The 57671-nt window shown below is 67.3% G+C and carries 54 protein-coding genes and 1 tRNA gene (1 of these 55 running past the window's edge); 39 read left to right on the forward strand and 16 right to left on the reverse strand.

Features of this window, described 5'->3' with window-relative positions; all coding sequences use genetic code 11:
- Positions 1-28: 28 nt before the first annotated feature.
- Positions 29-649 carry an oligoribonuclease gene (orn, locus tag FDN03_RS02800; protein ID WP_246049821.1) on the reverse strand — a complete coding sequence of 207 codons (621 nt, stop codon included), beginning with the start codon at positions 647-649 and terminating at the stop codon, positions 29-31.
- Between the two features lie 198 nt (positions 650-847).
- On the opposite strand from orn, the gene mptB (FDN03_RS02805) reads away from it, so the two are divergent.
- From mptB (FDN03_RS02805) to FDN03_RS02830, 6 genes are all read left to right on the forward strand, one after another.
- Entirely contained in the window at positions 848-2377 is a 1530-nt protein-coding gene (gene mptB, locus FDN03_RS02805) for a polyprenol phosphomannose-dependent alpha 1,6 mannosyltransferase MptB (RefSeq protein WP_138173892.1), read from the forward strand.
- Positions 2347-3870 carry a polyprenol phosphomannose-dependent alpha 1,6 mannosyltransferase MptB gene (gene mptB, locus FDN03_RS02810; protein ID WP_138173894.1) on the forward strand — a complete coding sequence of 508 codons (1524 nt, stop codon included), beginning with the start codon at positions 2347-2349 and terminating at the stop codon, positions 3868-3870. The genes mptB (FDN03_RS02805) and mptB (FDN03_RS02810) overlap by 31 nt, the downstream gene beginning before the upstream one ends.
- A 97-nt stretch (positions 3871-3967) precedes the next feature.
- A complete protein-coding gene (locus FDN03_RS02815) occupies positions 3968-5062 on the forward strand; it encodes a VanZ family protein (RefSeq protein ID WP_171021109.1) in 1095 nt (364 codons plus the stop codon).
- Between the two features lie 183 nt (positions 5063-5245).
- A complete protein-coding gene (locus FDN03_RS02820; protein WP_138173898.1) occupies positions 5246-6034 on the forward strand; it encodes a DUF2637 domain-containing protein in 789 nt (262 codons plus the stop codon).
- A gap of 144 nt (positions 6035-6178) precedes the next feature.
- A complete protein-coding gene (locus FDN03_RS02825) occupies positions 6179-7270 on the forward strand; it encodes a RelA/SpoT domain-containing protein (RefSeq protein WP_138173900.1) in 1092 nt (363 codons plus the stop codon).
- A 166-nt stretch (positions 7271-7436) separates the two neighbouring features.
- The gene (locus tag FDN03_RS02830; RefSeq protein WP_138173902.1) at positions 7437-9038 is read left to right on the forward strand and encodes an ABC-F family ATP-binding cassette domain-containing protein; all 1602 of its coding nucleotides are present in this window, start codon (positions 7437-7439) and stop codon (positions 9036-9038) included.
- A gap of 390 nt (positions 9039-9428) precedes the next feature.
- Here FDN03_RS02830 and FDN03_RS02835 read toward each other — a convergent pair whose 3' ends face one another.
- Genes FDN03_RS02835 through FDN03_RS02845 form a run of 3 tightly spaced genes read right to left on the reverse strand, consistent with a single transcriptional unit; the run spans position 9429 to position 11073 of the window.
- Complete coding sequence (locus FDN03_RS02835) at positions 9429-10349, reverse strand: SURF1 family protein (protein ID WP_138173904.1); 921 nt, start codon at positions 10347-10349, stop codon at positions 9429-9431.
- Between the two features lie 10 nt (positions 10350-10359).
- On the reverse strand, positions 10360-10599 hold the full coding sequence (locus tag FDN03_RS02840; RefSeq protein WP_138173906.1) for an acetone carboxylase: 240 nt from the start codon (positions 10597-10599) through the stop codon (positions 10360-10362).
- Positions 10600-11073 carry a DUF3099 domain-containing protein gene (locus FDN03_RS02845; RefSeq protein ID WP_138173908.1) on the reverse strand — a complete coding sequence of 158 codons (474 nt, stop codon included), beginning with the start codon at positions 11071-11073 and terminating at the stop codon, positions 10600-10602.
- A gap of 217 nt (positions 11074-11290) precedes the next feature.
- Between FDN03_RS02845 and fabG the strand changes: the two genes are divergently transcribed.
- Together fabG and FDN03_RS02855 are read left to right on the forward strand one after the other, a co-directional pair.
- Positions 11291-12013 carry a 3-oxoacyl-ACP reductase FabG gene (gene fabG, locus FDN03_RS02850; protein WP_249354241.1) on the forward strand — a complete coding sequence of 241 codons (723 nt, stop codon included), beginning with the start codon at positions 11291-11293 and terminating at the stop codon, positions 12011-12013.
- A gap of 86 nt (positions 12014-12099) precedes the next feature.
- Complete coding sequence (locus FDN03_RS02855; RefSeq protein ID WP_138173911.1) at positions 12100-12849, forward strand: SDR family oxidoreductase; 750 nt, start codon at positions 12100-12102, stop codon at positions 12847-12849.
- 156 nt (positions 12850-13005) lie between these two features.
- Here the strand turns inward: FDN03_RS02855 and FDN03_RS02860 are convergent, their stop codons facing one another.
- On the reverse strand, positions 13006-14721 hold the full coding sequence (locus FDN03_RS02860) for a VanW family protein (protein ID WP_138173913.1): 1716 nt from the start codon (positions 14719-14721) through the stop codon (positions 13006-13008).
- Positions 14722-14934: 213 nt separating this feature from the next.
- Positions 14935-15909, reverse strand: a complete 975-nt coding sequence (gene serB, locus FDN03_RS02865) for a phosphoserine phosphatase SerB (RefSeq protein ID WP_138173915.1) — start codon at positions 15907-15909, stop codon at positions 14935-14937.
- 111 nt (positions 15910-16020) lie between these two features.
- Between serB and FDN03_RS02870 the strand changes: the two genes are divergently transcribed.
- From FDN03_RS02870 to FDN03_RS02905, 8 genes are all read left to right on the forward strand, one after another.
- Positions 16021-16806, forward strand: a complete 786-nt coding sequence (locus FDN03_RS02870; RefSeq protein ID WP_138173917.1) for an ABC transporter ATP-binding protein — start codon at positions 16021-16023, stop codon at positions 16804-16806.
- 15 nt (positions 16807-16821) lie between these two features.
- Complete coding sequence (locus FDN03_RS02875) at positions 16822-17631, forward strand: sulfite exporter TauE/SafE family protein (protein ID WP_171021110.1); 810 nt, start codon at positions 16822-16824, stop codon at positions 17629-17631.
- The gene (locus tag FDN03_RS02880) at positions 17624-18460 is read left to right on the forward strand and encodes an RNA methyltransferase (protein ID WP_246049823.1); all 837 of its coding nucleotides are present in this window, start codon (positions 17624-17626) and stop codon (positions 18458-18460) included. The genes FDN03_RS02875 and FDN03_RS02880 overlap by 8 nt, the downstream gene beginning before the upstream one ends.
- A 131-nt stretch (positions 18461-18591) precedes the next feature.
- Positions 18592-18849, forward strand: coding sequence for a type B 50S ribosomal protein L31 (locus tag FDN03_RS02885; protein WP_138173919.1), 258 nt, complete (start codon positions 18592-18594; stop codon positions 18847-18849).
- A gap of 170 nt (positions 18850-19019) precedes the next feature.
- A complete protein-coding gene (locus tag FDN03_RS02890; RefSeq protein WP_138173921.1) occupies positions 19020-20129 on the forward strand; it encodes a lipoate--protein ligase family protein in 1110 nt (369 codons plus the stop codon).
- Entirely contained in the window at positions 20129-20449 is a 321-nt protein-coding gene (locus FDN03_RS02895; protein WP_138173923.1) for a hypothetical protein, read from the forward strand. Before FDN03_RS02890 ends, FDN03_RS02895 begins: the two co-directional genes overlap by 1 nt.
- Positions 20446-20775, forward strand: coding sequence for a hypothetical protein (locus FDN03_RS02900; protein WP_138173925.1), 330 nt, complete (start codon positions 20446-20448; stop codon positions 20773-20775). The genes FDN03_RS02895 and FDN03_RS02900 overlap by 4 nt, the downstream gene beginning before the upstream one ends.
- Before the next feature lie 109 nt (positions 20776-20884).
- Positions 20885-22573, forward strand: coding sequence for an HNH endonuclease signature motif containing protein (locus FDN03_RS02905; RefSeq protein WP_138173927.1), 1689 nt, complete (start codon positions 20885-20887; stop codon positions 22571-22573).
- Positions 22574-22652: 79 nt separating this feature from the next.
- Here FDN03_RS02905 and pepN read toward each other — a convergent pair whose 3' ends face one another.
- A complete protein-coding gene (pepN, locus tag FDN03_RS02910; RefSeq protein WP_138173929.1) occupies positions 22653-25298 on the reverse strand; it encodes an aminopeptidase N in 2646 nt (881 codons plus the stop codon).
- A gap of 159 nt (positions 25299-25457) precedes the next feature.
- On the opposite strand from pepN, the gene FDN03_RS02915 reads away from it, so the two are divergent.
- The gene (locus FDN03_RS02915) at positions 25458-25901 is read left to right on the forward strand and encodes a VOC family protein (RefSeq protein WP_138173931.1); all 444 of its coding nucleotides are present in this window, start codon (positions 25458-25460) and stop codon (positions 25899-25901) included.
- A 129-nt stretch (positions 25902-26030) separates the two neighbouring features.
- On the opposite strand, the gene FDN03_RS02920 is transcribed toward FDN03_RS02915, so the two are convergent.
- Both FDN03_RS02920 and FDN03_RS02925 read right to left on the reverse strand, forming a co-directional pair.
- Positions 26031-28046: an acyl-CoA dehydrogenase gene (locus FDN03_RS02920; protein ID WP_171021112.1), complete on the reverse strand. Its 2016-nt coding sequence runs from the start codon at positions 28044-28046 to the stop codon at positions 26031-26033.
- A 19-nt stretch (positions 28047-28065) separates the two neighbouring features.
- Positions 28066-28755, reverse strand: a complete 690-nt coding sequence (locus FDN03_RS02925) for a TetR family transcriptional regulator (RefSeq protein WP_246049824.1) — start codon at positions 28753-28755, stop codon at positions 28066-28068.
- A 73-nt stretch (positions 28756-28828) separates the two neighbouring features.
- Here FDN03_RS02925 and FDN03_RS02930 point away from each other — a divergent pair, with 73 nt between their 5' ends.
- The 3 genes from FDN03_RS02930 to FDN03_RS02940 are packed head-to-tail and all read left to right on the forward strand — an operon-like array spanning position 28829 to position 32320.
- Positions 28829-30124 carry an acetyl-CoA C-acetyltransferase gene (locus tag FDN03_RS02930; protein ID WP_138173935.1) on the forward strand — a complete coding sequence of 432 codons (1296 nt, stop codon included), beginning with the start codon at positions 28829-28831 and terminating at the stop codon, positions 30122-30124.
- Positions 30124-31461: a 3-oxoacyl-ACP reductase gene (locus FDN03_RS02935; protein ID WP_138173937.1), complete on the forward strand. Its 1338-nt coding sequence runs from the start codon at positions 30124-30126 to the stop codon at positions 31459-31461. Before FDN03_RS02930 ends, FDN03_RS02935 begins: the two co-directional genes overlap by 1 nt.
- Position 31462: 1 nt before the next feature.
- Entirely contained in the window at positions 31463-32320 is an 858-nt protein-coding gene (locus FDN03_RS02940; protein ID WP_138173939.1) for a MaoC family dehydratase, read from the forward strand.
- 89 nt (positions 32321-32409) lie between these two features.
- Here FDN03_RS02940 and FDN03_RS02945 read toward each other — a convergent pair whose 3' ends face one another.
- The 4 genes from FDN03_RS02945 to FDN03_RS02960 form a co-directional block, all read right to left on the reverse strand.
- Complete coding sequence (locus FDN03_RS02945) at positions 32410-33618, reverse strand: glycosyltransferase (RefSeq protein ID WP_138173941.1); 1209 nt, start codon at positions 33616-33618, stop codon at positions 32410-32412.
- 119 nt (positions 33619-33737) lie between these two features.
- A tRNA-Leu gene (locus FDN03_RS02950) sits at positions 33738-33822 on the reverse strand.
- 220 nt (positions 33823-34042) lie between these two features.
- Positions 34043-34711 carry an NAD(P)-binding domain-containing protein gene (locus FDN03_RS02955; RefSeq protein WP_138173943.1) on the reverse strand — a complete coding sequence of 223 codons (669 nt, stop codon included), beginning with the start codon at positions 34709-34711 and terminating at the stop codon, positions 34043-34045.
- Between the two features lie 168 nt (positions 34712-34879).
- Entirely contained in the window at positions 34880-36181 is a 1302-nt protein-coding gene (locus FDN03_RS02960) for an Nramp family divalent metal transporter (RefSeq protein WP_138173945.1), read from the reverse strand.
- Positions 36182-36714: 533 nt separating this feature from the next.
- On the opposite strand from FDN03_RS02960, the gene nrdF reads away from it, so the two are divergent.
- A complete protein-coding gene (gene nrdF, locus FDN03_RS02965) occupies positions 36715-37707 on the forward strand; it encodes a class 1b ribonucleoside-diphosphate reductase subunit beta (protein WP_138173947.1) in 993 nt (330 codons plus the stop codon).
- Positions 37708-37819: 112 nt separating this feature from the next.
- Here nrdF and FDN03_RS02970 read toward each other — a convergent pair whose 3' ends face one another.
- The gene (locus FDN03_RS02970) at positions 37820-38263 is read right to left on the reverse strand and encodes a hypothetical protein (RefSeq protein WP_138173949.1); all 444 of its coding nucleotides are present in this window, start codon (positions 38261-38263) and stop codon (positions 37820-37822) included.
- Positions 38264-38491: 228 nt separating this feature from the next.
- Between FDN03_RS02970 and FDN03_RS02975 the strand changes: the two genes are divergently transcribed.
- Together FDN03_RS02975 and FDN03_RS02980 are read left to right on the forward strand one after the other, a co-directional pair.
- Positions 38492-39808, forward strand: coding sequence for a M20/M25/M40 family metallo-hydrolase (locus FDN03_RS02975; protein ID WP_138173951.1), 1317 nt, complete (start codon positions 38492-38494; stop codon positions 39806-39808).
- Between the two features lie 29 nt (positions 39809-39837).
- Positions 39838-40974, forward strand: a complete 1137-nt coding sequence (locus FDN03_RS02980) for an acyl-CoA dehydrogenase family protein (protein ID WP_138173953.1) — start codon at positions 39838-39840, stop codon at positions 40972-40974.
- On the opposite strand, the gene FDN03_RS02985 is transcribed toward FDN03_RS02980, so the two are convergent.
- A complete protein-coding gene (locus FDN03_RS02985) occupies positions 40951-41205 on the reverse strand; it encodes a DUF5703 family protein (RefSeq protein WP_138173955.1) in 255 nt (84 codons plus the stop codon). The two genes, FDN03_RS02980 and FDN03_RS02985, sit on opposite strands and share 24 nt — an antisense overlap.
- Before the next feature lie 45 nt (positions 41206-41250).
- Between FDN03_RS02985 and FDN03_RS02990 the strand changes: the two genes are divergently transcribed.
- From FDN03_RS02990 to mshC, 3 genes are all read left to right on the forward strand, one after another.
- Positions 41251-41460 (forward strand): hypothetical protein, encoded by a 210-nt coding sequence (locus tag FDN03_RS02990; RefSeq protein ID WP_054821622.1) that lies wholly within the window; start codon positions 41251-41253, stop codon positions 41458-41460.
- A gap of 79 nt (positions 41461-41539) precedes the next feature.
- The gene (locus FDN03_RS02995; RefSeq protein WP_138173957.1) at positions 41540-42364 is read left to right on the forward strand and encodes an undecaprenyl-diphosphate phosphatase; all 825 of its coding nucleotides are present in this window, start codon (positions 41540-41542) and stop codon (positions 42362-42364) included.
- Positions 42365-42551: 187 nt separating this feature from the next.
- Positions 42552-43814: a cysteine--1-D-myo-inosityl 2-amino-2-deoxy-alpha-D-glucopyranoside ligase gene (gene mshC / locus FDN03_RS03000; protein WP_138173959.1), complete on the forward strand. Its 1263-nt coding sequence runs from the start codon at positions 42552-42554 to the stop codon at positions 43812-43814.
- 21 nt (positions 43815-43835) lie between these two features.
- Here mshC and FDN03_RS03005 read toward each other — a convergent pair whose 3' ends face one another.
- Positions 43836-44741: a PAC2 family protein gene (locus tag FDN03_RS03005; protein ID WP_138173961.1), complete on the reverse strand. Its 906-nt coding sequence runs from the start codon at positions 44739-44741 to the stop codon at positions 43836-43838.
- 256 nt (positions 44742-44997) lie between these two features.
- Between FDN03_RS03005 and FDN03_RS03010 the strand changes: the two genes are divergently transcribed.
- The 13 genes from FDN03_RS03010 to tatC form a co-directional block, all read left to right on the forward strand.
- Positions 44998-45711, forward strand: a complete 714-nt coding sequence (locus tag FDN03_RS03010) for an HAD family phosphatase (RefSeq protein WP_138173962.1) — start codon at positions 44998-45000, stop codon at positions 45709-45711.
- A complete protein-coding gene (locus FDN03_RS03015; protein WP_249354248.1) occupies positions 45708-46829 on the forward strand; it encodes a site-2 protease family protein in 1122 nt (373 codons plus the stop codon). The genes FDN03_RS03010 and FDN03_RS03015 overlap by 4 nt, the downstream gene beginning before the upstream one ends.
- Before the next feature lie 100 nt (positions 46830-46929).
- A complete protein-coding gene (locus FDN03_RS03020; protein WP_138174265.1) occupies positions 46930-47940 on the forward strand; it encodes a tRNA (adenine-N1)-methyltransferase in 1011 nt (336 codons plus the stop codon).
- A gap of 169 nt (positions 47941-48109) precedes the next feature.
- Positions 48110-49747 (forward strand): proteasome ATPase, encoded by a 1638-nt coding sequence (gene arc / locus FDN03_RS03025; RefSeq protein ID WP_138174267.1) that lies wholly within the window; start codon positions 48110-48112, stop codon positions 49745-49747.
- Entirely contained in the window at positions 49744-51369 is a 1626-nt protein-coding gene (gene dop / locus FDN03_RS03030; RefSeq protein ID WP_138173965.1) for a depupylase/deamidase Dop, read from the forward strand. The genes arc and dop overlap by 4 nt, the downstream gene beginning before the upstream one ends.
- Positions 51370-51487: 118 nt before the next feature.
- Entirely contained in the window at positions 51488-51673 is a 186-nt protein-coding gene (locus FDN03_RS03035) for a ubiquitin-like protein Pup (RefSeq protein ID WP_138173967.1), read from the forward strand.
- A 91-nt stretch (positions 51674-51764) separates the two neighbouring features.
- The gene (gene pafA, locus FDN03_RS03040; RefSeq protein WP_138173969.1) at positions 51765-53138 is read left to right on the forward strand and encodes a Pup--protein ligase; all 1374 of its coding nucleotides are present in this window, start codon (positions 51765-51767) and stop codon (positions 53136-53138) included.
- Between the two features lie 138 nt (positions 53139-53276).
- Entirely contained in the window at positions 53277-54206 is a 930-nt protein-coding gene (locus FDN03_RS03045; RefSeq protein WP_138173971.1) for an FKBP-type peptidyl-prolyl cis-trans isomerase, read from the forward strand.
- 36 nt (positions 54207-54242) lie between these two features.
- A complete protein-coding gene (locus FDN03_RS03050; RefSeq protein WP_138173973.1) occupies positions 54243-54638 on the forward strand; it encodes an FKBP-type peptidyl-prolyl cis-trans isomerase in 396 nt (131 codons plus the stop codon).
- Positions 54639-54734: 96 nt separating this feature from the next.
- Positions 54735-56747, forward strand: a complete 2013-nt coding sequence (locus tag FDN03_RS03055; protein ID WP_138173975.1) for a WYL domain-containing protein — start codon at positions 54735-54737, stop codon at positions 56745-56747.
- Positions 56748-57107, forward strand: a complete 360-nt coding sequence (locus tag FDN03_RS03060; protein WP_138173977.1) for a hypothetical protein — start codon at positions 56748-56750, stop codon at positions 57105-57107.
- A gap of 35 nt (positions 57108-57142) precedes the next feature.
- Positions 57143-57361 (forward strand): Sec-independent protein translocase subunit TatA, encoded by a 219-nt coding sequence (gene tatA / locus FDN03_RS03065; protein WP_054821780.1) that lies wholly within the window; start codon positions 57143-57145, stop codon positions 57359-57361.
- A gap of 74 nt (positions 57362-57435) precedes the next feature.
- A protein-coding gene (gene tatC, locus FDN03_RS03070; protein ID WP_054821779.1) for a twin-arginine translocase subunit TatC crosses the window boundary here: on the forward strand, positions 57436-57671 show its 5' end (the start). 523 nt of this gene lie beyond the right edge of the window; 236 of the gene's 759 nt are visible here — the first part of the coding sequence; its start codon is at positions 57436-57438; its stop codon lies beyond the right edge, outside the window.

Below are 57671 nucleotides of genomic sequence, written 5' to 3' on the forward strand. Positions count from 1 at the left end.
GTCGATCACCAGCCGATCGGGAGTTCCGCTACCTGCCCTGCGCGGCCGATCCGCTCACCTGGCGGGCCACCTTCGCGGCCTCGACCGAGGTCGGGCCGGGGGAGGGGACCATGATGGTGCCCCGGTAGTACTTCAGCTCGTCGATGGAGTCCTGGATGTCACCCAGCGCACGGTGGTTGCCGGTCTTCACCGGGGCGTTGTAGTGCGCCTTGGTGTACCAGCGCCGGGCGAGTTCCTTGATGGTGGACACGTCGATGACCCGGTAGTGCAGGTGGTCGATGACCGCGGGCATGTCCCGGGCCAGGAAGTTCTTGTCCATGCCCACCGAGTTGCCGCCCAGCAGGGCCTTCTTCGGTTCGGGCACCCGGGCGGTGATGTACTCCAGCACCAGCTTCTGGGCTTCGTCCATCTCCATCCCGCCGGCCAGCTCCGGCAGCAGGCCGCTGGCAATGTGCATGTCGCGCACGAAGTCGTCCATCTGCTCCAGGGCCGCCTCATCCGGCTTGATCACCACGCTGATGCCCTCATCAAGCACGTTCAGTTCCGCGTCGGTGATCAGCACCGCCACCTCGATCAGCGCGTCCGATTCCAGGTTCAGCCCGGTCATCTCGCAGTCGATCCATACAATCATTTCTGAGTTACTAGCCACGGAATCCAATCTACCGCCGTTGTGCGGTGAACATCGCACACGCAAGGCGGGTTGCCGCGGTGTCACGCCCGGAATTTGGCGGCCCCGGTGCTAAAATCGACAGAGATTTTCCAGCTCTGCACGAGGTTCGCCCCGGACCTGCAGCGGCGGCCCGATGCCGCGGCAGGGCGTCGCCCTGTCATGAACCCACGAGGTGTAATGGTGTCCACTAACCAGCCAGAGGTCCTGGAGCACAAGCCGGCCACCGGCGTGCCGCGCACCCTGGTCAGCGGCCTGATCGGCTCCACCCTGGTGCTCTTCGGCTCCTTCGGGGTCGGCTGGCTGGCCAGCGTCTCGCCGCTGAACCAGGACCCGTTCTTCATCATGATGCGCACCGAGACGTTCTGGGTGATCACCTCCGTGATCCTGTTGACCCTGGGCTGCTGGGTGCTGGTGCGCGCCTGGTGGCGGCTGGGGCAGAAGCTTGCGGGCTGGCCCGAGGGCTCGCTGGCCGTGGTGCGCAAGGCCGTGCTGCTGTGGAGCGCCCCGCTGCTGGTGAGCATCCCGATCATGTCCCGCGACGTGTTCGCCTACATCGGCCAGGGCCGGCTGGTGATGGCCGGGCAGGACCCGTACAGCGACGGGATCTCCTCGGTGAGCAACTGGTTCCAGCTGGGCACCGACACCATGTGGGCGGAGGACGGCACCCCGTACGGGCCGCTGTACCTGCTCATTGAATACCTGGTGGTCGCCGCCGTGGGGCATTCCACGGACCTGTCGATCCTGGCCTTCAGGCTGATCGCGTTCCTCGGGGTCATCCTGTGCCTGTACTACCTGCCGAAGCTGGCCCGGCTGCACAAGGTCGACGGCGCGAAGGCGACCTGGGTGACCGTGGCCAACCCGCTGTTCCTGCTGAACTTCGTGGCCAGCGCGCACAACGACTCGCTGATGGTGGGCCTGGCCGTCATGGCCGTCTACCTGGCCTGCCAGCGCAGGGGCGTGCTGGCGGTCATCGTGCTGACCGCCTCGATCGGGGTCAAGCCGATCACCCTGGTGCTGCTGCCGTTCATCGGCCTGCTGTGGGCCGGGCCGGAGGCGAAGTGGCCCAAGCGGATCCTGTACTGGTTCTACTCGGGCATGCTGCTGCTGGCGCTGATGACGCTGCTCGGCTTCCTCAACGGCTACTGGTTCGGCTGGCTGAAGGTCATGCTGTTCACCGGCACCGGGTATTCGATCTTCTCCCCGCTGGGCATCGTGATCATGCTGCTGAGCGGCGCGGTCTCCGCGTTCGGGCTGTCCACCGAGTGGATCCTGCCGGTGATCAAGCTGCTGGGCCGGCTGCTGGGGGTGGCGCTGGCGATGGTGGTGATCTTCCGCGGCAAGTACAGCCACCTGGTCCAGCGCCTGGCCATCGGCTTCTCCGCCATCGTGGTGCTCTCCCCGGTGATCCACCCCTGGTACCTGTTGTGGCTGCTGCCGTTCTTCGCGGCCACCGGGATCCGGGATGACTGGCAGATGCTGTGGGTGCACCTGACGGTGCTGTACTTCATCGCCTACCAGGCCGCCGACCAGCTGTTCATCTGGCAGTTCCTGGCCGAGGAGCTGGTGCCCGGGGTCCGGTTCATCTCCTGGGGCGTGTCCATCGCCGCGATCGCCTGGCTGCTGCTGGTGGACCGGCACACCCGCACGATCCTGCCTGGGCTGCTGAAGCAGACCCCGTGGCTGGCCAAGTTCACCCGTACCGCATGAGCGCCCCGGTGGTCCGCGCCCCGGCCCCGCCCAGCCTGCGCGCGCTGCGCTGGCACGGGGTGGGCGCCTCGGTGCTGATCACCGTGGCCAGCTGGGGAATCGGCTGGTTCCCGCGCAACCAGCATTCGCCGTTGGCCCGCACCGGCTTCTTCATCCAGTTCCGCACCGAGCTGATCGGGGTGCTGGCCTGCACGCTCATCATGGCGATGGGGCTGGTGTGGCTCACCCGCTGCTGGCTGCTGCTGCGTCCCAGGGTGGAAAACCAGGGGCAGCTGTCCGGGCGATCGTTGGCCGGGCTGGTGGCCAGCTGGGGTGCCCCGCTGCTGGCCAGCTTCCCGATCCTCTCCCGGGATGTGTACTCCTACCTGGCCCAGGGCCGGATGCTGCAGGCGGGCAAGTCCCCGTACTCCGAGGGGATCTCGGCGCTGCCGGGCTGGTTTGACGGCGGCTCGGACGGTCTGTGGGCCCAGTCGCCCTCACCCTACGGGGTGCTGTTCCTGGTGGTGGCCCGGCTGATCTACGTCATCTCCGGCGGCATCCCGGAAATCGGGGTGGGGCTGCTGCGCCTGCTGGCGGTGGCCGGGGTGGCCGGCTGCTATTGGGCGACCGGGTGGCTGGCGCGCAGGCTCGGGGTGAACCCGCACTGGGCGCTGTGGGTGATCGTGGCCAACCCGCTGTTCCTGCTGACCATGATCGGCGGGGTGCACAATGATGCACTGATGATCGCCGCGACCTTCTGGGCGTTCGGCCTGGCCCAGGGCCGGCGGATCATCGCCTCCACGTTCGCGCTGGCGGTGGCGGTGAGCATCAAGCCGATCGTGCTGGTGCTGCTGCCCTTCCTGGGACTGATGATGCTCGGGCGCAGCGCCGGGCTGCGCGAACGGATCGCGGTGTGGTGGCGCACCACGTTGGCCATCGCCGGGTGGCTCACGCTCTTCGGGGCGCTGACCGGGCTCTGGTTCGGCTGGCTGCCGGCGATGCTGACCTCCGGTGCCGCCGCGTTCCCCTACGCCCCGGTGGGCCTGCTGGGCACCCTGTTCGGGCTGCTGGCCTCGCTGTTTGGCGCGGACGCCTCGGTGGTGGCCCAGGTGGTGTTCACCCTGGCCCGGCTGTTCTCCGTCTACCTGGTCGCGCGCCTGGCCCTGGCCAGGAACATCAGCGACCCGCTGCGCCTGGGCGCCTGGGCGCTGTCCGCGGTGGTGCTGCTGGCCCCGATCATCCAGCCCTGGTACATCCTGTGGCTCTTTGCCCTGTTCTTCATTTCCCAGCAGGTGTCCTGGGCCAGCGAGAAGCTGATGATCGGGCTGAGCATGCTGATCACCCTGGCCGTGTTCGTCGACCAGATCTCCATCGAGCAATGGCACCCGGTGTGGCTGCTGCGGATCCTGGCCGCGCTGCTGGGGGTGGGCCTGCTGGCCGCGATGCTGCGCTGGGACCGCCAGGTGCGCCAGGTGGGGCAGCAGCTGGGCGCCTGCCGCATCCCGCGCAGCTAAGAGGTCCGGCACCCGTGGACTAAAGAGCGCCAATTCACACCGGGTTTTGCTCCCGCCCCGACGGCAAATCGTTTTACCCTTGGGTATGCAAAGGATTATGGACCTGTTGTGGCCCGGGGCGATGGCACTGCTGATAGCGGGGCTGTTCGTGGCGACCGCAGGCATCTTCCTGTTGGCGCTGCAGTACCACAAGCACGGACGCCTGTCCTGGCGCAGAACCATCACCAGCTCGGTGGTGGTGCTCTACGTCTTCGGGCTGCTGAGCTACACCATGCTGCCGATGCCCGAGACCCGCGACGCGTTCTGCCGGCCCGGGGTCGCCCAAACCCAGCTCGAGCCGTTCCACTTCTTCCAGGACTTCAACCTGGCCTGGGAGGGCGGGCGCCGCGCGTTCCTGACCAGTTTTGAACTGTGGCAGGTGCTGTTCAATGTCCTGCTGTTCATCCCGGTGGGGATCCTGGCGATCCGCTGGGCGCGGCAGAACGTGTTCACCGGCACGCTGATCGGCTTTACCCTCTCCCTGGCCATCGAGGCCACCCAGTACACCGGCATCTGGGGGATCTACACCTGCGCCTACCGGGTGGCGGATGTCGATGACCTGATCGTGAACACCTTTGGGGCGTTCCTTGGCACGCTGCTGGCCTACCTGCCGGTCTTTGCCTTCCTCTCCGGGCCGAGCGAACGCGACGGGCGGTACGCCCCGGCCCGGGCCGTCACCCGCTCCCGCCGGGCGCTGGCGAACCTGTTCGACCTGGCGTTCATGTCCGCCCTGGTGATGGCCGTGTCCCTGGTGCTGGAGGTCGCCGAACGCCTGGGGGTGCACACCGCCCGCATCGACTACTTGCAGGACCTGCTCTCCATTGCCGCGGTGCTGCTGGTGGTGATCATCCCGTCCCTGGCCCCGGGACGGGCCACCCTGGGACAACGCTGCGCCTGGTTCGAAGTGCGTGCCCTGACCGGTGGGCCGGCTAGCACCGGGCGGGCGCTGGCCCGGGTGCTGCTCGGCCTGGGCGGGATCTACCTGTTCCAGTCGATCATGGCCATCGTGCCCGAGGGGAACCTGTTCCAGCTGCTCGCCCTGCCGCTGGTGCCCTACATCTGGTTCTCGGTCATCTGGCTGGCCTTTGACCGTTCGGCCCGCGGCGTCTCCGCCCGGGCCTCGGGCACCCGCTTCACCGACCGCCGCGCCTGATCCGCCCACTGCTGCGCCGCCGGGTGCCGGAGCGCTAAAATGGCTGGTGGCGCCGCCAACTCGCAAACCCTGGCGCCACCATTTTTCCCCATCTCATCCCCAACGCAGCTCACTCACGCCGCCACGCGGTGTTCCCCGGCGAGCTGCCGAGCACAGTTAGGCCTGCCAATCCGCATGGATCCCATGGATAACCAGCCCGAAATTCCCAACGAGCCGCATCGTGCCGTCTTGCGCACCGCTGTGGGCGCCACGGTGCTCATCGCGGTGGGCGCGTTCGTGCTCTCCTTCGCCGCCCTGACCGACCTGGCCACCCGTTCGGGCATCGACCCGAAGCTGTCCTGGATCTGGCCGATCATCATCGACGGCATGATCGTGGCCGCCACCGTGGCGATCGTTGCGCTGAACGGCTTCCCGCGCAAGGCCATGATCTACCCGTGGGCGCTGCTGTTCTTCGGCGCGATCGTCTCCACCGCGGCGAACTCCACCCACGCGATCCTGACTGTGGACTCGATCTCCAACGGCGTGCCGCCGCTGGTCTCGGCGCTGGTCGCCGCGATGCCGCCGGTGGTGCTGCTGGCCATCACCCACCTGACCGTGCACATGTACCAGAAGAAGTCCGAGGCGGCGAAGCTGCGCGAGGCCTACGAGCGTGACGTGGAGGCCGAGAACGCCGAGAAGTACGGGGTGGCCTACGATGATGGCTACCAGGCGGCGATGAGCGATGCGCAGAACGCCGAGGCCGAGCGCCTGGGCGAGCTGGAGCAGGCCCACCAGGACGCGCTGGCCCGCGCCCGGGCCGAGGCGATCGCCGAAGCCAAGCGCAACCAGGCCAAGGCCGCCGCCGCGCAGGCCAAGACCGCCCAGGCCTCGGCCAACGGCAAGCCCGCCCCGGGTTCGGTGGCCAACGCGACCGCCGTGGATGAAAAGGCCCCGCTGTACGACGACCTGGCCCAGCGCCTGAACCGTTCCTAGCGCACCGGTGCCGGTGTCATTCGCCCGGCATCCGGCGTCATCGGATTCGCTGAAGTGTCCACCTGGCCAAGTAGACTCGCACCAGCACACCGCGCGCACTACGGCGCCGTGGTGTGCAGTGACGGAACGACAGGGGAGCAGCCAATGAGCGAACAGGAGCCAGCCGCCAACGATTTCGCTGAACAGATCGACGAGTCGGTGCGGCGCTACGCCAAGGTGCGCCCGGCACTGCAGCAGGTGCTGGACACCATGCTCGGACGCATCCGCAACCTGTTCGAGGCCTCCGAGGAGGCCCAGCCGCTGTTCATCACCGGGCGGGTGAAATCGGTGCCCTCCTTCCGTGCCAAGGCCTCCCGCCAGCTGCAGGAGGACGCCGAGAGCGACCCGGTGCTGGAGTTCCCCAACCCGCTGCGTGAGATCCACGACATGGTCGGCATCCGCATCATCGTGAAGCTGCCCCACGAGATCCAGCAGGTCGCGAACATGATCAAGGCCCAGCGCGCCGCCTTTGACTGCCGCAGCGACCGGGAGAAGGACATCGGCTCGGTGGAGTCCGGCACCTACGGGTACTCCTCCCGCCACCTGCTGCTCAAGACCCGTAACGAACCCAGCGTCCGCCGCTTCCAGGAGCAGCTGGGCAAGCCGGTGGTCCCCAGCGGCAACTTCACTTTTGAGGTGCAGATCCGCACCATCCTGCAGCACGCCTGGAGCGAGGTGGAACACGACATCCGCTTCAAGAACTCCGGCCAGGGGGTGTGGAGCCCGCAGCTGGACCGCCAGTTCACCGCCACCGCCGCCATGCTGGAAACCGTGGAGAACTACTTCACCGACATCGACGAGCTGTACAACACGCTCAACGCCTACCAGGACCGGGACGGGCTGGGCGGCCAGGAGCTGAACAGCGACCGGATCGGGCAGATCTGGCAGACCCTGCTGCCGCACGTGGACCGCAAGCGCGATGACGACTGGTCCTGGGCGGCCGAGCTGCTCGGGGCGCACGGCATCACCCGGACCTGGCAGCTGGCCGAGCTGCTGGACCCGAACGTGGTCACCGAGGTGCGTTCGGCCCTGGACCACCGCTACTCGCCGGGCCCGGACCGGTTGCTGGATGACATGCTGCTGTGGCGCTTCGGTGCGGCGCACATCGACAAGACCAGCGGCAACGACGAGCGGCGCGAATCCTCACTGCGCCGGCGCCTGGTGCAGATGAACGACTACCGCAACCAGCGCAGCTAGGCCGAACACCCACCCTGCCAACACCCGCCCCAAAACCTTCGGGGCGGGTGTTAGCTTATGCACTTTGGCACCACCGGCGGGGCCGAACCCCGGTAGACTGGATAAGTTGCCCGAAATTTGCTCGCCGGGCAACAGAACCAGACAACCTTCGAAAGGGGTTCACCAGATGATTTCCGTGGCCAACCTTGAGCTGCGCGTCGGCGCCAGGCTGCTGATGGACGAGGTGAACTTCCGCATCGACAAGGGCGACAAGATCGGTCTGGTAGGCCGCAACGGTGCCGGGAAGACCACCATGACCAAGGTGCTGGCCGGTGAGTCCCAGCCCACCGCCGGGGAAGTGAGCTCCCGCGGCTCCATCGGCTATCTGCCCCAGGACCCGCGCACCCCGGACATGGAGCAGCTGGCCCGCGACCGCATCCTCTCGGCCCGCGGCCTGGACAAGATCATCAACAAGCTGGCCCGCACTCGCGCCGAAATGGCCAGCGAGGATCCGAACATTGCCGCGAAGGCGATGCGCCGCTACGACCGGCTGGACGCCGAGTTCATTGCCGGGGGCGGGTACGCGGCCGAATCCGAGGCCGCGGCGATCTGTTCGAATCTCGATTTGCCCGACCGCATCCTGGACCAGCCGCTGCGCACCCTCTCCGGCGGCCAGCGCCGCCGTGTCGAGCTGGCCCGCATCCTGTACTCGGATGCCGAAACCCTGCTGCTGGACGAGCCGACCAACCACCTGGACGCCGACTCGATCAGCTGGCTGCGCGACTTTTTGAAGAACTACTCCGGCGGCGTGCTGATGATCTCCCACGACACCGGGCTGCTGGAAGCCACCGTGAACAAGGTGCTCTACCTGGACGCGAACCGCGGCACCGTAGACGTGTACAACATGGGCTGGAAGCGCTACCTGGTGCAGCGCGAAACCGATGAGCACACCCGGCGCCGGGAACGGGCCAACGTGGAGAAGAAGGCCAGCGCGCTGCTGGCCCAGGCCAACAAGATGAAGGCCCGCGCCTCGGGCGCCTCCGCCGCCCAGTCCATGCTCAAGCGCGTGGACCGCATGCTTTCGGGGCTGGAGGAGGAGCGCGCCGCCGACAAGGTCGCCGCCCTGCGCTTCCCGGACCCGGCCCCGTGCGGCAAGACCCCGCTGATGGCCGAGGGCCTGTCCAAGTCCTACGGCTCACTGGAAATCTTCACCGACGTTTCCCTCGCCATCGACCGCGGCTCCAAGGTCGTGATCCTGGGGCTGAACGGTGCCGGCAAGACCACCCTGCTGCGCATGCTGGCCGGGGTCTCCGAACCGGACACCGGCGAAATCCAGCCCGGCCACGGCCTGAAGATCGGCTACTTTGCCCAGGAACACGACACCCTGGATCCGGAGAAGACGGTGCTGGAGAACATGCGCCGCACCGCGCCGAGTGAACTGGGGGACGCGGACGTGCGTTCAATCCTCGGTTCCTTCCTGTTCGTGGGCGATGACGTGCACAAGCCGGCCGGGGTGCTCTCCGGTGGTGAGAAGACCCGCCTGGCCCTGGCCACCATCGTGGCCTCCAGCGCGAACGTGCTGCTGCTCGATGAGCCGACGAACAACCTGGACCCGGCCTCGCGCGCCGAGGTGCTCGGCGCGCTGTCGAATTTCTCCGGCGCGGTGGTCATGGTCTCCCACGACGAGGGGGCGGTGGCGGCGCTGAACCCCGAGCGCGTGGTCATCCTGCCCGATGGGGATGAGGACCTGTACAGCGAGGACTACCTGGAACTGGTCTCGCTGACCTAGGCTCCAGCACAGTCAGGTTTTTCCCGGCCATCCGGGTACGAGAAAACCGCCCGATCCACCGGTGTGGGTCGGGCGGTTTTCTGCCTGCCCGCCGGGTCTGTGGCGGGGGAAAGATTGGTGTCGGGACCGGCGCTGCTCAGTTTATCGTGGGTTACCGGCCGCAGATATCCGGGGCTCCTCACATCAGATAAACGGAGCGCCGTAGGCCTTGAGAGCCACCTGTGAGATCTGGACGATCCCGACACCTTCAGCATACGAGAGATCCGGGAAAAGTCCATAGCAACCGGTATCTTGTATCGCGCCTAGAGTTGGGCGAGCCCCTACGAACGCCGCCGGTCCGTTTGTGATGTTCACGAACAGACCGGCGGCGGTCGGTAGGCAGGGGCGGATCTAGCCGCGCTGCCCGGCGTCCTGGTTGTGGGCCGGGTCCTGGCCCTGGTCCAGCATCGCGTCCTCCACCGCCTCATCGGTCAGCGAACCGTCACGGCGGTACTTCTTGGTCTGCTTGGCACGGATCTTGCGCACCTTGTGGATCGGCTCATCAAAGCCGGCGGCGCGGGCCTCGGCCAGTTCCTCGGCGTCCTCCCGGTTCAGCTTCTTCTGCTGGCGGGCGGCGTACCAGAAGCCGACGAATGCCAGCACGCCGAAGGCGAACCACTGGTAGGAGTAGGACAGGTGCGGGCCCTCATCGGTGTCCGGCGGATCCAGCTGCATGGGCGCGGTGGCCGGGGCCGGGTCCTCGGTGTACATGATCCCGTAGGCGCCCTCGGCGATCGGGTAGCCCAGCTGCTGGGCGTAGTTGGGCAGGTTCACGGTGGCCAGCTGGCCCTCGGGGGCCGTGCGGTCCAGGGTCGGCTCGCCGGGCTTCAGGCGCACCTGGACCGAGACGGTGCCGGTCGGGGGAGCGGGCACCTCATCGGGCCACCCGCCGCGCTCATCGCCAATGGGAAGGAACCCGCGGTCCACGATCACGGTCTTGCCCTGCGTGGTGCGGAAGGGGACCAGCACCTCGTAGCCCGGGCGTCCGGACTTGATGCGATTGCGCACAATCCGGGTGTCATCGCTCAGGTACTGGCCCTGCAGGGCCACGGTGGTCCACTTCTTGTCCTCGGGCAGCTGATCGAACAGCGCCATGGCCTCCTTGGAGCCGCTGGCCGGGGCGAAGTAGTTCTCGTTCACGTGGGAGATCTCGGTGAGCACCTCGGCGCGGCGATCCATCTGCCAGCGCCCCAGGAACACGCAGGCGGTCGCGAACACGCACACCAGCAGCAACCAGCCGATCCAGCGGGTACTGGCCAAAAAACGATACATGGGGTACGATCTACTCCTTCACCGGATCCACCGGCTGGGTTTCCTTGTACAAGAGCCGCTGGCGCAGGTAGTCCTCCAGCCAGTCGCGGTGCTGGGGGCAGGCCAACCAGACCTTGCGGCGTTCGGGGGTGTGGATCTTGGGGTTGTTCCACAGGATCTTGAATTCGGCCGGCTGCCGGCAGCCCTTGCGGCTGCAGATCAGTTCCCGTGGTCCTTCAGGTCCACCGCCAAGCGAGGACAGCAGATCCATCTAGTTCCCTTCCCGTTGCTCGTTTTCTGGTTTTCCCGCGGCGCCCTTATCCGGCTCCTCGGAGTCATCGGCCGCGTCCGCCCAGGTGCCCTCGATGGTTTCCCCGGCGGCGCTGGGCTCCGGCGGTTCGGGCTGCGCCTGTTCCTCATCCGGCTGCTGCCAAACCCCGGCGGGAAGCTGGCTGGCGTCCCGGTCGGTGAAGAACTCGGCCGGCGGCTGGCGCTTGGTCACGTCCGCGCCCCGGTTGGCGATCACCACCGCAATATAGGGAAGCACCACCGCCCCCACCAGCAGGATCCACTGCAGCGGACCGTGGGTGAAGAACGCGGCAATGAAGCACAGCACGCGGATGGTCATGGAGATCGTGTACTTGCGCACGCGCGAATTATGGTCCACGGTGTGCGACTCGTGGGCCTCGGTAATCCGGTGAACAGGCACCGCATTGTTGGGGCGATGCGGGTGGGTGTGCGTCATGACCTCAGGTTTAGCTTCCTGCAGAATATTCCGTAGCCATTGTCTCACCGAAACGGGGCTTAAGCGTAATTTCTACCCTGCGTCGAACTAAGAATACCCACTGGTAGGCAATAGGATGACAGGTGAGAGAATTTTCGTCGCCACGTGCGCGCCGCCAACCCCCACCGCAGCCCGGTGGAGTGCCGTGCGCCGTCGAGCCAAGGAATTGGAGAGAAGATTGAGCACTGAGACCCCGACCGGGCGCAGCGTCCTGGTCACCGGTGGAAACCGCGGCATCGGCCTGCAGATCGCCCGCGCCTTTGAGGCCAACGGCGACAAGGTGGCCATCACCTACCGCAGCGGCCAGGTGCCCGAGGGCCTGCTGGGCGTGAAGGCCGACGTGACCGACGCCGCGTCCATCGACGCCGCGTTCACCGAGGTGGAGGCCGCCCACGGCCCGGTTCAGGTGCTGATCGCCAACGCCGGGGTCACCAAGGACACCCTGCTGCTGCGCATGGGCGAGGAGGAATTCACCTCGGTCATCGACACCAACCTCACCGGTGCCTTCCGGGTCATCAAGCGCGCCTCCAAGGGCATGCTGCGCAAGAAGTACGGGCGCATCGTGCTGATCTCCTCCGTGGTGGGCCTCTACGGCTCCCCGGGCCAGATCAATTACGCCGCCTCCAAGGCCGGGCTGGTGGGCATCGCCCGCTCGCTGACCCGCGAACTGGGATCGCGCAACATCACCGCGAACGTGGTCGCCCCCGGGTTCATCAACACCGACATGACCGCCGCGCTGCCCGAGGCCACCCAGAAGGACTATCTCTCCTCCATCCCGGCCGGACGCTTCGCCGAGGCCGAGGAGGTGGCCAAGGTGGTGCGCTGGGTCGCCAGCGATGAGGCCGCCTACATTTCCGGGGCGGTCATCCCGGTCGACGGCGGCCTGGGCATGGGCCACTAGCCACCGCCCCAGAAGAACTTGGCGGCCGGCGCCCTGCCCGCGGCGGCCGCCATCCACAGATTCAGCAACATCAAGGAGTAAAGACTTTGAGCGACTACAAGGGCGCAATCGTCACCGGTTCCTCGCGCGGCATCGGATCGGTCACCGCACAGATCCTGGCCGAGAAGGGGATCGGCGTGGTGGTCAACTACCGTTCCAAAGCCCCGCGGGCGAACAAGATCGTCGCCGGCATCCAGGAGAAGGGCGGCCGCGCGGTCGCCGTGGGCGCCGACCTGACCACCGTGGAGGGTCCGGCCGCGCTGGTGGACGCCGCGGTGGAGAACTTCGGCTCGCTGGACGTGCTGGTGCTCAACGCCTCGGGCGGCATGGAAACGAACATGGGGGAGAACTACGCGCTGCGCCTGAACCGCGACGCGCAGGTGGCCATGCTCACCGCCGCCCTGCCCAAGATGTCCGCCGGCGCCCGCGTCGTGTTCGTCACCAGCCACCAGGCGCACTTCATCCACGAGGTCTCCACCATGGACGCCTACGACGCGGTGGCCAAGTCCAAGCGCGCCGGTGAGGATGCGCTGCGCGAGATGATCCCGCAGCTGAGCGAGAAGGGCATCAGCCTGGTGGTGGTCTCCGGGGACATGATCGAGGGCACCATCACCGCCACCCTGCTCAACCGCATGGAGCCCGGCGCCATCGACGCGCGCCGCGAGGCCGCCGGCAAGCTGTACTCCGTGGAGGAGTTCGGCGCGGAGGTGGCCAAGATGGTCTTCGCCGACGTGGAAACCGGGCACACCGAACTGGTCGGCGGCGCCGGGGACTTCTTGAAGGCCTCGGGCCAGTAGGCGCCGTCCAACGCGTTCACCCCGGTCCCGCCAGCTGGCGGGGCCGGGGTGAACACTTTAACCGGCAGGTCCAATCCCGGTCCGGAGATTAACGGCCGCGGGCCCGGAAGGAAGCGTGAAGGCTTCCTTCCGGGCCCGCGGTGCGCCGGCAGGTGGTTACGGCTTCTTGCCGCACACCACCTTGTGCCAGGGCGCGTAGGTCCAGCTGGTCACATCCGGCGGCAGAGTCTTCGAGCCGTCAATGCTGGTGCGGTTGCGGGTGATCGAGATGCTGAAGCCCTTCTTGCCCCCGCTTTCGGAGACGCACTTTTCCGCATCGTTGTACTTGGTCTCCGGGTTGGTGAAGCTGTGCTTGCCCGAGCTGGACTCGCTCACCTTCCAGTACTTGGTGCTCCACAGCCGGGTGTGCACCGCGTCGGGGGAGACCCAGGCCTCGATCATCACGCCGTAGGGGGTGTTGTTCTTCCACTTCATGTCCACCTGGCCCTCCCACAGGGTGGCCTCGCGGCCGGCCGGGTAGCGTTCAAACCAGCGCGAGTGCGGCTTGTGGGTGATGTCGTCGTAGCCGGCCAGGAAGCCGACGTTGTACATCTGGGTGGAGATCTGCGACAGCCCGCCGCCCACCGCCTCGGTGGAGAAGCCGTTTTCCACCACGCCGGAGCTGTAGTAGCCGTTGGCCACGGTGATCGGGCCCAGCGCCTCCAGCAACGAGAAGGTCTCACCGGGCTTGACCACCACGCCGGTCAGCCGCTTCGCGCCGGCCTTCAGGTTCTTGGTGCGCACCGTGTCGCTGGCCGGGTACGGGGTGGAGAATTCAACGATCTCCTCCTTGATGCCCAGCTTCTTGGCATCCTCCGTGGTGAAGTCCGCCTCCTTGGTTTCCATCCGCACCTCGGCGGTGCGCGAATCCCCGGTCCCGGCGGCGAGCACCTTGGCGCCCAGGTCCTTGGTTTCCAGGGCCATTCCCGGCGTGGATTCGATGATTTTCGGCTTGCCGCCGGAGAAGACAATCTTCGCGTCCTTCGCGGTGCTGCTCAGCTCCGAGTTCTTCGTCGCGGCCTTGTACAGCGCCTGGTCATCAAGCACCAGCTGCGGCTGCTGCTCGTCGTTGACCGAGTACTTCGCGGCGGAGGCGATCGAGGCCGGGGAGAGCTCGACCTGCTTCTCCCCGTTGCTCAGCGTCACCGGGGCGGAGAGCAGCTTGGCCACGGTCTCATCGTGGAAGGCCTGCAGCTGCTCAGCCGAGACGGCCGGTTCGGTGACCTCGGCCGAAAGCGGGATCTCTTCCCCGTCCAGCTTCCACTCATCCTGCACGGTGTGCGCCGAATCCTCCACGTCCAGCTGCACGCCGCTGACCGGGGAGACGACCTTCGCCTTGGCGCCCTCGAACTCGATGGTGCCCTCGGCAACCTCGGCATCCGCCTTCTTGGCCAGCTGCTCCAGTTCACCGGTCAGCTTCGCCTCATCGACGGTGGTCACCGGTTCGGCCTGGTAGGAGCCGGTCAGCCGCTGCCAGAGCTTGCCCGGGTTCAGCTCGTATCCGGTCAGCTGCTTCACGGTGGCATCCACGTCCAACCCGAGCCCGGCCGCGGCCGGGTCCAGCTGGTAGTCCTTGGCGTTCACGGTGACGTCGATGGGTTCCTCAGCCCGCGGGGCCAGCTGCTCCTGCAGGGTGGCCCGGGCCTCGTCCTGGCTCAGGGAGCCGATCGCGATCCCGGAGACCGTGGTGTTGGCCGGGATCTGCGAGCTGATCCACGCGGCCCCGCCGAAGTAAGCTCCGGCCACGGCCACCACCGCGCACCCGCTGATGATCCATGGCTTGGCGCTGGATTCGCGCTGCTTGGCTGAATCGCCGGAATCCGGTTCGCTCATCTGCACTGGTCTTAGACTCTTTCGCACGACATTGGGTCAGGCGCCGCCGCCGGGTTGCCTCCCGCCGTCGGGGAGGGTGCCGGTGCGCGCCACCAGAAATCCTATCGGTTAGACCAACACGAAAACGTGCTAAGGCCCGCTTGCCAGCGAATCGTTATCTAGTTGTTGGATTTGGGTGAAGATGCGCTTAACATTTCCCCGGTTGGCCTTGAGCTACTCGGCGGCGGCCGGGGTATCCAGGGCCGGGTGGTCGAACACCGAGCCCTCTTCCACCGCACTGCCCAGCAACAGGTCCGCGATGACCTCCAGGTCCGGGAAGTCCAGCTTCACCGCCGCGTGCTCGCGCAGCGCCGGCTTGGCGTTGAACGCCACCCCGAGCCCGGCCGCGCCCAGCAGGTCCAGGTCGTTGGCCCCGTCCCCGGCGGCGATGGTGGCCGTGAGCGGGATCTGGTTGCGTTCGGCCCATTCGCGCAGCATCGCCTCCTTGGTGGAGCGGTCCACGATCTGCCCGTGCACCGTGCCATCCAGCACCCCGTCGACGATGCCCAGCGTGTTGGCCAGCGCGTAGTCCAGGTTCAAGTCCTTGGCCAGCGGATCCAGGATCTGCTGGAACCCTCCGGAGACCACCCCGACCAGGTGCCCGGCCGCGTGGAAGCGCTCGATCAGGTGCCGCGCCCCGCGCGAGTACTCGATGCGCGCCCCGACCTCCTCCAGCACGCTTTCGGGCAGGCCCTTCAGGGTCGCCACGCGCTGGATGAGGGAGGCGGCGAAATCCAGTTCGCCGCGCATCGCCGCCTCGGTGACGGCGGCCACCTCCGCCTCCCGTCCGGCGTGGGCGGCCAGCAGCTCGATGACCTCCTGGCGGATCAGGGTGGAATCCACGTCCATCACCAGCAGCAGGCGTTCGGCCTGGACCAGCTGATCCGGCGCGACGGCCAGGCACGCGTCCTGCGCCTGCAGGGCGCCGGTGGCCAGGTATCCGGCGAAGAACCGCTCCACCTTCTGCCGGAAGCCGGCCGCATCCTGCTCCACGTGGGTGCGCACGATCAAACGCTGGTTGTTGGAGAACACCGGCAGCTCTTCCGGCGGGGCGCTGAGCAGCCCGGCGGCGCCGGCGGCGGCAAGCAGCGCCTCAAAACGCTGGCGGGGCAGGGCGGGACGGGAAATCAGGGCAAAGGTTGCAGGCATGGCACCATTTTCGGCCCCGCAACGCCCCGGTGCCAAAAATGACGGGACGTATTGCGCGGCACCGGGCCGATGATTTAGGCAAAACGCACGGAAAAGTTTAGGGTTTTATCCATGAGCCAAGTCCTATCTTTCAACGATGTCAGCGTGGTGCGCGGACGCAAGGAACTGCTGTCGGGCATCAACTGGAAAGTTTCCGAAGGCCAGCGCTGGGTCGTATTGGGACCCAACGGCGCGGGAAAGTCCACGCTGATGAACCTCGCCGCGGCGCGCATGCACCCCACCCGCGGCACCGTGGGGATCCTGGATGAAACCCTGGGGCGGGTGGACGTGTTCGAGCTGCGCCCGCGCATCGGGCTGAGCTCCACCCTGATTTCCAACCAGATCCCGGCCCACGAGACCGCGTTGAACGTCGTGCTCACCGCCGCCTACGGCTACACCGGGCGCTGGCGGGAGCGGTACGAGAAGATGGATGAGCGCCGCGCCTTCGCCCTGCTGCACGAGTGGGGGATGAGCACGTTCATGAACCAGCCCTTCGGCAAGCTCTCCGAGGGGGAGCGCAAGCGGGTGCTGATCGCCCGGGCGCTGATGACCGACCCGGAGCTGCTGATCCTGGATGAGCCCTCGGCCGGGCTGGACGTGGCCGGGCGCGAGGACCTGGTGTACCGGATGAGCCAGCTGGCCGCCGACGAGGAGGCCCCCACCCTGGTGCTGGTCACCCACCACCTGGAGGAAATCCCGCCGGGCTTCACCCACGCGCTGCTGATGAACTCGGGCAAGATCGTCGCCGCCGGCACCATGGCCGAGACGATGACCGAGGAAAAGCTCTCGGCCGCCTACGGGATGGAGCTGGCCGTACGGGTGGAGGGCGGACGCTACAGCGCGTTCGCCCGTCGCTAGGATCCGCGGGGGCTGATGTTGCTCGATTTCTGGCAGGAGATCCTTGTCTTCCTGGGCGGGCTGTGGGCCGGGACCATCAACACGGTGGTCGGCTCCGGCACCCTGGTGACCTTCCCGATCCTGGTCGCCCTGGGCGTCGCCCCGGTCAACGCGGTGGTCTCCAACGCGATGGGCCTGGTCGCCGGCGGGTTCTCCGGGGCCTGGGGGTACCGCCGGGAGGCGGCCACCGTCAAGCGCACGCTGCTGAAACTGGTGCCGCTGTCCATCATCGGCGGGCTGATCGGCTCCCTGCTGCTGCTGAACCTGCCCGAATCGGTGTTCGGGGTCGTCGCCCCGGTGCTGCTGGCCGCGGCCCTGGTGCTGGTGATCTTCCAGCCAAAGCTGGCCGCCTGGGCCAAGACCCGCCAGGCCGCCCGCGGCGGCACCGACCCGGACGCCGCCGACCAGGCGCGCATCCCGGCGATCCTGTACGTGCTGGTGTTCCTGATCGGCGTGTACGGCGGGTACTTCACCGCCGCGCAGGGCGTGCTGCTGATGGCCGTGTTCGGCGTGTTCCTGCAGGCCTCGCTGCAGCAGTCCAACGCCATCAAGGTGATCCTCTCCCTGCTGGTGAACATCATCGCCGCCTGCATGTACCTGATCATCGCCCCCGAACGCATCCAGTGGATCGTGGTGCTGCTGATCGCCGTCGGCTCGCTGATCGGCGGGTTCATCGGCGCGAAGATCGGACGCAAGCTCTCCCCGCTATGGCTGCGCGCGGTGATCGTGGTGCTGGGGCTCATCGCCCTGGCCAACATGCTGCTCAAGCTGGTCAACGGTGGCTGAGCCGCACTACGCCCACCGGGTGATCGAGATCCGCGACCTGCACGGGGACCCGCGCCTGGATGACTACCTGAAGCTGAGCGAGGCGAACCTGCGGATGCGCAGCGACATCGCCAACGGGATCTACATCGCCGAAAGCACCATGGTAGTCCAGCGCGCGATCTCGGTGGGGCATGTGCCGCGCAGCTTCCTGCTGGCCCGCAAATACCTGCCCCAGCTGGAGGCCGAGTTCGCCCGCTACCCCGACGCCCCGATCTTTGTGGGCGAGGACGCCGAACTGGAGGCGCTGACCGGCTTCCACCTGCACCGCGGCGCCCTGGCCGCCATGCAGCGCCCGGCCCCGCTGGAGCTGGATGCGGTGCTGGAAAAGTCCTCGCGGATCGCGATCCTGGAGGACATCGCCGATCACTCCAACCTCGGCGCCATGCTGCGTTCGGCGGCCGGGCTCGGCGTGGATGCTGTACTGCTGACCCCAAACTGCGTGGACCCGCTCTACCGGCGCAGCGTGCGCGTGTCCATGGGCACGGCGCTGACCATCGACTGGGTGCGCCTTGGCACCTGGCCGGCCGACCTGGAGCGGGTGCGTGAGCACGGCTACCGGATCCTGGCGATGGAGTTGACCGAGGACGCGACCCCGCTGGATGAGCTGGTGCCGCAGCCGGGGGAGAAGATCGCGATGGTCCTGGGCAACGAGGGCCGCGGGGTGCGTCCCGAAACCCTGCAGGCGGTGGACCAGAGCGTGATCATCCCGATGGCCCGGCAGGTCGCCTCCCTGAATGTGGCCGCCGCCAGCGCCGTCGCGTTCTGGCAATTGTGCCGCGGACCACGCTAGGCGGTTCGCCGAACACGCTCCCGGTGCGATAGGATGGACTGTCTGTGTGCGCACGCGTGCGTGGACACCATTTTTCCGAGTACGTTGCCGCTGGCAAAATCCAGGGGCAGATAACCAAAGGGTATAAAAGCATGAAGGCTGACATCCATCCGAAGTACAACTACGTTGTGTTCAACGACCTCGCATCGGGCGAGAAGTTCCTGACCCGTTCGACCGTTGGCAGCTCCAAGACCATCACCTGGGAGGACGGCAACGAGTACCCGGTCATCGACGTCGAAATCTCGGCCGCTTCGCACCCGTTCTACACCGGCAAGCAGCGCATCATGGACACCGCTGGCCGCGTCGAGCGCTTCAACGCCCGCTTCAAGGGCTTCGGCGGCAAGAAGTAGGCTGCAACGCCCACACCGCTTCAACCACGGCGGGCAGCCCCGGTTTATTACCGGGACTGCCCGCCGCGGCATTTAACGCCCCCACCGGCTTTCCCGCATCCGGCCCGATGTGCCGAACCAGTCGCCGACGGCCACGGAAGAGGGCCCGGCGCAGCGGATAGGATGAAGTCATGACGCAACAAGGGCACGAAACGCAGCACGCAGATTCCACCGAAGCGCTCCAGTACCAGCACCACGGCGAGTACAAGGTCGTGGGCGGCAAGCTGGTCATCGCCGACCTGGACAGCGCCGACGGGGTCATCACCGCCTCCAACATCAACGGGGACTTCTTCCTGGAACCCGACGAGGCGCTGGAGGACCTGAACCGGGCGCTGATCGGGCTGCCCACCGACGCCACGCACTCCACCATCCGCGAGGCCGTGGTCAGCGGACTGCGCGAGGGCACCGAAATGATCGGCTTCGACGCCGAGGCCGTGGCCCGCGTGGTGCGCCGCGCCCTGGGCCACGCCACCACCTGGGCGGACCACGACTGGCAGGTTATCGCCCCCACCACCATCCCGATCACCGAGCAGGTCGCCCTGGATGAGGTGCTCGCCCGCCAGGTCGCCGCCGGCACCCGCCCGCCGACCCTGCGCTTCTGGGACTGGAACGAGGCCGCGGTGGTCATCGGCTCCTTCCAATCCCTGTCCAACGAGGTCGACGCGCAGGCCGCCGCCCACCACGGGGTGAAGGTGGTGCGCCGCATCTCCGGCGGCGGGGCGATGTTCATGGAGGCCGGCAACTGCATCACCTACTCGCTCTACGCCCCCGAATCCCTGGTCGACGGGATGAGCTTCGCCGACTCCTACCCGTACCTGGACCAGTGGGTCATGGACGCGCTGCAGAAGCTGGGCGTCCAGGCCTACTACAAGCCGCTGAATGACATCGCCACCGACCAGGGCAAGATCGGCGGCGCCGCGCAGAAGCGCCTGGCCCGCGGCGGCATGCTGCACCACGTGACCATGAGCTACGACATCGATGCGCAGAAGATGGTCGAGGTGCTGCGCATCGGCCGGGAGAAGATCTCCGACAAGGGCATCACCAGCGCCGTCAAGCGCGTGGACCCGCTCAAGAGCCAAACCCAGCTGGCCCGCGATGAGGTCATCCGCACCATGATGGAGACCTTCACCGGCCACTACCAGGCCACCGAGGCCACCTTGGATGAGGACACCCGCCAAGCCGCACGCGAACTGGCCGCCGCGAAGTTCGCCACCGACGCCTGGACCGCCCGGGTGCCCTAATGCCCACGACCCAGCCCTCCGGTCCGGACGAAACCAACCTGCTGCTGCACGGCAGCGGGGTGGTCCGCCGTCTCGGACTGGGGGAGCGGCCACCCTACCTTGAGGTGGATACCGGTGCATCGGGCTACCGGGTGGTTCCGGGTACCCAGGAGCTCTTTGAGGCGTTGCGCCAGCTGCCGGCCAGCGCCCTGCTCGGCCGCCGTCTGGCCTTCGGCGGCTACCTGCGCCAGGATTCGACGCCGCCACAGGTCACGGCCCTGCAGCTGGGGATCACGCCGCAATTACCCACCGACAATGATCCCGCACCGGAGAAGCCATGATCAGTGACGTGGGCCGGGTGACCGGCTGCCGGGTGCAGGGGCACAACAACATCACCGAACTGCTGCTGCAGGCGCCGGTGCCCGAACCAGATGTCCATCTTGACGCGGTCCGGCACTACGTGCTGCAGTTCTTCACCGATCAGCCCGATGAGCTGGTGGAGCTGTTCGACCAGCTGCGGGGCCTGGATGTCTACTTCCACGGCCACGCCTCGTTCGCCCACGTACCCCAGGCCGGGACCGTTGTTGAAGTAGCGGTCCTGGACTGGGGCCTGACCCCGGCCAGCCTGCTCACATTCCACCAAGCTGCCGCCAGGAGCGGGCAGTAAGCGCCACGAGCCCGACCTGAGCGTCGAACCGACTCGAAAATCTTTTCGAACTTTCCCCATCTGGTTGTGGTCGGGGTCATAGTGTCGGTGGGGGTTGGGATGATGGGGTATGGGCAGAAAAGAGATCTTCGATTCCGGGGATGACGTCCACCGGTTACCGATCCTGCCCAGCGGTTTTCGGGACCACTGGGGCATCGACGGGGTGCTGTATGCCGGGATCGATTACAAGCTTGCGTGCCAGCCCCTGACCTCGGCCGTGACCGATGAGTTACTGGCGGCCGCACCGGGGTCCCCGGTTGAGGTGTTGGAGCGGTTGGGAACGGTGGGGCGGCTGCGTTCGATGCTCGATGCCGTTGAGGCGGTGTTGCTGGCCGAGGGGCTGGAGCTGTCGTATTTGCAGGACCGGCAGAAGGGCATCACTGATCCGCTGCAGTTGGCCAGTATCCAGAAGTACGGGGTGAAGCCGGGCTCGGAGCAGGTGATCCGGCAGAATTTCGTGGCCGAGGCGTCCTTGGCCACCCGCACCACCGAGTACTCGACCAACGCCCGCCTGTTGGTGGCCGAGGGGTTGCGCCAGTTGTGTCCGCGCACCTTGGAGGCGTTGCTGCAGGGGCAGATCACTACCCGCAGCGCGATCACGGTGATTCGTTCCAGTCAGGATCTGCAGCCGGAGCAGGTGGGGCAGTTGGAGCAGAACCTGTTGCCGGTGGCCCGGCGGGATACTGATGCTCAGGTGAGTAAGCGGGCGAAGAAGCTGCGCACCCAGATGCTGCCCGAGGCCCCGGCCACCCGGCGTGAACGCCGGGTGGAGGAGCGCTATGTGCGGTGGTGGGCCGAGCCTGATGGGATGGCCGCGTTGCAGGCGTGCCTGCCGGCGGAGGACATCATGGCGATCATGAAGAACATCACCGCGCACGCCAATGAGCACCGGGAGCCGGATGAGCAGCGCAGCGACGCGCAGCTGCATGCCGATGTTTTCCGGGACGTGCTGATCCAGGGGTGGCCGGAGAGGCCCGGGCCGGGGGTGCGGGTGAAGCTGCACGTGTTGTTGCCGGCCCTGCAGTTGTTGGCCGCCCCGGGGACCGCGTTGGCCGAGTTGCAGGGGTACGGGCCGATTCCGGCAGGGGTGGCGTTGGCGTTGGCCCGGCACGCCCCGTCCTTTGCCCGGGTGCTTACCGATCCGTGGGACGGGGCCCCGATCGATGTGGGCCGTACCCGGTACCGTCCTCCGGCGGCGTTGCAGGAGCTGGTGCAGTTGCGTGATGAGCATTGCCAGTTCCCTGGGTGCCGGCGCCCGGCGGAGCGGTGCGAGATCGATCATGTCAAGGACTGGGCCAAGGGCGGGGCGACCACTCGGGATAACACGAAATTGTTGTGTACCCGGCATCAGATGTTCAAACACGCCCTGCGGTGGCAGAGCCAGTTCCTGCCTGATGGGTCGGTGCGCTGGGAATCCCCGAACGGGTTGGTGCACTTCTCCGATCCGGGCAGCCTGACCACCGTGAATGGCCGCGCGAACTACACGATGAGCGCTCCTTCACGGCAGGCGGTGTATGTGGATGAGAAGCTGCGTGAGGTGTTGGCGTTGCATGAGATACCGCCGGGCACTCCGGGGTATTGGCATGATCCCAGCGACCCGGACCTGACCTCGCAAATCCCCGGGGACCCGCCACCGGGCGCCGGGAACCGGGCACCACCCGGCCCACCGGGCGACGACCTCGACCCGCCGGGCGATGACCCGGAACCGCCGGATGCCACCTTGCCCTGGCATGGCGGGGATGAGCTGGAACCTGGCTAATCCCATCGGTCCGTGATGCGTCTTCGGCCTGTGGCCGCCCCACCCCGGGACGGCCACAGGCTGGCACTAGCCGTTCGCGTTACTTGCTCTCACGCGAAAGCTTCTGGGCATCCAGTGAACGCTGCAGCTCGGCACGCTCCTCGAGCAGGATCCGGCGCAGGGCCCGTGGTGCCTCGGTATTCTTCTCCAGCCATTCGGTGACCGCCTTGAGGGCCGGGTTATCGTCCGGCTCGTCGCTCAACTCCTGGGAGCGGGGGAACAGCCCTCGGATCACCCGGGTGGAGAACTCCATGCTCATGGAATCGAACACCTCGGAGATCTGCGGCCAGTAGCGTTCCTCAAACCCGGCCAGCAGTTCACGCGAACCGATCGTAAAGCCCTCGGCCGTGGCGCTGAGTGCATCATTGGACAACTCGCCGTCTTGGTCACGGGCCTGGAGCACTTCGGCGAAGGCCTGCTCCTTGACTTCGGAAACCGGGCGGGCCGCCAGTGCGGTACGCACCGCGTTCTGGGCGACCGAGGTCGGGTTGGCGTCCAGTGCGGCGCGCATGCGCACCCCGTCGGACTCGTCCAGGCCCCGGGCCGCAGCCAGCGCCTGCCAGCTCAACCACTGCAGCTGCTCATCGACCTTCACCCCGTACTGGTTCGGCTCGGAGGCCAGGAACGCGTCGACAACATCCTCAGCCACCCCGGCGCGGGCCAACCGGGCCAGGGTGCGGGCCGTGGTGGTCTGGTTGTCGCTGCCCGCCTCCAGCTGGGTCAGCCAGCCGGTGAGTGCCCTCGCCGCCTTCTGCCGGGCTTCCTCACGCAGGTGCGGGGCCAGGTAGCGGTTGACCGAGGTGAGCAGCTGGTCCATCAGCACCGCGAACACCCCGGCATCCTCGACGGTCGCCGCATGCTGCAGCAGCGCGGCAACGTAGTCCTGCGCGGCCAGGCGGGCACCGCGCACCGCATCCCACAGCGACGCCCAGCAGGTGGCGCGCGGCAGCGAGGCGTTGAGGCCGCCCAGGTGCTGGAGCAGGTTCTGCTGGGAGCGCTCATCAAATTCGATGATGGCGTAGGTTTCATCCCCGTCATTGGGCAACAGCACCGCCGGGGCCGGGCGACCGACCAGGAACCCCAGCTCCACCCGTTCACCGTTCAGTTCCACGCGCTGGCTGTCCTGGCGCACCAGACGGCCCTCTTCCAGTTCATAGCTGCCCACGGTGAGCACGTGCGGGCGCAGGATCGGCTCCCCGGAGACCGGGTCGGTGCCCCGCTGGATAAGCGCGGCCGAACGGACCACGTTCTCGGCGTCCAGCTCCAGCTCGACCCCGAGGTGCGGCACGCCGCTGGTGCGCAGCCAGGCGTCGGCCCAGTCGCCCATGTTCCGACCACTGGCCTGCTCGAGCGCGGCCAGGAAGTCATCCAGCGAGGTGTTGGCGTACTCGTGCTTCACGAAGTAGGCGCGGGCCGCGTCACGGAACGCCTCATCGCCAACGAATGCGGCCAGCTGCTTGAGCACGCTGGCGCCCTTGGCGTAGGTGATGCCGTCGAAGTTCTGGTCCGCCGCCTGCAGATCGGTGATGTCCGCGACGATCGGGTGCGTGGTGGGCATCTGGTCGGCCACGTAAGCCCAGGCCTTGCGGCGGGCGGCGAAGGTGGTCCAGGCGGTGGCGAAGTCGGTAGCCTGGTCGTTGGCCAGGGTGCCGATGTAGTCGGCGAAGGATTCCTTCAGCCACAGATCGTCCCACCACTTCATGGTGACCAGGTCGCCGAACCACATGTGCGCCATCTCGTGCATGATCGTGTTCGCGCGCTGTTCGTGCTGGGCCTCGGTGGCGTGGGAGGTGAAGACGTAGCGTTCGGTGAAGGTGACCAGGCCAGGGTTCTCCATGGCTCCCAGGTTGTATTCGGGCACGAACGCCGAGTCGTACTTGCCCCACGGGTAGGGGTAGTCGAATAGTTCGTGGAAGTAGGTCAAGCCCTGCTTGGTGACCTTGAGGATCTCTTCGGCGTCGAAGTCCTCGGCCAGGGAGGCGCGGCAGCTGGCGGCCAGTTCGATCCGCAGCGGTTCGCCGGAGGAGAGCATCACGGTGTGCTCGTCACGCACCACGTGGTAGGGCCCGGCCAGCACGGTGGTGATGTAGCTGGAAATCGGGGGAGTGGGGGCGAAGGTGACGGTCTTGGTGCCGTCCTCGTGCAGGTTCTGCGATTCGGCCGGCTGGTTGCTGGCCAGGTGCCAGTCCTCCGGCCCGCGCACGATGAAGCGGTAGGAGGTCTTCAAGTCAGGCTGCTCAAAGCAGGCGAAGACGCGGCGGGCGTCGGCCGGCTCGAACTGGGTATACAGGTAGGTCTGCCCGTCCTGCGGATCCACGAAGCGGTGCATGCCCTCACCGGAGCGCGAGTACAGCGCGCGTCCGGTGATTACCACGGTGTTCACGGCCTGGATGTCCAGGTCCTGAAGGTAGATCCGCGCGTCCAGAACGGCATCGTCCACGGCGATCATGGTGCCGTTGACGTTGATCTCCTCCACCGTGTCGTGGATGAAGTCGATGAAGGTCTGCGGGTGCTTGGAGGTGAAGCGCAGCGTGGTCACCGACCGGTAGCTGCCCTGGTTGGGATCGGTGGCGTTGCTGACATCCAGTTCGACGTCGGCGGAGTGCCAGATGATGTTCTGGGCCCGCCAGGCGGCTTCGTCCCGGGTCAGGTTTTCATTCGGTGCATAGCGTTCAAGAGTGTCCACCATCCCAGCTTAGCTGTGAAACGTTTCCTTGATAATGTGCGGGCCCGGATAATGTCCGCCGTTTTCCGCGGCGGCGGATCGGGTGGCCGTGAAGCCAGTGCAAAGGCACGGGAACCTGCGTAGCATGGGCCTGCACCACCGACAGTCAGGAGCCCAGCCATGCCACGCATTCTCAAGCTCGACCATGTGGGAATCACCGTCGCCGACCTGGAGACGGCCACCGATTTCTTCCTCGGACTCGGCCTGGAAGTGGCCGGACGCCATGACGGGCTGGAGGGAGAATTCCTGGATACGGTGTGCGGACTGCACAATGCCCGCACCCGCATCGTGATGCTGAACGTGCCCGGCACGGAGCAGCAGATCGAGCTCTCCAGCTTCATCCGCCCCGGCCACGGACCCGGGCAGCCGGAGGCGATGGCCACCGAAGTCGGGCTGCGCAGCCTGGCGTTCGTGGTCGATGACCTGCCGGCCCTGGTCGACCAGCTGCGCTCCGCGGGCTACGGCCTGGTCGGCGGGATCGGCGAATACGAGGGGGTGTGGCGCATGGCCTACGTGCGCGGCCCGGAAGGCATCATCGTCGCCCTGGCCCAGCGCCTGGACTGAACGACACCCCTGCGGCAGCCGGACAGGACAGGCTTTGGGGTACAGCCCAGCCCCGGGCCGCCAGCATTCAAGCAGTTGCCGGGGCCCGGGGCTGGGCGTGTGGGGGCGGAACGGGTGCGCCCCGTCGAGTTAGGCCTTGACCTTCTTCAGCGACTTCTCACTGACCGGCGCGTCATTGCTGGCGCGCAGCTTGCGGAAGTAGTCGCGGGCCTCGTCCTGGCGTTCGGCCTCCACGCCGGAGGCGATCTCCGCGCGCAGGTGCTCCTGGGTGTAGCCAAACGCGTCGACCAGGTCCTGGGCGTGCGGGCGCAGGCGGGCCAGCAGGCGGTTGATGTACTCCGGCAGGGTGCGGGCGCGCTGCATCGAAAGGCGGCCGTGGGCCAGGTACCAGCCCAGGTCATCCTCGATGACGGTCAGGGCGAACACGTCGCGCAACCAGGTGAGCACCTCGCGGGTGTTCTCGTCCTTGGTCTGCTCCAGCGCCCGGGTGAAGGCCTCCCAGCGCAGCAGCTCGGCGTGGGCGCGGGCCGCCTGGATCAGCAGGTCCTGGTTCTCGTTGAACTTGGCCGCGGTGCGCGCCTTGTCCTTCCCGGCGCTGCGCAGGTTCCCGGCCACCTCGGCGACCATGGCGTTGACCCGGTCGGCCAGCAGCTCGCGCTGGTTGGCCGGGTCCTTGAAGAAGTTCGCGCTCTTGCGTTCATCGCTGACGTCGGCGAAGGCCTGGGCCACCGAACGCAGCCCGGTGCGGTGGTAGGCGGTGGAGCCGACCTGCTTGGCGACGTAGCGGGCGACCGCGCCGGTGTCCAGCTTGCGGAACTCGGCGGCGTAGTCGGTCAGCAGGCGCTTGCCCACCAGCTGCAGCAGCACGTTGTTGTCGCCCTCGAAGGTGACGTAGACATCCAGGTCGCTGTAGAGCTGGTTGAAGCGGTTCTTGGCCATGTAGCCCGAGCCGCCGCAGGCCTCGCGGGCCTCCTGGATGGTGTCCAGCGCATCCCAGGTGCTCAGCGACTTCAGCCCGGCGGCCAGGGTTTCCAGGTCCTGGCGGTCCTCGTCGCTGTCCGCGCGCCCGGAGAAGACCTCGTCGAACTTGGTCAGCAGCTCATCGTGCGCGAAGGATGCGGCGTAGGTGCGGGCCAGGCGCGGCAGCAGGCGGCGCTGGTGGCGCTGGTAGTCCAGGATGGTGGTTTCCTCGGTGTCCGAGGTGCTGGTGAACTGGCGGCGCTGGTTTGCGTAGGTGATGGCGATCTGCAGGGCGATCTTCGCCGCGCTGGTCGAGGCCCCGTCCAGCGAGACACGGCCCTGGACCAGGGTGCCGAGCATGGTGAAGAAGCGCCGGCCCGGGGAGGCGATCGGGGAGCTGTAGGTGCCGTCGGCGGCCACATCCCCGTAGCGGTTAAGCAGGTTGGTGCGCGGGACGCGCACGTGGGTGAAGTGCAGGCGGCCGTTGTCGATGCCGTTCAGTCCGCCCTTCAACCCGTCGTCCTCGCCGCCCACGCCCTCCAGGAAGTTGCCCTGCTCGTCGCGGATCGGCACGTAGAAGCAGTGCACCCCGTGGTTCACGCCCTTGGTGATCAGCTGCGCGAAGACGGTGGCGTCCTTGCCGTGCAGTGCGGCGTTGCCCAGGAATTCCTTCCATGCGGCCTTGAACGGGGTGTGGATGACGAATTCCTCGGTCTGCGGGTCATAGGTGGCGGTGGTGGCCACGTTGGCCACATCCGATCCGTGGCCGATCTCGGTCATCGCGAAGGCGCCCGGGACGCTGAAGTCCAGGATGCCCGGCAGCCACTTCTTGTGGTGCTCCTCGGTGCCCAGGTGCAGCACCGCCCCGCCGAACAGGCCCCACTGCACGCCGGCCTTGATCTGCAGCGAGGGGTCGGCCGCGACCAGTTCCTCGAAGGCGGCCAGCGAGCCGCCGTGGTCGTCGTTGCCGCCGAACTCGGCGGGGAAGGCGCGCTGCACGGCGCGTTCATTGGTCAGCACGTGCAGCTGGGAGAGCACGCGTTCGCGGTGCTCGTCCATGCCCAGCGAGGGGTCGCGCTGCAGCTCGGGGCGTGCGGCGCGGGCCCGCGAGTCCTTGCGGACCTGTGCCCAGGGTCCCAGCAGCTGCTCGGAAAGGGCGGTGACATCAATGCGGTTCGGGTTCATGGTGTACCTTTCTGGCAGCCTAGGCGCCGGTGTGGGGTGATGCGATTCCATGGGTGAGCCAGGTGCACAGGGCATCGGCAAGTTCTTCCAGGGTGGGTCGGTGTTCGTCGCGCGGCTGGCGCAGCCACAGTTCCCCGGCGGAGCGGACCATGCCCAGCGCCGCGCGTGGCCACAGTGCCACGGGGCTGCCGCTCGGGCCGGGGTCCGGGGAGTGCTTGGCGTAGTAGTCGGCCACGCGTTCGGTCATGATCCGGGTGATTTCCTCGAAGAAGGCGTTGAGCACCCCGGTGGATCCGGGGGCCTGCTCGTTCGGGGCGGTGAGCACGTCGGTGGACTGGGTGGTGACGAAGAAGTAGAGGTTCGGGCTGGATTCGGCCAGCTGCAGGTAGGCGGTGACCATGGCGTGCAGGGCACCGAGTTCGGCCTCCTGCGCCAATCCCGCGGCGAGCACCTTGGCGTGGAAGTCGCCGATGATGACTTCGCTCAAGGCCTGGCGCAGCCCCTCCTTGTCACCGAAGTAGCGGTAGTACACCGGCTTGCTGGTGTTCCCGTGCGCGGCGATGTCATCCATCGAGGCCTGCGGGCCCAGGTGGTGGATCGCCTTGCGGGCCATGCCCAGCAGTTCCAGGCGGCGTTCGGTGCGGTGGCGTTCCCACCGCGCCGCGCGACCGTCCTGGGTGGTGCTGGTGCTCCCTGAGATGTTGTTCACGTTACTTACAGTATCATGTACTCTTGGTTATAGTAATACCTGTCACAGCAGTCAGATCTCCAGGAGAATCTCAATGGCTTCAGAATCCGTCCGCCCGGCCGTGATCATTGGCGGCAACCGCATCCCCTTCGCCCGCTCGAACACCAAGTACGCGCAAGCCTCCAACCAGGACATGTTCACCGCCGCCCTTGACGGGCTGGTGGCCCGCTTCGGGCTGCAGGGCCAGCGGATCGGCTCGGTCGCCGGCGGCGCGGTGCTCAAGCACTCCAAGGACTTCAACCTGATCCGCGAATGCGTGCTGGGCTCCGCCCTGGATCCCAGCACCCCGGCCTACGACGTGCAGATGGCCTGCGCCACCGGCATGGAGGCCATCGGCTCGCTGGCCAACAAGATCAAGCTCGGCCAGCTCGACTCGGCCATCGGCGGCGGCGTGGACACCACCAGCGACGCGCCGATCGCGGTCTCCGAGGGGCTGCGCCAGGTGCTGCTGGAGCTCTCCCGCGCCCGCACCACCAAGGCCAAGCTCTCCGCGCTGTCCAAGCTGCGCCCGGCCCACCTGGCCCCGAACGCCCCGGGCACCGGGGAGCCGCGCACCGGGCTGTCGATGGGCGAGCACCAGGCCAAGACCACCCACGCCTGGGGCATCACCCGCCAGGCGCAGGATGAGCTGGCCCTGGCCAGCCACCAGAACCTGGCCGCCGCCTACGAACGCGGGTTCTTCGATGACCTGATGACCAGCTTCAACGGCCTTAGCCGGGACAACAACCTGCGCCCGGACTCCAGCCTGGAAAAGCTGGGCAGCCTGAAGCCGGCCTTCGGCAAGTCGCTGGGCGATGAGGCGACCATGACCGCGGGCAACTCCACCCCGCTGACCGACGGGGCCTCCACGGTGCTGTTGGGCAGCGAGGAATACGCCAAGGCCAACAACCTGCCGATGCTGGCGAACTTCGTGGACTTCGAGGCCGGCGCGGTGGACTTCGTGCACGGCGCGGAGGGCCTGCTGATGGCCCCGGCCTACGCGGTCGCCCGGATCCTGAAGCGCAACAACCTGACCCTGCAGGACTTTGACTTCTACGAAATCCATGAGGCGTTCGCCGGCACCGTGCTCTCCACGCTGGCGGCGTGGGAGGACGAGGAATTCTGCCGCGAAAAGCTCGGCCTGGATGCCCCGCTGGGCGCCATCGACCGCAGTAAGCTGAACGTCAACGGGTCCTCGCTGGCCGCCGGCCACCCGTTCGCCGCCACCGGCGGACGAATCGTGGCGACGCTGGCCAAGATGCTGCATGAGAAGGGCTCGGGACGTGGACTGATCTCCGTGTGCGCCGCCGGCGGGCAGGGAGTCGTAGCGATTTTGGAGGCACGCAACTAATGGCAGACAAGTACCTGGAACTGGTCAACACCGGTTTTACCCGCACCCTGGCCAAAAAGCTGGGCCTACCGCAACCGGCCCGGCTGCGCCGCTGGTCCACCCAGACCCCGCTGCTGCCCGGCCCGCTGCTGATCCTGGGCGATTCGCCCACCGCCCAGCAGCTGGCCGACACCCTGGTGCAGTGGGGACTGGATGTGCGCCGCCACGATGCCGGGGGAGCGAAGCTGGGCGGGCTGATCCTGCTGCTCGATGAGCTCACCCACCCCGATCAGCTCTCCCCGCTGATGCTCAAGGCCGGCGCCGAGGTGCGCCAGCTGGTGCCCGGCGCCCGGGTGGTCTCCTTCTCCCGCCGCGCCCTGGCCGAGGATGAGCCGGCCGTGGCCGCCGTGCGCCAGGGCATTGACGGCACCATCCGCTCGCTGGGCCGCGAACTGCGCAATGGCGCTACCGCCAACGGCATCCTGCTGGCCGGGGACGCGACCCTGGCAAGCCCCAGCTCGCTGGCGGCCCTGCACTTCTTCCTCTCCGGGCGCAGCGCCTACGTGGACGGCCAGTTCCTGGAGGTCACCGGCAACGAAGGCGAACTGCCCGAAAGCTTCGAAGCGCCGCTGGCCGGAAAGGTTGCGGTGGTCACCGGCGCGGCCCGCGGCATCGGCGCGGCGATCGCCCGCACCCTGGCCCGGGACGGGGCCGCGGTCGTGGTGGTTGACATGCCCGGGGCCGGGGATGCGCTGAGCAAGGTCGCCAACGAGGTCGGCGGCACCGCCCTGCAGCTGGATGTCACCGCCCAGGACGCCGGGCAGCGGATCATCGAACACGCCCGCCAGCGCCACGGCCGGCTGGACCTGGTGGTGCACAACGCCGGGATCACCCGGGACAAGCTGCTGGCCAACATGGACGCCTCCCGCTGGGATTCGGTCATCGCGGTGAACATCGCCTCCCAGCTGCGCATGAACGAGCAGCTGCTGGCCGCGGACCTGCCCGGGCTGCGCGTGGTGTCCCTGGCCTCCACCTCCGGGATCGCCGGCAACCGCGGGCAGACGAACTACGCCGCCTCCAAGGGCGGGGTGATCGGCATGGTGCGCGCCAGCGCCGCGGACTTCGCCGCCCACGGCGGGACCATCAACGCGGTCGCCCCCGGCTTCATTGAAACCGACATGACCGCCAAGATCCCGCTGGGCACCCGCACCGTGGCCCGCATGGTGATGCCCTCGCTGATGCAGGGCGGGCTGCCCCTGGACGTGGCCGAGACCATCGGCTTCCTCTCCTGGGACGCGTGCGCCGCGATCAACGGGCAGACCCTGCGCGTGTGCGGCCAGTCGCTGGTGGGGGCCTGAAATGGGTATCGAAATCGTTGACCAGCTGCCCACCATGGGCCAGGTCTACGCCCGGACGGTCAAGACCCTAGGGCGCAAGGCCAAGAACCCGGTGCTGCCCGAGCTGACCCTGGTCAAGCACGGGGCGCAGGCCGATGCGCAGAAGCTGGCCGAATTCCGCCGCGCCGTGGGCGCGCGCATGAACGGCCAGCTGCCCAGCCTCTACGTGCATTCGCTGGCCTTCCCGCTGGCGATGTCCCTGATGGTGCGCGACGACTTCCCGCTGCCGCTGCTGGGGATGATCCACCTGACCAACGAGGTCACCGTGCGCCGCCCGCTGGCCGACGCGGAGGCGTTCGACGTGGCGGTCAACGCCGAGCAGCTGGCCAAGCACGCCAAGGGCGCGACCTGCGACCTGGTGGTGCGCATCTCCACCGAGGGCGAGGAGCGGATGGTGCTGCGCAGCACCTTCCTGTCCAAGGGGGTGAAGCTCGATGGTCCGAAGCCGGAGAAGGACGCGCGCTCGGACTTCCACCCGCCGCAGGCCACCGCCGTGTGGAAGCTGGGGGCGGACACCGGCCGGGCCTGGGCTGCGGTGGCCGGGGACTACAACCCGATCCACCTGTCCAAGGTGTCGGCCAAGGTGCTGGGCATGCCCCGGGCCATCGCCCACGGCATCTACCTGGCGGCGCGCGCGCTGGCGGAGATTGAACCGGTGGGCGTGGGCTACGAATGGGAGATCGAGTTCAAGACCCCGGTGCTGCTGCCGGGCACCGTGCACCTGGCCTATGAGCAGGAGGGCCGGGACTACGAGGTGACCGCCTGGAACCCGCGCAAGCTCAAGCCCCACTTCGAGCTGGAGCTGGAACTGCTGGATTAGCCTTACCCCGCGGGAACGTCGACGGCGGCCGGAACACGCTTTGGTGTTCCGGCCGCCGTTCGTGTTGGTTCGCCCTGTTGCTCCCGCCGCTAGGCCGTGGCCGCCTGCCCGGCCCGGCGGTAGGCCTGTAGCGACTGCTGCGCGGCATGCCGCCAGGTGAACCGGGCACTGTGCGCCAGCGCCGCGGTGCGGGCGGAGGCCAGCAGCTGCGGATCCCGGGCCAGGGTGAGCAGTTGCCGCGCCCACGCCTCGGGCTCCGGTTCGGGGATGAGCCAGCCCGAGACGCCGTCGGCCACCGAATAGTTCAGGCCCCCGACCCGGTTGGCGATCACCGGCGTGCCGCAGGCCTGGGCCTCGGCGGCCACCAGCCCGAACGTCTCGGACAGTGAGGGCACGGCCACCAGGTCCGCGGCGGCGAACGCCGCGGCCAGTTCGCGCGGCGGCAGCGGACCGGCCAGGTGCACCACCTCATCCAGCTCAAGCCGGGTCGCGATGGCCCGCGGATCATAGTCGTCCGCACCGGAGCGTGCCCCGTACAGCTCGGCGGTGATCCGCACGCCCGGGTCCAGCTGCCGGGCCCTGGCGATGGCCTGCAGCAGCAGGTGGGCGCCCTTCAGCCGCTGCATCCTGCCGGCGTAGACCACGTGCAGGTCACTGCCCCCGGTGGGATTGCTCCGCGCGCGGCCGGCGCCGGCCCCGAGCTGCGGCGGGTGGAAGACCTCGTGCTCCACCCCGGGCAGCACCACGTCCAGCTTGTCCTGCGGCACCCGGTAGTGCCGGCGCAGCTGTTCCGCCTCCACCGGCGTGTTGGCGATGACGCGCTGGGCGGCGGCCAGCAGGTGCCGTTCACCTTCCTTGCGTGTGGCCGGTTCGGCGATCCCGGATTCGGCTTCCTTCGCCGCCGCCGAGGTGTGCAGACTGACCACCAGCGGGATGTGCCAGGCGGTGGCCAGTTCCAGCCCCAGCATCCCGGAGAGCCAGTAGTGGGCGTGGATCACGTCCACCGGCAGGTCGCGAAAATGCTCCCGCAGGGCCCCGGCGGCCTCATCGATCAGGCCATACAGCCCGTCCTTGGAAACCCGCCGGCCTGGAGCCACCTGCAGTTCGTGCATCCACACCCGATCCTTGACCTGCTCGGTGCGCGTTGGATCAGCGCTGCGGGTCACCAGATGGACCTCATGACCCAGCTCGGACAGCGCGTAGGCCAGGTTGCGGATGTAGACGTTCATGCCTCCCGCGTCCCCGGCGCCGGGCTGCTCCATCGGGGAGGTGTGCAGGGAAAGCATGGCGATGCGCATGGGAAAGTTCCTGGAAGAGGTCGGCGGCAGGGGGCCACTTGATGCTATCAATCAGGCCGCGCCACGCCCTTGGGATGCAAAATCCCCGGCTGGCCGAAGCCAACCGGGGATCTCCTGCGTGCGCGAAGGGGGACTTGAACCCCCACCCTCTAAACGAGGACTAGCACCTCAAGCTAGCGCGTCTACCTATTCCGCCACCCGCGCAGGTACTCGTTGTCTGCGTTGTTATCGCAAGCAACGAAGTAAAACTTTAGCACCAGTTTAAGCCGATTTCCAATTCGGCCCAAGTGCCGGCGAAACCTGCGCCATTCCGCGCCAAAAGGCGGACTGATCACGGCAAATCATGTCAATGTCCCACTCGGGGTGCCAAGGATCACACTCTAGGCTCTGCGGGGTGTCCGGCTCAGGTGACGATTCGCGCTTCTCAGTCGTGCGGCAGCAGCCGGGACAGCTCTTGGGCGCCGAGCACTTCGTTGAAGATTGGACCGTCCGGCTCCATGCCGCGCCCCTGGGCGAGGCTGGCCAGGATCACCGGCTCAAATCCCAGGGCGTCGATGAGCCTGGCGACCACGGCCGCCTCCCGGCGGTGGTCCGAGGCCACCGCCAGACCCCGGCGCTGGCTCTGCTTGCGCCGCCCGCTGGTGTCCAGGTCCCAGTGGCTGATGTGGTTCAACGCCTTCACCACCCGGGTGCCGGCGAAGTGTTCGGCAATCGCCTCGGAACTGGAGAGCCCGGCCTCCAGTGCCCGCTGGAACCAGTCCGGCAGCGGCTCGTCTTCCCAGCGGTTGGTGGCGTCCACCAGGATGGTCCCGGCCAGGGTATCCGGGTCCACCTCGTCCAGTTCCTCCTGCGGCACCATGAGCACCACCAGATCCACCGCGTCGGCAATCTGTTCGGCCGGCACGGCCGTGGCCTGCGGGGCGTATTGCGCCAGGTGGTACTTCAGCATGTGTGGTGGCCGGGAAGCGGCGATGTTCACGCCGATGCCGGCCGAGGCGGCCGCCCTGGCCAGGGAGGTCCCGGCCCTTCCGGCACCCAGCACGCCGATGCGTGTGCTGGGCGCTCCTGATTCCCCCGTGGGCTTCTCGCTCATCAGGCCTCCTTCGCGGCGGATGGATAGTTCCTGTCCTCCAGCATCCCATCACACATGCGGGCGCTCGTGCCCATCGGACCGTAGCGGGCCGATGTGAGTGAAGCACACTGCCCCGCACCGGCAGCGGTGCGGGGCAGTGTGGAATCGGTGGTCATCGCCCCGGAAGCGCTAGCCGCCAAAGACCGGCGCCAGGGCCTTGACCAGTTCGTTGACGCCCAAGGCCAGGAACAGGGCAGCGGTGATGCCCAGCGCAATGTTCGTGTGCCACTTGTTGCGCCACTGCTTCGGGGTGCGTTTGCCGTTGAGCAGACCCAGCAGGGTCAAGGCCAGGAACGGCATGAACAGCGAACCGAGTACACCGTAGGCCAGGATCAGCGCGATCGGGCGGTCCAACAGGAACAGCAGCATCGGCGGGAAGGTCAGCCACAGCACGTAGAACCTGAAGTACTTGCCGCCCACGCGGGTGTCCTCGTGTCCCGATCCCTTGCCGCGGATGTTGCCCCAGAAGTCGGCGAACATCAGCGAAACGCCGTTCCACACGCCGATGATCGAGGAGAAGGACGCGGCCCAGAAGCCGACCAGGAATCCGAGGCCCACCACGTCGCCGTAGCGTTCCTGCAGCACGTCGGTCAGGTCCAGCAGCCCGGCATCACCGGCGGAGAGCGCCACCCCGGCCGAACGCACCACCTCGGCGCCGACCACCAGCATGGCGATCACGAAGATGCCGGTGATCACGTACGCCATCGAGTTGTCGATCCGCATCACGCGCATCCACTTCGGGGTGTACCAGCCCTTTTCGCGCAGCCAGTAGCCGTAGGCGGCCAGGGTGATGGTGCCGCCCACGCCGCCGGCCAGGGCCAGGGTGTAGACCACGCCGCCCTCGGGGATCATCGGGATCAGCCCGACGAACATCTGCGGAACGTTCGGCACCGCAATGATCGCCAGACCCACCACGGTGATGAACATCAGGCCCACCAGCACGGCGGTGACCTTCTCAAAGAACGCGTAATGTCCGAACCACACCATGGCAAAGCCGGCCAGTCCCATGAAGATCGCCCAGATTTTCAGGTCCACGGCCGGGAACAGCGCCGCCAACGGCATCGCCGCGGAGCTCATGGCAGTCGCCCCGTACACAAAACCCCAGATCACGATGTAGGGCCCGAAGTACCAGGTGGTCCACTTGCCCAGGGAGCGCCAGCCCTCGAAGATGGTCTTGCCGGTGGCCAGGGTGAACCGTCCGGCACCCTCGACCAGGATGATCTTCAGGATCACACCGAGCACCACCGCCCACAGCAGTGCATAGCCGTAGCGGCTGCCGGCCACGAGGGTAGCGACCATGTCCGCGGCGCCCACACCGGTGGCGGCCACCACCAGGCCGGGGCCAACGATCTTCCATTTCGGGGGCGCACCGGAGTCCAGCCCGGTCTCCCGGTCCCGCTCGGGGATCGCCGGTTGATTCTCTTCGGACATGACGTCATCAATCCTTAGTCGTCGTGAACATCGTCAGCTCCGGCTGGCGCCCCGACACCTGCGGAGCAGGCCAGGGGAGCAGGTCAGCCGATGGTTCAAATCTAGTGTGTGAGACACCGCACAACCAGTATTCGTGACTCCGAATCCCGGCGTGCCGTCCCGCCCTCGTGCCGGAAGCATGTCGAAGGCAAAATGTGATCCTTGCGGCATCGGTTCCGGGTATCCGGACACCGGTTCCCGCGGAGGCCGCGTCGGGACGGGTCAGGGGTTTCGCGCAGCGACCGCGCGGGGCACGGGCGGGCATTTTGTTTGGCGGCCGATTGGGTAAGGTGGGGGACAGGAACACCGGGCGCCCGAACGAACCACGACGGAGCGCAACAGCAGGTGGACCACCCCAAGCTTCAAAGTCTGGCGACCGTCAATGCGACGCGCCCGCAACCACCGCAGCAGCCCGGCGCGCCGGGCACGGCTGCCCCCAGGCGTTGCGCCTGGACCGAAGACCAAGGCATGCCCGAAGGCATGCAACCCACACCGTGACACAGGGAGAGAGCCAAGTGAGCGTTGCCACCACCCCGATCAAGGCGATCAACTGGAACCGCATCGAGGATGAGAAGGACGTGGAAATCTGGAACCGCGTCACCGCCAACTTCTGGCTTCCCGAGAAGGTGCCGCTGTCCAATGACATCCAGTCCTGGGCGACCCTGAGCGACGGGGAGAAGCAGATGACCATGCGCGTGCTCACCGGGCTGACCTACCTGGACACGCTGCAGGGCACCATCGGCGCCGTCTCGCTGATCCCGGATGCGCTGACCCCGCACGAGGAAGCGGTTTACACGAACTTCGCGTTCATGGAGTCCGTGCACGCCAAGAGCTACTCCTCGATCTTCTCCACCCTGTGCTCCTCGCGCGAGATCGATGAGGCCTTCCGCTGGTCGGAGGAAAACCACGAGCTGCAGAACAAGGGCAACATCGTCCGCTCGTACTACGACGGCACCAACCCGTACAAGAAGAAGATCGCCTCCACCATGCTGGAGTCCTTCTTGTTCTACTCCGGGTTCTACACCCCGCTGCGCTGGGCCACCATGTCCAAGCTGACCAACAGTGCCGACCTGATCCGCCTGATCATCCGCGACGAGGCCATCCACGGCTACTACATTGGGCTGAAAAACCAGCGCGCCATGGACCAGAACCAGCTGCCGCAGGCCGAACGCGATGAGCTGAAGAACTTCACCTTCGAACTGCTGCACGAGCTGTACGAAAACGAGGTCAAGTACACCCACGACCTGTACGACGACATCGGCTGGAGCGAGGACGTCATCAAGTTCCTGCACTACAACGGCAACAAGGCGCTGATGAACCTGGGCTACGAGGCCATGTTCCCGGCCGAGCTGACCAACGTCTCCCCGGCGATCCTGGCCTCGCTCAACCCGGGCTCGGATGAGAACCACGACTTCTTCTCCGGGTCGGGCTCCTCCTACGTCATCGGCAAGGCCGAAGCCACCGAAGACGAGGACTGGGGCTGGTAACAGCACCTTGCCCCTCCCGGGCCGTCGGCTTCGCCGCACGGTCCCCGGATGAATCCTCGGCGCGGCGGGTCACCATTTGTGGTGCCCCGCCGCGCCGACGGCAATTAATGGCCTAACTGTGGCGTATAGCTGGCTGCAGGTCATTCAGGATTGCTGATTCGAGTCTCTGGAACGCTCTGGAAAAGTCGGCTCTTGCGCCCTGCACGGGAAGGAGATCATGCGTAAATGAGCTGACGTAATCGGTAAAACTGTGCAAGGTCTCTTCTGCGAGTCGGACGATTTCAGGTGGGCATAAGATCTTGACGCGAGTTAGGTGGACGTTGAGATCGAAAGCTATAGCAGATTGTTCCTCCGGCGTGAGATATTGCTGCGGCTCACGCACACGGTAAAAATTTAGAAGGTCGGTGTAGATCACAATCTTTTCTTGGCGCAGCCAAACATTTTGCTCCCGTATATGGTTTTGCCGATTTGTATGTAGAGCTATGGCTCCTCCGATAATTGCACCGCCCAAACCAGACAAAGCAGAAACTATAGAAATCCAGGGCTCGATTGACATCTATCCATTATCGCCACCTTGCCCGTTGCACACTAACAATCGAGGGCCATTCGGATAACCGAGTAGCCCGTTAGAAACACTTTGCTTGATCCTTTTCAGAGGGGGAGCGCGGGTCGAGAACAATTCTGGAGAGTCAGTATGCGCGGGCGAAAGCCGCGCTTTCGGATTAGGCTGGGAACAAGTCAGCGCACCGCAGCGCAAAACCCAGCATCACAAGGGGGATTGGCCATGCCCAAGGAACCGGCCCTGGAACGGCTCGAAGCCGAAACCGTTGAGTTCTGCCGTGAACTGATCCGCATCGACACCACCAACTACGGCGGCAACAAAGGCCAGGGGGAGCTGCAGGCCGCCCAGTACGTGGCCGAACTGCTGCGCGAGGTGGGCCTGGACGCCAAGATCTACGAATCGGCTCCCGGCCGGGCCAACGTCGTGGCGCGGCTGGCCGGCAGCGACCCGGACCTGCCGGCGCTGGTGGTGCACGGGCACCTGGACGTGGTGCCGGCCATCGCCGAGGACTGGAGCGTGGACCCCTTTGCCGCCGAGCTGATCGACGGGATGATCTGGGGCCGCGGGGCGGTGGACATGAAGAACATGGACGCCATGATCATCGCGGTGATCCGCCACATGGTGCGCGAGCGGATCACCCCGCGCCGCGACCTGGTCATCGCGTTCTTCGCCGACGAGGAGGCCGGCGGTGACTACGGGGCCGGGTGGATGGTCACGCACCATCCCGAACTGTTTGCCGGGGCCACCGAGGCGATCAGCGAGGTCGGCGGGTTCTCGGTGGACATCAACGGCCAGCGGGCCTACATGCTGCAGACCGCGGAAAAGGGCATCGCCTGGTCCAGGCTCACCGCCCACGGCACCGCCGGACACGGCTCCCAGCTGAACCCGCAGAACGCGGTCACCGAACTGGCCGCCGCCGTGGCCCGGATCGGATCCCACCGGTGGCCGCTGTCCTACACGCCCACCACCCGGGCGCTGCTGCAGCGGATCGGGGAACTAAGCGGCCTGGGCTTCGATGAAGCCGACCCGGCCCCGCTGCTGCGGGCCATGGGCAACGTTTCCCGCTTTGTCGGGGCCACCTTGCAAAACACCGCGAACCCGACCGCACTGTCCGCCGGGTACAAGCACAACGTCATCCCCGGACAGGCCGAGGCACTGATCGACGCCCGCACCCTGCCCGGGCAACACGAACAGACCCTGGCCACGCTGCGCGAACTGGCCGGGCAGAACGTCCAGCTGCACGTCGACCACGAACAATCCTCCCTGGAGGTGCCCTTCTCCGGGGAACTGGTGGATTCAATGGGCACCGCCCTGCTGGCCGAGGACCCGGACGCGGTGGTGCTGCCCTACATGCTCTCGGGCGGCACCGACAACAAGTGGCTGGCCACCCTGGGCATCACCGGCTACGGGTTTGCGCCGCTGCAGCTGCCGCCCGAACTGGACTTCACCGGCATGTTCCACGGCGTGGATGAACGCGTGCCGGTCACCGCCCTGCACTTCGGCTCCCGGGTGCTCGCCCGACTGCTGAGCACCTACTAGAGCACGCCCACCCACGAAAGGACACACCAGTGGAGATCACCGAGGCACTGCCCGAGGAACTGCTCGAGCGCTTCCGCGCCCGCGCCGCCGGCTACGATGAGCGCAACACGTTCTGCACCGAGGACTTTGCGCAACTGCGCGACCGCGGGTACCTGAAGGCGCTGCTGCCGGTGGAGCGCGGCGGCTACGGCTGGGGGCTGAGCGAGCTGGCCCTGGCCCAGCGCCGGCTGGCCACCGCCGCCCCGGCCACGGCGCTGGCGGTGAACATGCACCACGTGTGGGCCGGGGTCGCCCAGCTGCTGGCCGCGCGCGGGCACCAGCGCCTGGCGATGGTGCAGGACTGGATCGCCGAGGGTGAGGTGATGGCCTTCGGGATCAGCGAGCCGGGCAATGACGCGGTGCTCTTCGATTCAAAGACCACCGCCGAGGAGCGCGGGGACGGCTCGGTGGCGTTCACCGGCACGAAGATCTTCACCTCCCTGGCCCCGGCCTTCACCCGGCTGGGCGTGTTCGGCAAGAACGCCGAAGGGCAGCTGGTGCACGGGTTCGTGGCCCGCGGCGAGGGCGTCGAGTCGCTGAATGACTGGAACACCCTGGGCATGCGCGCCAGCCAGTCGCACACCACCAAGCTGTCCGGGGCCATCGCCCCGGCACAGTGGGTGCACACCCGCCTGGCCGCGGGCCCCAACCCGGACGCCCTGGTGTTCGGGATCTTCGCCTCGTTCCTGACCCTGACCGCCAGCGTCTACGTGGGCCTGGCCGAGCGTGGGCTGCAGCTGGGCACCGCGGCCCTCCAGCGCCGGGTGCACCAGGACGGGCAGGCCTACACCCAGGATGTGCGCGCCCGCTCGATCCTGGCCGAGGCCGGAATGCGCATGCTCACCCTGGATGCGCTGCAGCGCCAGGTCGCCGGGGACCTGGACGCACTGGTGGACCACGGGCCGCAGTGGTTCCCGAAGCTGGTCACCCTGCGCACCAGGGCGGGGGACTGGGCGCGGGAGAACGTCCAAGACGCCGGCCAGCTGATCGGCGGGGGCGGCTACTTCCGGGGCAGCGAGTTCGAGCGGCTCTACCGGGACGTGCAGGCCAGCTGGTACCACCCGTCCAATGCGGCCTCGGCGGCGAACACCGTGGCCAGCTGGCTAGTGGGACCGCTGGAAGACTGAGCCCTCCAGGGTGCCGCTCACCCGCATCACCCGCCGGCGCAGCCAGTATTTGAAGGCCCCGCCCTCGTAGCGGCAGGTGCGCACCAGCTCCCACTTGCCGTTCTCGGCGTGCTCCTTCAGGGCCGCGCGGGCCAAATGCTTGGGCTCCCCGGGGAACGAAGTGATCACCAGGTACTCGAAGCGGTCATCCGCGGGCTGGTGCAATGGTGCCTTGATCCGTTCCTGAATCATCAAACCCCCTACCGTGCCGGTCTATTCGGCTGTAGCGTGTGTGCCATGAGCGTCGATCCCAACTATGCCTTGCAGGTCTTCATCGCCCGCCTGGAAAACCACCTGGAGGTCATCTCCACCAGCCGCGGCGCCACCGACGCGACGGTGGACGCCGCCTTCGGTGCGCTGGCCGATGCCTTCGAGGCGTACGACGATGCTTTGTACGACAAGTATGGCGAGTTGTTGCCGTTTACGATACCCAATGACGAGTCGTGACTACGACCACGGGCGGATTTTTGGGGACCCCGGTGTTTTCGGCAGGGGTTTGGCCTGGGACTTGAAGTAGTGTCGAGGGGTGAATTGGTTTGAAGCAGCGTTCCTGGGTCTGATCCAGGGACTTACCGAGTTCCTGCCCATCTCCTCATCGGCCCACCTGCGCATCGTGGGAGAATTCCTGCCCAACGCGCAGGACCCGGGGGCGGCGTTTACCGCCATCACCCAGCTGGGCACCGAGACCGCGGTCATCGTGTTCTTCTGGCGTGACATCGTGCGCATCATCGGCGCCTGGTGCAAGGCGCTGGTTGGCAAGATCCCGCATTCGGACCCCGACGCGAAGATGGGCTGGCTGATCATCCTCGGCTCGATCCCGATCGGCGTGCTGGGTCTGCTGCTGGAAGACTACATTGACACGAACTTCCGTTCGCTGTGGATCGTGGCCACCATGCTGGTGGTCTTTGGCCTGTTCCTGGCCGCCGCCGACCACTACAGCAAGCAGGTCCGCCCGCTGGAGCAGCTGACCTTCAAGCACGGCATCCTCTACGGGTTCGCCCAGGCGATGGCCCTGATCCCGGGCGTCTCGCGCTCCGGCGGCACCATCACCGCCGGCCTGCTGATGGGCTACACCCGCGAGGCCGCCGCCCGCTACTCCTTCCTGCTGGCCATCCCGGCCGTCTACCTCTCCGGGCTGTACAAGCTGTTCAAGTCCTTCTCCGAGCCGATGGTCTACTCCATGGCCGAGACCGGGCTGGCGACCCTGATCGCGTTCGTGGTCGGCTTCGTCATCGTGGGCTGGTTCCTGAAGTTCGTCTCCACCCACTCCTACATGGTCTTCGTCTGGTACCGCATCGCCCTGGGCCTGGCCCTGTTCATCCTGCTGGGCATGGGCCTGATCAGCGCCTAGCCGGAGCCCGCTTGTGCCCTCTTCCCGGCCCCGGTCATTTATTTGGCCGGGGCCGGGAATATCTGAACCACATGGTGACTTGGCACTTATAGAGAAACTTTGGTGATGCCCGGCCCGGCAGTTGGCGCGGGGCAGGGGCATCACCGTTGATCGCGCACTTTTGCGCCGTTTGAAAGGACACCCCTGCGTGCACGCTTGGACCAGCCCGGAAGTACCGCACCTGGTGGGCAGCGCCCCGATCCTGGAGCTCTTCGACACCGCCACCGGCAAACAGCGTCCCACCGCCCCGGCCGAGAAGGCCAACGCCCCGGCCAGCATGTACGTCTGCGGGATCACCCCCTATGACGCCACCCACATGGGGCACGCCGCCACCTACGTGACCTTCGATCTGCTGCACCGCACCTGGCTGGATAACGGGCGCAAGGTCACCTACACGCAGAACGTCACCGACGTGGATGACCCGCTGCTCGAGCGCGCCGCCCAGCGCGGGCTGGACTGGCGCCAGCTGGCGCAGGAGCAGACCGACCTGTTCCGCGCCGACATGGAGGCGCTGAACGTGATCGCGCCGGATCACTACCTGGGCGCGGTGGAAACCATCGACCTGCTGATCCCGTACATCGAGGACTTCCTGGACAAGGGCCTGGCCTACCGGGTTCCGGCCGGGGCGGACGGGGTGGAGGGGGATGTCTACTTTGACACCCTCGCCGCCCAGAACGGGGCCTGGCAGCTGGGCACCGTCAGCGGCTACGGGCGCGAACTGATGGAGCAGCTCTCGGCCGAACGCGGCGGGGATCCGCAGCGTGAGGGCAAGCGCGATCCGCTGGACCCGCTGCTGTGGCGTGCCGCCCGTGAGGGGGAGCCCTCCTGGGATGGGGGCACCCTGGGCGCCGGCCGCCCGGGCTGGCACATTGAGTGTTCGATCATTGCCCGCTCCACCCTGCCGGCCCCGTTCACCGTGCAGGGCGGGGGCAGCGACCTGATCTTCCCGCATCACGAATTCTCCGCCGCCCACGCCTCGGCCGCCGACGGCAAGCCGCTGGCCGAACTGTACGTGCACACCGGCATGGTGGGCCTGGACGGTCAGAAGATGAGCAAGTCCCTGGGCAACCTGGTGCTGGTCTCCAAGCTGCGTGAGTCCGGGGTGGAACCGGTGGCGATCCGCACGGTGCTGCTGGGCCAGCACTACCGCACCGACTGGTTCTGGACCGACGAACTGCTCCAGCAGGCCCAGGCCCGGGTGCAGCGTTGGCGCTCCCGGATCGAAGGGGCCGGGCTGGCCGAGGCGACCGCGCTGATGACCCGGATCCGCTCCCGGATGGCCGATGACCTGAACTCGCCGGCCGCACTGCAGGCCATCGACCAGTGGGCTGAGGCCGGCGCCGAGGGCTCCGGGGAGGGCTCGGAAGTGATCCGCCGCGGACTGGATGCCCTTTTGGGGCTCAAGCTCTAGGGCCGAGTCCTTGGGCTGCCGCTAGATCTCAAAGTCGGGGCCGCTGCCGCCGTAGCCGCGGTCCCGTCGCTTGAGGTAGCGCTCAAACTCACGGGCGATCGATTCCCCGCTGGCTTCCGGAAGCTCGCTGGCGTCGGTCGCCCGTTCCAGTTGCTGCACATAGGTGGCGACCTCCGGATCCGCGGAGGCCAGCTCATCGACCCCACGCTGCCAGGCCAGTGCGTCATCGCGCAGTTGGTCGGCGGGGAAGTGGGTGGCCAGCAGCTCCTCGAGCACCTCCACCAGGGCCAGCTGCACCTTCGGGCTGGGGGCCTGGGCCACGTAGTGCGGCTGCTGCGCCCACACCGACAGGCTCGGGGTGCCCAGCCGTTCAAAGATCATTCCCAGCACCGCCGGGATGCCGGTGGGCCCCTCATACTTCGACGCCCCGATCGACAGGTGCTCCTGCAGCAGCGGGTCATCGGAGTTCACCAGCACCGGCACCGGGCGGGTGTGCGGCACATCGGCCAGCAGCGAGCCGACGCTCAGGCAGGCGGCCACCCGGTGCGGGGAGGTGAGCTGATGCAGTTCCCGGCAGAACGCCTGCCAGCGGTAGGTCGGTTCCACCCCGAGCGCCACCAGCAGGTCCGCCGGGGCCTGGGGCAGTTCGACGCGGTACACATCGGTTTGCGGCCACTGGATGCTGCGCACCCCGTCCTCCCGGCTGACCTGCGGGCGGGTGAACTGGTAGTCGTAGTACTCGTCCTCGCCCACGGTGCCCAGGTATTCGGGTTCGGCCGTGTTCAGGATCAGGCGCACCGCGTCGCTGGCGGCGCTTCCGGCGTCGTTCCAGCCCTCGAACGCGCACACCAGCACGCTGTTGCGGCCCTGTTGGCCGCCGCGCGCGGCGAAGCCGGTCAACGTTGGACGTGGATTCTGCGTGCTCATCTGCGCTCCCTGCCTGTGCTCCGGCCCGCTTTGCCGGCCGGTCGGCGTCCTTCGCCACCCGCCTGCCGTTGCCCGCAGCGGGTACTGCCGAGTCTTTCACCCCAGCCCCGTGCAGGGCAACGCTGCAACGCCGGATCGGCGCGCGGCGGCCGAAGCCGCCGGACCGGGTGATCTTGCTCGCCCGTCACGCCGCGCACCTGGGCGTTCGCCGGTCGGGGCGGGCCGGGATCCGGCCCGGTTCACGTAGAATCAAGACATGCCTAGCCACAACGAGCACGCCCCGCTCCCGCGCCCCGACCACCGCATCCAGGCGGTGCTGTGGGACATGGACGGCACGGTGATCGACACCGAGCCGTACTGGATGGCCGCCGAACGGCGCCTGGTGCTGGCCCACGGCGGGACCTGGAGCCAGGCCCAGTCCGAGGCGCTGGTCGGCGCCGCCCTGCCCACCGCCGCCCGGGTGCTGCAGCAGGCCGGGGTCCAGCTGGGCGTGCGGCAGATCATTGACGAGCTCTCCGCCGAGGTCGTCAGCGGGCTGCGCCGCGAACTGATCTGGCGTCCCGGGGCGCTGGAGCTGCTCCAGCAGTTCTCCACCGCCGGGATCCCGCAGGCGCTGGTGACCATGAGTGAACGCAGCATCGTGCAGGACTTCCTCGCCCAGCTGCCCGAAGCGTACTTCGACGTCACCGTTACCGGGGACGAGGTGGAGCACGGCAAGCCGGACCCGGAACCGTACCTGCGCGGGCTGCAGCTGCTGGGCGAGAAATTCGAGACTTCCCTGGACCCGGCCCAGTGCGTGGGCCTGGAGGATTCACTGCCGGGCATCACCGCGGCCAGCGCCGCCGGGCTGTTCGCGGTGCTGGTCCCCAACGCCACCGACCCCGGTCAGGGGCCGTGGCGGCGCAGCGAATCGCTGCGGCAGCTGTCCATTGAACAACTGAACACCTGGTTGGAGCAGATCAACGCGTGAGCGAACTGAACGAGAAATCGCCCGGGCTCCGGCTGGGCAGGATCGCCGGGGTCCCGGTCTACCTTGCCTACTCCTGGTTCTTCATCACCGTGGTGATCACGGTGATCTTCGGAATGCAGCTGCAGCGCACCGCCTGGATCCCGGCCACCACCGCCTACCTGCTGGGGTTCATCTGCTCGCTGATGATCGCCCTGGCCGTGCTGATCCATGAGCTGGCCCACGCCATGGTGGCCCGCTACTTCAAATGGCCCAACTCCCACATCGTGCTGACCCTGTGGGGCGGGCACACCCAGTTCGGCTCCTTCCAGGCCACCCCGGGCGCCTCCCTGCTGGTGGCGCTGGCCGGGCCGGTGAGCAACTTCGTGATCGCCGGGATCGGCTGGGTCGCGGCCTCCATCTTCGAACCGGCGTTCATGATCGGGGCGATCCTGAACTTCGTGATCTACGCGAACCTGCTGCTGGGCATCTTCAACATCCTGCCCGGCCTGCCGCTGGACGGTGGGCGGCTGGTCGAATCGGCCGTGTGGAAGGCCACCGGCAGCCAGGACCGCGGCACCATCGTGGCGGCCTGGGTGGGCCGGGCGATCGCCGTGGGTATCGTGCTGTGGTTCGCCGTCATCCCGCTGGTCATGGGCCGGGCGCTGGAGACCACCACCCTGGTGATCGGGGTGATGGTGGCGCTGTTCATGTGGCAGGCCACCAGCGCGCTGATCGCCCACGCCAAGCTGCGCCTGCGCCTGCCCGGGGTGAAGGCCGGGAACCTGATGAGCCCGGCCAGCGGGATGCTCAGCACCGTGAACGTCGCCGACGTGCGCCGGCGCCTGGCCGCCCGCGGCGGACAGATCGTGCTGGTGGACCCGCACGGGATGCCGATCGCGGTCGTCGACGAGGGCGCGCTGAGCGCGGTGCCCGAACAGGCCGGGCCCACTACCCCGGCCACCGCGGTCAGCCGCGCGCTGGGGCAGGGGGCGGTGATCGCCCAGGACTCGGACGGGGACACCCTGATCCACTACCTGGCCACCGTGGAAACCGCCGAATACGCGGTGATCAGCGAGGAAGGGTACATCGTCGGGGTGCTGCACCAGGAACAGATCCTGCGCGCCCTGAACGTGCGCTGACCCGCCCACCCACAATTTTTGCCCGCACACCGGGCACACCGACCCTGTAGACAGCATCAGCCAGAAGGAAGCCAATTTCGTGAGCCAGAACCAAGCCAGCATGCCCCACGGGGCCGCCGCCCGCCGCGGACCGTTTCGGGTCGGGGACCGGGTGCAGCTGACCGATGAGAAGCGCCGCATCAACACCATCACCCTGGAGGCCGGCGGGCAGTTCCACTCGCACAAGGGCATCCTGGAACACGATGCGATCATCGGGCTGCCCGACGGGTCGGTCATCGAGAACGTGGAGGGCTACCGCTACCAGCTGCTGCGCCCGCTGGCGAAGGACTACGTGCTGTCCATGCCGCGCGGGGCGGCGGTGATCTACCCGAAGGACGCCGCGCAGATCGTGCAGTTCGGGGACATCTTCCCCGGAGCCCGCGTGGTGGAGGCCGGGGTGGGGTCCGGGGCCCTGTCGATCTCGCTGCTGCGCGCCATCGGGGACACCGGGTTCCTGCACTCCTTCGAACGCCGGGAGGAGTTCGCCGAGATTGCCCGCGGGAACGTGGACACCGTCTTTGGCGGCGAGCACCCGGCTTGGCAGATCTCCATCGGGGACTTCCAGGACAAGGTGGTCGAACTGGAGGAGCCGGGCAGCGTGGACCGGGTGGTGCTGGACATGCTCAGCCCCTGGGAATGCCTGGACGCGGTCGCCACCGTGCTGGCCCCCGGCGGGGTGTGGACCAACTACGTGGCCACCGTGACCCAGATGTCCCGGGTGGTCGAGGCGATCCGCGCCTCCGGGCAGTTCACCGAACCCGAATGCTTTGAAACCCTGGTGCGCGGCTGGCACGTGGACGGGCTGGCGGTGCGCCCGGACCACCGGATGGTGGCGCACACCGCGTTTCTGATCACCGCCCGCCGGCTGGCCGATGACTCCCAGGGCATCCCGAAGGCCAAGCGCGTGAAGGAGCACAACTTCGCCGCCGAGGACGTCTCGGCCTGGACCAGGGACCACGACGAATCCGAATGGACGCCCGAGGCCCTGGGGGAGCGCGGGGTCTCGGACAAGAAGCTGCGCCGGGCCGCACGTGATGCAACTCGCCCTGCACGGGTGCGTGAACAGGAGTAGATTCCAGTATGTGGGCAACATTCGCTCATCGGATTACGGTGCGGCGTACTTGCTCCGTAGGATGACCTAAGACGGGAAACCCATTAATGGGCCAGCTGACCGTTGCCGATGCCGTGGGAGGGATCAAGTGTCCGAGCACAATGACCAGGAACTGACCGAACGACTGTCCATGACCGAACGCCAGGTCAACGTGTTGCGGGACAAGAACCGCAACCTGGACCGGCAGCTGGCCACGCTCAGCGGCAACAACCAGCGCCTGGTGGCCATGCTCGAACGCACCCGCGAACAGATCGTGGATCTGAAGTCGGCCCTGGAAAAGGACGGGGACACCCCCTTCAGCCACGGCACCATCCTGGCCAAGCACCCGCGCCAGCACCCCGAGGCGGGCACCGGGATCGAATCCACCGCCGTGCAGTCCGCGGACATTTCCCAGGGCGGGCGGCGCCTGCGGGTGGGCATCAGCCCGCTGCTGGACTTCGAGAAGCTGCACGTGGGCCAGCAGGTGCTGCTGAACGAGGCGATGGTGATCGTCGCCGCCCTGGGCTACGAGCACACCGGTGAACTGGTGACCATCAAGGAAATCCTGGAGCACCACCAGGTCGTGGTGATGGCCCGCGCCGATGACCAGCGGGTGGTGCTCCTGGCCCAGCCGCTGCGCCAGGAGCACCTGCGGGTGGGGGACCAGCTCACCCTGGACCCGCGCACCGGGCTGGCCATGAACCGGGTGCAGCTGACCGACATGCAGTCCCTGGTGCTGGAGGAAGTCCCGGACATCTCCTACTCCGACATCGGCGGGCTGAGCAACCAGATCGAGGCGATCCAGGACGCGGTGGAGCTGCCCTTCAGCCATCCGGAGCTGTACCGCGAACACGGGCTGAGCGCCCCGAAGGGCATCCTGCTCTACGGTCCTCCCGGGTGCGGCAAGACCCTGATCGCCAAGGCGGTCGCCCACTCGCTGGCCGCCCGCGCGGCCGCGAAGTCCGGGCGCGCCGAGGCCCGCAGCTACTTCCTGAACATCAAGGGCCCGGAGCTGCTGGACAAGTACGTGGGCGAAACCGAACGCCACATCCGCCTGATCTTCGCCCGCGCCCGGGAAAAGGCGCTGCACGGAGACCCGGTGGTGGTGTTCTTCGACGAAATGGACTCGCTGTTCCGCACCCGCGGCACCGGGGTGTCCTCCGACGTGGAGACCACCATTGTCCCGCAGCTGCTGGCCGAGATCGACGGCGTGGAGCGGCTGGACAATGTGATCGTGATCGGCGCGTCAAACCGTGAGGACATGATCGACCCGGCGATCCTGCGCCCGGGCCGGCTGGATGTGAAGATCAAGATCCGCCGCCCCACCGCCGAGGGTGCCGCGGAGATCTTCGGCAAGTACCTGACCACCGACCTGCCGCTGCACGAATCCGAGGTCGCCGCCGACGGCGGGGACGCGCAGGCCACCGTGCAGCGGATGATCCACGGCACCGTGGCGGACATGTTCGCCACCGACGCCTCCAACCAGTACCTGGAGGTCACCTACGTCAACGGGGACACCGAGATCCTGTACTTCAAGGACTTCGCCTCCGGAGCGGTGATCCGCAATGTGGTGGACCGGGCCAAGAAGCGGGCCATCAAGGCGCTGCTGACCACCGGGGAACGCGGGCTGAAGATGGAGTACCTGCTGGCCGCGGTGCGTGAGGAGTTCGCCGAACACGAGGACATGCCCAACACCACCAACCCGGATGACTGGGCCCGGATCTCCGGGCGCAAGGGGGAGAAGATCAGCCACATCCGCTCCCTGGTCGACGCGCGGGGTGCCCAGTGAGCGCCCGGCGGCTGGTCGGGCTGGAGACCGAGTACGGGGTCATCCGCCCGGGCATGCCCAAGGCCAACGCCACCGTGCTCTCCGCCCAGATCGTGGACGGCTACGCCCAGCTGGTGCGCCACGGGGACGCGGCCCGGCGCGCCGCCCGCTGGGACTACAGCGACGAAACCCCGCTGCGTGATGCGCGCGGCTACACCATCAGCCGCGAGCAGGCCCACCCCAGCCAGCTGACCGACGTGGAACCCACCGTGGAGGAGACCAAGGTCTGGGACGCGGAGTCCATCGCGCTGGACGGCGGGGATGCGCGCATCGGGCGCACCCTGTACCAGGAGGCCGAGTCCACCGACGTGGTGATGAACATGGTCCTGGGCAACGGCGCCCGGCTCTACGTGGACCACGCCCACCCCGAATACTCCAGCCCGGAGGTCACCACCCCGCGCGACGCGGTGCTCTACGACCAGGCCGGGGACGAGGTGGTGCGCCTGGCCGCCGCCCACGCCGCCCAGCGCGGCGGCGGGGAACTGCTGCTGTACAAGAACAACACCGACAACAAGTCCGTCTCCTACGGGGCGCACGAGAACTACCTGGTGCCGCGCGAAATCGACTTCGCCCGCCTGGTCGAGGGCCTGACCCCGTTCTTCGCCAGCCGGCAGATCATCTGCGGCGCCGGTCGGGTGGGCCGCGGCCAGCTCGGTGGGGGCGCCGACTTCCAGATCTCCCAGCGCGCGGACTTCTTCGAGGCCGAGGTGGGGCTGGAAACCACCATCAACCGCCCGATCATCAACACCCGGGATGAACCGCACGCCAACTGGGAGAAGTACCGCCGGCTGCACGTGATCATCGGGGACGCGAACCTGGGCCAGGTCTCCACCCTGCTGCGGGTGGGCACCACCAACCTGGTGCTCTCGCTGATCGAGGCCGGACAGGCCCCGGACCTGGAGCTGGCCGACCCGGTGGGGGCGCTGCAGGCTATCAGCCACGACACCTCGCTGCGCACCGCCGTGCGGCTGCGCGGGGGTGCGCAGCTGAGCGCCATCGAGATCCAGCAGCGCTACCTGGACGCCGCCGAGGCGTACTGCACCGAACGCGGGATCACCGATGAGCACACCACCGAGATCCTCACCCGCTGGCGTGAAACCCTGCAGGTGCTGGCCACCGACCCGGCCAAGGCCGCGCGCACCGTGGACTGGGTGGCCAAGCAGCAGCTGATCACCGGGTTCGCCGCCCGGCACGGGGTGGGCCTGGATGACCCGAAGGTGGCGCTGATGGATCTGCAGTGGGCTGACCTGCGCAAGGACAAGGGCCTGTACTACCGGCTGGCCGCGCGCGGGATGATGGAGACCCTGTACAGCGAGGACCAGATCGCCGTGGCGGTTTCTGAACCGCCGGCGGACACCCGTGCGTTCTTGCGCGGCAAGGTGCTGCAGCACTATGCAGACCACGTAATCGCCGCCAACTGGGATGCTTTGTCCCTGTCCATGCCCGGGGCCCGGCGCGTCCGGCGCATCCCGCTGCCCGAGCCGCTGCGCGGCACCCGCGCCGAGGTGGGCCAGCTGTTCGAGGCGGAGCTGGAGATTTCGCAGTTCCTTAGTGAGCTGGCCAAGCAGCACCCGGTCGGCTGACAATGGCAGCAAGCGCCCACCGGCACGGTGCGGCCCCAATTCCATAAGCAGAACGGCTGTCCCGTCAGCGGCCCACCGACCCGCCGGCGCCACCAGCCACCACGAAGAAGGAGTAAGCATGAGCCAGGAAAGCATTTCCCCGCGCAGCAACCGTCAGGAACAGGAACAGCAGGTCGAGCAGGCCCTGACCCACACCCAGGGCACCGAAGCCGGGGTGGATGACCTGCTTGACGAGATCGACTCGGTGCTGGAGACCAACGCCGAGGAATTCGTGCGCGGCTTCGTCCAAAAGGGCGGCCAGTAGGCCCAGGCCGCCTTCACCCGCGGCGGGCAGTGGCCTGGCGCACCACCAACTTTGACTCAGGGCTGTGCCGGCAGCCGGAAGGGACCAGCACGTGGACCGCAGGATCTTTGGGATCGAAACCGAGTACGGGCTCAGCTACGTCCCGCTGGACGGGCGGCGGCTGACCCCGGAGGACGCGGCCCGGCACCTGTTCAAGCCGGTGGTGGACTGGGGACGGTCCTCCAACGTGTTCCTGGGCAACGGCTCCCGGCTCTACCTGGACGTGGGCTCCCACCCCGAGTACGCCACCGCCGAATGCGACCAGCTGCCCCAGCTGATCGCCCACGACCGGGCCGGGGAGGCGATCCTGCTGGACCTGGTCGAGCAGGCCGAGGAGGACCTGGCCGACGCCGGGCACCAGGGCAAGCTCTACCTGTTCAAGAACAACGTCGACTCGGCCGGCAACTCCTACGGCTGCCACGAGAACTACATGATCTCCCGGCGCACCGAATTCAAGCGGCTGGCCGACATGCTCATCCCGTTCCTGGTCACCCGGCAGATGCTCACCGGCGCCGGGCACCTGGTGGAGGTGGACGGGCAGACCCGCTTCGTCTTCTCCCAGCGCGCCGACCACGTCTGGGAGGGCGTCTCCTCGGCGACCACCCGCTCCCGGCCGATCATCAACACCCGCGACGAACCGCACGCGGACGCCGAACTCTACCGCCGGCTGCACGTGATCGTGGGGGACTCCTCGATGAGCGAGACCACCCAGCTGCTGAAGGTCGGGGCGACCGACCTGGTGCTGCGGATGATCGAATCCGGGGAGATCTACCACGACCTGCGCCTGGAGAACCCGATCCGCTCCATCCGTCAGGTCTCCCACGACTTCACCGGGCAGACCGTGGTGCGCTTGATGGGCGGGGACGAACCCACCGCCCTGCAGATCCAGTGGCAGCTGCTGGAAACCGTGCAGAACTTCCTGGACCGCCACGGCGCCCACCACGAGCTGGTCCCGCGCATCATGGAACTGTGGGAACACACCCTCACCGCCGTGCAGGAGCAGGACTTCTCACTGATCGACACCGACATCGACTGGGCGATCAAGCACAAGCTGCTCACCGGGTACGCGGCCAAGCACAACCTGGGCATGGATTCGCACCGGATCGCCCAACTGAACCTGACCTACCACGACATCGACCCGGCCCGCGGGCTCTTCCACCTACTGGCGAAGCGCGGGATGGCCAGCACCGTGGTCTCCAACGAGCAGATCCGCCACGCGGTCAACCACCCGCCGCAGACCACCCGCGCGGCGATCCGCGCCAAGTTCGTCAATGCCGCCCGGGCCACCGGCCGGCGCTACTCCACCGACTGGGTGCACATGAAATACGAGGAGGGACCCGGGGGAGTGGTGCTGTGCAAGGATCCGTTCGCCACCGAAGATCCGCGGGTCGATGAGCTGATCGAGCTGATGCGCCAGCCGGTCTAGGTGCCGCGCATCGCCGGTTTAGCCAGCGGGGAATTAGAATTTTCACAGATTCCCGCATTAATGTGGAAAAAGTCCTCCCGCCGCGCCACCGGCTAGCGGCGGGCTGCAAACGATGAACCTGCTACGAAAGTAGAATCTGTGCGCAAAGTCCTGGCAGTATGTGTCACCGCCTCCGTGCTCGCCCTCACCGCCTGCGGTGCCGGCTCCAGCACCTCGCTGGACTCGATCGAGGTGAAGCCCGGGGCGGACGCCAACAGCGAACCGTCGGTGAAGATCGACGCCCCGCTGCTGACCGAGAAGTCCGAGGCCCAGGTGCTGGTCGAAGGCGAGGGGAACGAAATCTCCGAGGGCCAGACCATCAAGCTGAAGTCCGGCATCTACAAGAACATCGACGGGATGAAGGTCGATGAGAACTTCACCGGCGAAGCGGTGCCGATGAAGGTCGATGACACCATGAAGCAGCAGATGCCCGAACTGTACGACACCCTGATCGGTTCCAAGGTCGGCTCCTGGATCGCCTACACCACCGTGGAGAGCAACCCGAAGTCCGACGGCAGCGTCTCCGAGCCGGAGGACGGCGCCCGCGCCGAACGCATCATCGTGATGAACGTCGAGTCGGCCAGCGACCCAAGCACCGTGCTGGAGCAGTCCAAGGTCAAGGAGCTGAAGGACGCCAAGCAGCTGCCGAGCGTGGACACCAGCGAGAAGGAACCGAAGATCAGCATCCCGAAGGACACCCAGGCCCCGCAGGGCCTGGCCGTGGACGTGCTGGAGGAGGGCAAGGGCGCGCAAGCCACCGAGAACTCCGACGTGGAGGTCAAGTACCACGGTGTCACCTGGGCCGACGGGAAGAAGTTCGACGGCAACTTCGACAGCGAAGACACCGCCAAGTTCAACCTCTCCCAGGTCATCTCCGGCTGGACCAAGGGCCTGAGCGGACAGAAGGAAGGCTCCAAGCTGCTGCTCAGCGTCCCCTCGGACATGGCCTACGGCGACAACGCCACCCAGGGTCCCTCCGGCCCGCTGGTGTTCTACGTAGAATTGACCAAGGTCTCCAACGCCGAATAACCTCGGCCCATCATCACCCACAGAAAGGCGACACGCATGTCGTTTGGCGAACGCAACTACGATCGCAGCAAGCCGGAAATCGATTTCCCGGGCACCGAGGCGCCCACCGAACTGGTCATCACCGACCTGATCGAGGGCACCGGTGCGGAAGTCACCCCGGGCACCACCGTGCAGGCCCACTACGTGGGCGTGGCCTGGTCCACCGGTGAGGAATTCGACGCCTCCTGGAACCGCGGCTCCACCCTGGACTTCCCTGTCGGCGTGGGCATGGTCATCCAGGGCTGGGACCAGGGCCTGCTGGGCATGAAGGTCGGCGGACGCCGCCGCCTGGAGATCCCCTCCGAGCTGGCCTACGGCGCGGCCGGCGCCCCCGGGGCCATCGGCCCGAACGAGGCACTGATCTTCGTCGTGGACCTGATGGGCATCAAGTAGCCGCAGGTCACACCCGCACAGCTGGCCCCGATTCCGTCGGGGCCAGCTGTGCTTAACCTGCACGAAACCCCCACCCGGATTGGCTATTGTAGGCACGTGAGCACAAAGCAGAGCGAAGGGCCCAGCAGGGCCGAACGGCTGACCAGCCTGATCTACGCGCTGTCCACCAGCCAGCGCAAATGGACCGCCGAACGCATCGGCGACTACCTGAACCCGGGCGGGAACCCCGAGGCCCGGGAAAAGGCGATCGAACGGGCCAAGGACGAGATCCGCAACGAATTCGGGCTGCGCCTGGTCACCGAGGACTACGACGGGGTGCTGCACTACCGCATCGACACCACCGACTGGTACCTGCCGCCGATCTCCTTCAGCGCCGCGGAGAGCGCGCTGATCGCCCTGGCCGCCACGCTGTGGAAGGACTCCAAGCTGCAGGCCCTGGCCCGCAGCGCCACCGAACGGCTCACCGGCGCCCAGCCCAGCACCGAGGACATCGCCCCGTACCTGGGCTCCTACCTGCCGCGGCTGTCCATGGACGACCCGAACTTCAAGGCCTGCGCGCTGGCCGTGTTCAACCGCAAGAGCGTGCACTTCACCTACCGGGACGCCGGCGGCCAGCACAGCGAACGCACCGTGGACGTGTGGGGGATCGGCCAGCGCTACGGGCAGTGGTACTTCACCGGGTATGACCACAGCCGAAACGAGCGCCGGGTCTTCCGCCTCTCGCGCATCACCGGCAGCTTCACCCTTTCCACCCTGCCCAAGGGCAGCACCTACCACCCGCGCCCCGAAGGGTTCTCCATGTCCCAGGTGCTGCAGGACTTCGACCTGCAGCACCACGCCGAACTGGCCACGGTGCGCATCCACGCCGAGGCGGCGCTGCCGCTGCGCGCCCGGGCCCTGGAAACCACGCCAGCCGAGCCCGGCACCCCCGGGGACACCCTGGTGATCGCCTACGCCGACCAGGAGGCGTTCGCCACCGAACTGGCCGGCTACGGGCCGCACCTGAGCGTGCTCGGCCCGCAGGCGCTGGCCGAACAGGTGGCCGGCCTGCTGGAGCAGGCCCGCACCAGGCAGCGCCAGGTGGCCGAACGCTACGCCGGGCTTGAGGTGAAATACCAGCCGCGGCGCTCCACCGGGCGCGGCACCACCGCCCAGCAGGTGATGCGCAACATCGACATGATCCAGTACGTGGTCGCCCAGGGCGGGACCACGGTGGCCGAACTGGCCGAACGCTACGAGCTCAGCCCGGCCAAGGTGCGCCAGGAGCTGGCGCTGATCATGATGTGCGGGGTCCCCGGCGGGCAGCACGATGAACTGATCAACGTCAACGACGGGGACCTGGACACCGACTGGGTCTCCATCTCCAACGCGGCGCTGCTGGCCGAACCGCAGAAGCTGGCCCCCATGGAGGCGGTGGCGGTCCTGGGCGGGCTGAACGCGCTGGCCAGCATCCCGAACTTTGAACACCGCGCCACCCTGGACTCGGCACTGGCCAAGCTCAATGAGGCGGTCGCCCGCTTCGAGGGGTGGAACGGGGCGCTGGGCTTTGCGCTGAACCAGGTGCGCGAGCAGGACGCGGATGCGCTGCTGGCCCGGGCGGTGCGCGAGCACCAGGTGGTGCGCATCGACTACTACTCGCTCTCCTCGGGCAGCCACCACGAACGCGAGATCGAACCAATCCGCTTCGTGGAGGACGGGCAGCGGCGCTACCTGCGCGCCTGGTGCCGCACCCGGAAAAAGATCCTGACCTTCCGGCTGGACCGGATCCTGGCGGCCAACACCACCGGGGAGCACTTCACCCTGGGCCGGCGCCATGAGGACAGCGGCCAGCCGCAGTTGCGCTACGCGGCCACCGAGCAGGATCCGCAGGTGGAACTGTTCATCGACCAGAGCCGGGTGGCGCAGATCGAGGCGTACCAGCCCGACGCCTGGTCGAAGAAGATCGACGGCGGCTACCTGGCGAAGGTGCGTTTCTCACACTACTCGGTGCTCGCCCCGCTGGTGGCCCGCCATGGGGGTAGGATTGCTGTGGTCGCTCCCGCCGAGGCCGTGGACTACGTCAACACCTGGCTGGGTGCCGAACGCAACACGAATGAGGATGATTCATAGATGCTTCCCTGGTGGTTCTGGGTCCTGTTGTGGACCGTGCTGATCCTGGCCACGCTGCTGGCCGCCATCGTGGCCGGCTTCCGCCTCTTCCGCCGCGGCATGAGCGTCATGCAAAGCCTGGGCGACGCCGCGGACAAGCTCTCCTCCGATATGGCACAACCCGGCACCGTGGTGGACTACACCCCGCGCCCGCGCACCTACCCCAGCGGCACCGATGCGACCCACGGGGATCCGCATCAGATCCGGCAGCTGAAGGAGACGGGCAAGGCCGAGCGCGTTGAGGCCCGCCGCGCCGCCCGGGTGGCCCGCCGTGACGCCCGGAACCAGCGCCAGAACGTGTACGACGTACACCTGTTCTGACGTAGACTTAAAGGCAACAAAAGAAGGGAAATCCCATGGGTGGATTACAGGGATGGCACCTGGTCATCATCATCGTCTTGGCACTGCTGCTCTTTGGCGCCCCGAAGCTTCCGGGCATGGCCCGTTCGATGGGTCAGTCGCTGCGGATCTTCAAGTCCGAGGTGCGCAAGATGAAGGACGATGACGACGCCAAGAACGAAACCATCGACGGCGAATTCGTCGACCCCAAGAACGACGAGAAGAAGAACTCCTAACACTCATCTCTGTGGCTAAACAACCAGATACCAGCGGGCGGAAGAAACGGCGGCCCAAGGACCCCGAAGGCCGGATGGCGCTGCGGGAGCACCTGGCCGAAGCACGCAACCGCCTGTTCAAGGCGCTGATCGCGCTGGCCCTGGCCACCGTCGCCGGGTTCTTCTTCTACGACGAGGTCCTGGACCTGCTGTTCACCCCGGTCCTGGCCGCCGGCGGCTCGGTGAACTACGCGGCGGTGATGTCGCCCTTCGACATCATGCTCAAGGTCTCGCTGTTCATCGGCCTGGTCCTCTCCTCACCGGTGTGGCT

The organism is Glutamicibacter sp. V16R2B1, assembly GCF_005774635.1.
Classification (GTDB): Bacteria; Actinomycetota; Actinomycetes; order Actinomycetales; family Micrococcaceae; genus Glutamicibacter; species Glutamicibacter creatinolyticus.

Coding starts and splice junctions, on each gene's coding strand:
- FDN03_RS03050 (WP_138173973.1), top strand. CDS start 54,243: ATGTCGTTTGGCGAACGCAACTACGATCGCAGCAAGCCGGAAATCGAT.
- serB (WP_138173915.1), bottom strand. CDS start 15,909: ATGCCTGCAACCTTTGCCCTGATTTCCCGTCCCGCCCTGCCCCGCCAG.
- FDN03_RS03020 (WP_138174265.1), top strand. CDS start 46,930: ATGCCCCACGGGGCCGCCGCCCGCCGCGGACCGTTTCGGGTCGGGGAC.
- FDN03_RS02890 (WP_138173921.1), top strand. CDS start 19,020: ATGACGCAACAAGGGCACGAAACGCAGCACGCAGATTCCACCGAAGCG.
- FDN03_RS02975 (WP_138173951.1), top strand. CDS start 38,492: ATGCCCAAGGAACCGGCCCTGGAACGGCTCGAAGCCGAAACCGTTGAG.
- FDN03_RS03010 (WP_138173962.1), top strand. CDS start 44,998: ATGCCTAGCCACAACGAGCACGCCCCGCTCCCGCGCCCCGACCACCGC.
- FDN03_RS02930 (WP_138173935.1), top strand. CDS start 28,829: ATGGCTTCAGAATCCGTCCGCCCGGCCGTGATCATTGGCGGCAACCGC.
- FDN03_RS02985 (WP_138173955.1), bottom strand. CDS start 41,205: ATGATTCAGGAACGGATCAAGGCACCATTGCACCAGCCCGCGGATGAC.
- FDN03_RS02955 (WP_138173943.1), bottom strand. CDS start 34,711: ATGAGCGAGAAGCCCACGGGGGAATCAGGAGCGCCCAGCACACGCATC.
- FDN03_RS02900 (WP_138173925.1), top strand. CDS start 20,446: ATGATCAGTGACGTGGGCCGGGTGACCGGCTGCCGGGTGCAGGGGCAC.
- FDN03_RS02820 (WP_138173898.1), top strand. CDS start 5,246: ATGGATAACCAGCCCGAAATTCCCAACGAGCCGCATCGTGCCGTCTTG.
- FDN03_RS02845 (WP_138173908.1), bottom strand. CDS start 11,073: ATGACGCACACCCACCCGCATCGCCCCAACAATGCGGTGCCTGTTCAC.
- FDN03_RS02875 (WP_171021110.1), top strand. CDS start 16,822: ATGTTGCTCGATTTCTGGCAGGAGATCCTTGTCTTCCTGGGCGGGCTG.
- FDN03_RS02905 (WP_138173927.1), top strand. CDS start 20,885: ATGGGCAGAAAAGAGATCTTCGATTCCGGGGATGACGTCCACCGGTTA.
- FDN03_RS02830 (WP_138173902.1), top strand. CDS start 7,437: ATGATTTCCGTGGCCAACCTTGAGCTGCGCGTCGGCGCCAGGCTGCTG.
- FDN03_RS02960 (WP_138173945.1), bottom strand. CDS start 36,181: ATGTCCGAAGAGAATCAACCGGCGATCCCCGAGCGGGACCGGGAGACC.
- FDN03_RS02870 (WP_138173917.1), top strand. CDS start 16,021: ATGAGCCAAGTCCTATCTTTCAACGATGTCAGCGTGGTGCGCGGACGC.
- FDN03_RS02920 (WP_171021112.1), bottom strand. CDS start 28,046: ATGAACCCGAACCGCATTGATGTCACCGCCCTTTCCGAGCAGCTGCTG.
- FDN03_RS02835 (WP_138173904.1), bottom strand. CDS start 10,349: ATGTATCGTTTTTTGGCCAGTACCCGCTGGATCGGCTGGTTGCTGCTG.
- FDN03_RS03060 (WP_138173977.1), top strand. CDS start 56,748: ATGCTTCCCTGGTGGTTCTGGGTCCTGTTGTGGACCGTGCTGATCCTG.
- FDN03_RS02885 (WP_138173919.1), top strand. CDS start 18,592: ATGAAGGCTGACATCCATCCGAAGTACAACTACGTTGTGTTCAACGAC.
- FDN03_RS02945 (WP_138173941.1), bottom strand. CDS start 33,618: ATGCGCATCGCCATGCTTTCCCTGCACACCTCCCCGATGGAGCAGCCC.
- FDN03_RS03035 (WP_138173967.1), top strand. CDS start 51,488: ATGAGCCAGGAAAGCATTTCCCCGCGCAGCAACCGTCAGGAACAGGAA.
- FDN03_RS02990 (WP_054821622.1), top strand. CDS start 41,251: ATGAGCGTCGATCCCAACTATGCCTTGCAGGTCTTCATCGCCCGCCTG.
- FDN03_RS02860 (WP_138173913.1), bottom strand. CDS start 14,721: ATGAGCGAACCGGATTCCGGCGATTCAGCCAAGCAGCGCGAATCCAGC.
- FDN03_RS02895 (WP_138173923.1), top strand. CDS start 20,129: ATGCCCACGACCCAGCCCTCCGGTCCGGACGAAACCAACCTGCTGCTG.
- FDN03_RS02825 (WP_138173900.1), top strand. CDS start 6,179: ATGAGCGAACAGGAGCCAGCCGCCAACGATTTCGCTGAACAGATCGAC.
- FDN03_RS03005 (WP_138173961.1), bottom strand. CDS start 44,741: ATGAGCACGCAGAATCCACGTCCAACGTTGACCGGCTTCGCCGCGCGC.
- FDN03_RS02970 (WP_138173949.1), bottom strand. CDS start 38,263: ATGTCAATCGAGCCCTGGATTTCTATAGTTTCTGCTTTGTCTGGTTTG.
- FDN03_RS02840 (WP_138173906.1), bottom strand. CDS start 10,599: ATGGATCTGCTGTCCTCGCTTGGCGGTGGACCTGAAGGACCACGGGAA.
- FDN03_RS02815 (WP_171021109.1), top strand. CDS start 3,968: ATGGACCTGTTGTGGCCCGGGGCGATGGCACTGCTGATAGCGGGGCTG.
- FDN03_RS02915 (WP_138173931.1), top strand. CDS start 25,458: ATGCCACGCATTCTCAAGCTCGACCATGTGGGAATCACCGTCGCCGAC.
- tatA (WP_054821780.1), top strand. CDS start 57,143: ATGGGTGGATTACAGGGATGGCACCTGGTCATCATCATCGTCTTGGCA.
- FDN03_RS02940 (WP_138173939.1), top strand. CDS start 31,463: ATGGGTATCGAAATCGTTGACCAGCTGCCCACCATGGGCCAGGTCTAC.
- FDN03_RS02935 (WP_138173937.1), top strand. CDS start 30,124: ATGGCAGACAAGTACCTGGAACTGGTCAACACCGGTTTTACCCGCACC.
- mptB (WP_138173892.1), top strand. CDS start 848: ATGGTGTCCACTAACCAGCCAGAGGTCCTGGAGCACAAGCCGGCCACC.
- arc (WP_138174267.1), top strand. CDS start 48,110: ATGACCGAACGCCAGGTCAACGTGTTGCGGGACAAGAACCGCAACCTG.